We start from the raw sequence: 56781 nt of genomic DNA, 5'->3' as shown, positions 1-56781 counted from the left end.
GCCGGGCACCGGTTCGGTGAGCTTCATGCGGATTCCTCCCGAGGCGCGCCACCGGTGACATTCCTACGCTGTTGTGCAGCACGCTAAGGCCGTGCGGAGGTGGCGGCTACCGGAGGCCGCGCTGCTCGGCCGAGATGTTTTACGTGTGTAACACCTGCTAAGGTAAATGAGTGAGTGATACAGCCATGCGACCCCGGAAGCCATCCGTCCACAAACTGCCGGTCACCGGTGTCCTGCGGCTGAACAGCCCCGCGGAGATCTGGTACAAGCCCGCGCTGAGCGTGGTGGTCGCCTCGGCCGTCCCGAATCTGCTGCTGTACTCCCTCGACCGCCTCGACCTCGTCATGTACACGATGGCGGGATCGCTCTGCGCGCTCTACGGGCACAACCTGCCGTACGCCCGCAGGGTCCACACCGTCCTCCGCGTGATCCTGGGGATGGCCGCGGGCCTCGCCGTCGCTCTGACCGTCGGCTCGCTCACCGACTCGACCGCCGTGCTGATCGCCGTCGGCGCGCTGCTCGCGGCCGTCCAGAAGACCTTCTGCGACGCCACGCGCATCGGCCCGCCCGGCAACGTGATCTTCGCCTTCGTCACCTCGGCGGCGCTCTTCGCCCCGCAGGAGCTCGGGCAGGTGCCGGGCCACATGGGCCTGATGCTGGCCGCGGGCGCCTTCTCCTGGCTGGTCACCGTCGGCCCGGTCCTGTGGCGCAGGGAGGGGCCCGAGCGCCTCGCCACCGCCCGCGCACTCGACGCCGCCGCCGCGTACGCGGCGGATCCCGGCCCCCGCACCCGGCACGCCGCCGCGGCGGCGGTCCAGGCGGCCTGGCAGTCACTGCTCGCCGCCGGACGCCCCACCTCCGTACGCCAGGAACTGGAGCGGCTGGTCGTCCACGCCGAGCGGGCCCTCGCCACCCCCGCGGCCGACGGGCACGCCCCCGGCGCCGGCCCCGACCAGCTGCGCCGGTGGGCGGCGGGGACCCGGGCCCGCGGCCCCGTGCCCAGCCCGCCCCCCGCTCCCGGCACCGTCGAACAGCTCTTCGGGATCGACGCCGAGCGTGCGGGGCAGCGGATGCGGCGGGGCCGGCGCGAGGCCCGGCGCAGGCTGCTGCGCGCCCTCGGCCCCGGCTCCCCGGTGCTGCCGGTCGCCTTCCGTACCCTCGTCGGGTGTGCCCTCGCCGGCTATGTGTCCGCTGCGCTGGGCGTGGGCCACCCGTACTGGGCCATCGTCACCGCGGCCTCCGTCTACCAGCCCAACCTCACCCTCTCCTGGAGCAGGGCGCTGCAGCGGACCGTCGGCAACCTTCTCGGCGTGCTGGTCTTCGCGGCCGTCATCCCGCTCGCACGGCTCGACCCGCTCGTCCTCGTCCTGTGCGTCCTGTTCTTCAATTTCGCCGCCGAGGCCCTGATCACCCGCAACTACTGGCTCGGCTCCATCGCCGTCACCCCGATGGCCCTGCTGATCCTGGAATTCGGCGGGTTCCAGCCGGCGGGCGAGCTCATCGCCGACCGGGCCCTGGACACCCTCGTGGGCGTCGCGGTCGGTTTCCTCGCTGCGATCGCCGTCACCAACCGCCGGGCCTCCGGCCGGGTGGAACGGGCCCTCGCCGCGGCGGTGGACGCCCGGCACCGCGCCGAGCGGGCGGTGGCCGACCCGGCGGTCGACGTCCTCGTACTCGAAACGGCACGCAGGAGGCTGACGGCCTCCCTCGTCGAACTGCGCGACGCCGGTGACGTCGCGTCGGGGGAGTGGTGGCAGCGCGCCCTGCCCGAGGAAGAGCTGCTGGCCGCCGAGCAGGCAGGACACCGTACGCTCGCGGCGACAGCACAACGGCAGGGGCTGATCACCCTGCCCCCGGCGAACGGAGCGGTGTGACCGACGACATCGTGGCCTCGGTGGTACGGCAGTGGCAGGCCGTCAGCCCGGGGCTCGACACCGCGCCGATGGAACTCATCGGCCGCATCAACCGCTGTGCGGCCCTGCTCCAGCAGGCCGAGGACGCCCCCCTGCGGGCCGCCGGACTCACCCGCGCCGAATTCGATCTGCTCGGCGCGATGCGGCGCACCGACCGAGAGCTCACCCCTGGCGAGCTGGCCCGCGAGACCTTCTCGTCCGGAGCCGCCGTCACGAAGCGGCTGCGCGCCCTGCAGGAGTCCGGCCTGATCCGCCGCCGCAGCGATGCCAGGGACCGCAGGGTCGCCCACGTCGGGCTGACCGAGGCGGGACGTGACCTGGTGGACCGTCTGCTGCCCCAACAGCTCGCCTACGAGCGGTCGGTGCTCTCCGGACTCGACGAGGAGACCCGCAGCGGGCTGAGCGGGCAGCTCGGTGAGCTGCTGGTGCAGCTGGAGGGCAGGCTCGGCGGCCGCCGCTGAGCCGGACATGCGCCGCTCGGCCGCGGACGGTGGCGGCTCCGGCCGCTCCCGGACGGCCGGGTGACCTCACGGACGGTGAGGGCTTCAGGGGCGGCCGACGCGCACCCCGCCGCCGGTCCGCCGTCCCGCGACCGCGCGGTGCGGCATGACCGATTCTGCACCGGAGCGCTCGCACACCCGTCCGTCGTTCACGGATCTGCTCCTTTCGATCTGATTCGATCACATGTGCCCTCGTCCCGCTCTGAGGTGCAGATGTATTCGTACGCGCCCACTCGTCTCGCTCGCGCGTACGTATTATTTCTCGTTCGCGCTGGAAATTGACCGACCTCCCCAGGCTCCTCGCCCTTCTCCCTGTCCCGCACGAAGGGACAGATGGGTCTGCTTTCTCCCGATTCCCGCGCGGCATCACTCCCCGCGCACGCTCGGCGGCGGTGAGTGCGAAAACTGGCGAGTGTATTACCGCCGGCGTGCTCGCGCAGGGGGTTGGGCGAATATGCCGAGGCACTGTTCTGATCTGGCTAGGCTCACGCGCAGTGAAGTCGAGTTGATATGAATTCGAGCGCTTGTCCATAACTATGCGTGCAAGTGCGTGTACATCCCGAATACTTCCCGAATCAACCGCCAGAGGGTTTAGATGGTCCGTGTTGAATCACCGCCGACCAAAAGAGACATCCCCGTAGTGCGCGCCGCACTCCTGCCCGTCGTGCTGATGGCAGGCGCGACCGCGGCCGGCGCGGTGCCGGTCACCGGGGCCACGAGAGCGGCAGTCGTCTGGTGCGGAGCGATCGCCACAGTCGTGGTCGCCGCGCTCACCGTCGTACTGAACCGCCGGCGCCGGGCCATGCGCGTCCAGCGCGCCGAGTACGAGAAGCGCATCGCCTTCCTGGAACACCGCATCGCCTCGTACGACCAGGAGACCGAACGGCTCGGCAGGGAACTCCTCCCCGCCGCGATCCGCAGGCTGCGTGCCAGCAACTCGCCGCAGGAGGTGATGCGCGACGTCGTCGACGCGGACGCGTCGTACCGCAACCTCCCCAAGGCGCAACGCGCCCTGGTCCTCCAGGTCCTCGACATCATCGACAACGAGGAGGCGATGCGTGACTCCGCGCAGCGCGCCTTCGTCAGCGTCGCCCGCCGCGTCCAGGCCATCGTCCACCGGCAGGCCAGTGAACTCCGGGAGATGGAGGACCACCACGGACGCAACCCCGATGTGTTCGACGACCTGCTCCGCATCGACCACGGCACCGCGCTGATCGGGCGGCTCGCCGACTCCATCGCCGTACTCGGCGGCGCCCGCCCCAGCCGCCAGTGGCCCAAGGCCGTACCGCTGTTCAGCGTGCTCCGCGGCGCGATGTCCCGGATCCTGGAGTACCAGCGCGTCGACCTGCACTCGATCGCCAAGGTCGCCATCGTCGGCACCGCGGTCGAGCCGCTCATCCACGCCTGCGCCGAACTCCTCGACAACGCGACGCGTTACTCGCCGCCCCAGACCCGGGTGCACGTCACCGCGGTCGAGGTGCAGACCGGCATCGCCATCGAGATCGAGGACGGCGGCGTCAGCCTCAGCGAGGAGGCCCGGGTGCGGGCCGAGAACATGCTCGCCCAGGCCCAGGCCGGCATCAACATGAACGACCTCGGGGAGTCCCCGCGCCTCGGCATGGCCGTGGTCGGCCGGCTCGCCCGCATGTACCAACTCCAGGTCTCCCTGCGGCAGTCCGCGTACGGAGGCGTCCGCGCCGTACTCATCGTGCCGCGCGACATGATCACCACCGGCCCCGCCCCCGGCATCGCGCACGGCATCGGCGCCACCTCGCGGCCGCAGAGCTCGCTCGACATGTCGCAGATGCAGCACGTCGTCCCGCCGCGCGGCAAGCACAAGGCTCGGCCCGCGGCGACCGGGCCCGTCCCGTCGCTCGCGTCACCCGCTCCCGCACCCGCCCCCTCACCGGCCCCGGCGGCCTCCGCCGCACGGTCCGCACCCCCCGCGGCAGCCATGGGCGACGACGAGATCGTCGTGACCGAGTGGACCGAGGGCGGCCTCCCGCAGCGCCGCAGCCGGGGGCGCGCACCCCTCGGTTCGCACAATCTCCCGCAGCAGTCCGCTCCGGCCGCGGAGCCCGCCGCACGCAACGGGCACAACGGACAGGGCGGCGGCTCCACGGCACCGCCCGGCCTCTGGCTGGAGGCCTTCACCCAGGCCGTCAACGGTGTGCCCAAGGAGCCGAAGCACGACACAGACTCTGACGACGTGTGGGACAAGGGAGACGAGAAGTGATCCAGCAGCGGGCAAACATGGACTGGATGCTCAAGGAACTGGCCGACGACGTACCGAGCATCCACCAGATCGTGGTGCTCTCCGCCGACGGCCTCCGGATCGCCCGCCACGGCGGCGACCCCGACACCGCCGACCGTCTCGCCGCCGCCTGCGCCGGACTGCAGAGCCTGGCCGCGGCCGTCGCCACCGAGATCCCCTACAGCGACGGCCTGATGAAGCTCGTCGTCATCGAGGTCACCGGAGGGTTCTTCTACCTGATGGCCGCGGGCGCCGGCGCCTACCTCGCCGTCCTGGCCGGCGAGACGGTCGACGCCGGTCTCGTGGGCGCCCGCATGCGCGACATGGTCGTCCGGATCGGAGCGCACCTGACGAGTCCTCCGCGCCACGACGGGCAGGCTGTATGAGTCCTCCCCGACGAGAACGCCGAAAGGCCGACCCGGCGTTGAGCGACCCGGAACGGCTGTACGTGATCACCGGCGCCCCCGACGGCGAACGAGCGGCACTCGACCTCGTCACGATGGTCGTGGCGCAGGCCGAGCCGTCGCCCACGGTCCAGCCCGAGCAGGCCGCGATCCTGCGGCTCTGCAGGGCACCGTTGTCCGTCGCCGAGATCTCGGCCTATCTGAGCCTGCCCTTCAGCGTGGTCACCTCGCTCCTGACAGAACTCCTGGCGACCGAACTGGTCGAATCGCGCGCGCCCATCGTCCGCGCCTCGCTCCCGGACCGGTCCCTCCTCGAAGCGGTGATGCATGGACTTCAGAAGCTCTGACACGATCACGGGCCCCCGCAGCGAGGACGTCCTTCCCAGCACGGCCACGGCCGCGGTGAAGGTCGTCGTCGTCGGCGGGTTCGGGGTCGGCAAGACGACCATGGTCGGCTCGGTGAGCGAGATCCGGCCCCTGACGACCGAAGAGACCATGACCCAGGCCGGTGTCGGCGTGGACGACAACGTGGGCGTGGAGACCAAGACCGCCACCACCGTCGCCATGGACTTCGGCCGGATCAGCCTCAGCGAGGAACTGATCCTCTACCTGTTCGGCACCCCCGGCCAGGAACGCTTCTGGTTCCTGTGGAACGGGCTCTTCGAGGGCGCACTCGGAGCGGTCGTCCTCATCGACACCCGACGGCTCCAGGTCAGCTTCGACGTCATCGGCAGGCTGGAGGAGCGCGGCGTGCCGTTCGTCGTCGCCGTCAACACCTTCCCCGAAGCGCCGCACCACCCCGTCGAGGCCCTGCGCGCCGCCCTGGACCTGTCGGACGAGGTCCCGATGATCGACTGCGACGCCCGGCTGCGCACCTCCAGCCGCGATGTGCTCATGACCCTGATGCGCTACCTGCACCGCCTCGCCGTGCCGCTCACCTGACGGCGGCACGCGCCTCTGCCTCTGAACGGGCCCTGTCCCCACTCGCCCGGTCCCGGAACGTCTTACCTGGAGCCACTGTGACAACCCCCTTCCAGCACGAACCCGGAGCGGCCACCGGTCCGGTGCCACCCCCGCAATGCCCCGCGCACGGCATGGGCATCGGTCCTGGCGGACTCCGCCGGCTGTACGGTCCGGAGGCCGAGGCGGACCCCGCGGGCCTGTACGAGAAGCTGCGCGCCGAACACGGCACGGTGGCGCCCGTCCTGCTGCACGAGGACGTCCCCGCCTGGCTGGTGCTCGGACACAGCGAGAACCTCCACATGACCCGTACGCCCTCGCAGTTCTCCCGCGACTCGCGGCGGTGGCGTGGTCTGCAGGACGGCAGCGTCGCCCCCGACCACCCGCTCGCCCCGCTCTTCACCTGGCAGCCGGTGTGCTCCTTCGCCGAGGGCGCTGAACACGAACGGCTGCGCGGCGCGGTCACCGACAGCATGGCCCGCATCGACACCCGCGGCGTGCGCCGTCACATCAACCGGTACAGCAACCGGCTCGTCAACGACTTCTGCCGGGAAGGCCGGGTCGAGCTGGTCAGCCAGTTCGCCGAGCGGCTCCCGATGATGGTGATGTGCGCCATCATCGGCATGCCCGAGGAGTACAACGACCGTCTGGTGCAGGCCGCCCGTGACATGACGCGGGGCTCGGAGACCGCGGTCGCGAGCAACGCCTACGTGATCGGCGCGCTCGACCGGCTGGTCCAGCGCCGCCGGGAGGCGCCGGCCGAGGACTTCGCCACCTGGCTGGTCGAACATCCCGCCGACCTCACCGACAAGGAGGTCAGTGAGCACCTGCGGGTGGTCCTGATCGTCGCGTACGAGACGACCACCAACCTGATCGCCAACGTGCTGCGCATGGTCCTCACCGACCCCAGGTTCCGGGCCAGGCTCAGCGGCGGGCACATGACCGTGCCCGAGGCGGTCGAACAGACGCTCTGGGACGAGCCGCCGTTCACCTCGGTCCTCGGCCGCTGGGCGGTCGGCGACACCGAGCTCGGCGGGCAGCAGATCAGGGCGGGGGACGCCCTGATCGTCGGTATCGCGCCGGCCAACACGGACCCCGCCGTGCGGCCCGACCTCACCGTCAGCATGGAGGGCAACCGGGCCCACCTGGCATTCAGCAGCGGCCCCCACGAGTGCCCCGGCCAGGACATCGGACGCGCCATCGCCGACGTCGGGGTCGACGCCCTGCTGATGCGCCTGCCCGACCTCGAACTCGGCGTCGACGAGGAGAAGCTGACCTGGGCCGGGAACTTCATGTCGCGCCACCTGGTGGATCTTCCGGCGGGCTTCGCGCCCACCGCGCAGCAGGAGATCGACGCCGAACCGCTGCCGGCGGTGGCGCGGTCCCGGTCGCACGCCGACTGGCAGGTGTCGTCGTCCGCCGCCCCACGGGGCCCCATGGCCGCCCCGGCGGGCCACGCCCCGGCGGGTGTGCGAGCCCCCGAGCCGTACGCGGAGCCCGGGGAGGGAGCCGTCATCCCGGCGCAGCGGAGCGGGCCGGCGAAGATCTGGCGTTCCGTCGTGCGGTGGTGGAACGGCCACTGACACCGGCCCCGTCCGCCGCTCACCGGGTGCCCCGGGCCTCCGGGTCCGGGGCACCCGGCCTCCCGCCCCGTACCATCGATCAGCGTGAAGCTGACAATTCTTGGCGGCGGCGGATTCCGGGTCCCTCTCGTGTACGGGGCGCTGCTCGGCGATCACGCCGAGGGCCGCGTCTCACGGGTGACCCTGTACGACACGGACGCGGACCGGCTCACCGCCGTCGCCCGGGTCCTGGCCGAACAGGCGGCCGGCATCGACGACGCGCCCCCCGTCCTCGTCACCGGCGATCTCGACGAGGCCCTGCGGGGCGCGGACTTCGTGTTCTCAGCCATCCGGGTCGGCGGCCTGGAGGGCCGTGCGGCCGACGAACGCGTCGCGCTCGACGAGGGCGTCCTCGGCCAGGAGACGGTCGGGGCCGGCGGCATCGCCTACGGTCTGCGCACCGTCCCCGTCGCGACGGACATCGCCCGGCGGATCGCCCGGCTCGCTCCCGACGCCTGGGTCATCAACTTCACCAACCCGGCGGGCCTGGTCACCGAGGCCATGTCCCGGCACCTCGGCGACCGGGTCATCGGCATCTGCGACTCCCCGGTGGGACTCGGCCGCCGGATCGCCCGGGTCCTGGGCGCGGACCCGGAGAAGGCCTGGATCGACTACGTGGGGCTCAACCACCTCGGCTGGGTGCGGGGTCTGCGGGTCGGGGGCCGCGACGAACTCCCGCGCCTCCTCGCGGACCCGGCGCTGCTCGGTTCCTTCGAGGAGGGCAGGCTCTTCGGCCCCGACTGGCTGCGCTCGCTGGGCGCGATCCCCAACGAGTACCTGCACTACTACTACTTCAACCGGGAGGCGGTCCGCGCCTACCAGGACGCCGAGCAGACCCGCGGCGCCTTCCTGCGCGACCAGCAGGAGGGCTTCTACGCCCGGATGAAGGACCCGGCCGCCCCGCCGCTGGCCACCTGGGACCGTACGCGTGCCGAACGTGAGGCGACGTACATGTCGGAGAACCGGGACGTGGCCGGAGCCGGTGAGCGCGAGGAGAGCGATCTGGAGTCCGGCGGTTACGAGCAGGTGGCCCTCGCCCTGATGCGGGCCGTCGCCCGCAACGAGCGGACCTCCCTGATCCTCGACGTCCGCAACCGGGGCACCCTCTCGGTGCTCGACGCGGACGCCGTCATCGAGGTGCCGTGCCTGGTCGACGCCGACGGCGCGCACCCCGTGGCCGTGGACCCGCTCCCGTACCACGCGGTCGGGCTGGTCACCGCCGTGAAGGCCGTGGAGCGGGCGGTGCTCGAAGCGGCGGAGAGCGGCTCACGGTCGGCGGCCGTACGGGCCTTCGCCCTGCACCCCTTGGTCGACTCCGTCTCCGTGGCCCGCCGGCTGGTCGACGGGTACACGAAGGTCCACCCCGGGCTCGCCTATCTCGACCGCCCGTGACCGGCCTGCCCCGTCAGGGCGCGGGCACGGCCTTCGGGCGGCCCGACGGGTCCCAGGACGGCGCGACACCGGTGACCTGACACACCATGAGGAAGAGCGGAATGGGCGGCGTGTAGGGCGTACGGCTGTCCGGGGCGTGGATCAGCCGGGGCCGGCCCGCGGGGACGTACGCCCCCGCGGCGTACGACGCCTGCTCCGGCCAGTCCAGATCGAGGTCCGAGCCCGACGGGACGATCCACCACCACTGGTCGGCATCGGCGAACACGCATCCGGCGCGCGGCAGGTGGGACATCAGGCGGAATCCGTACCGTGCGGGCACGCCGACCGCGTCGCAGCCGAGGCTCGCCGACAGCGCGGGCGGCAGCGGCAGCCGGACCGTGCCCGGTGCACCGTCCTCCTCCGCGGGGCGGGCGCGACGCGCGCCGAGCAGCTGCGACAGCGCGTTCTTCAGCATGCCGGCTCCGGGTCGTACGGCAGTTCCGCCCAGACGATGCGCCCCGAGTGGTCCCCCGCGTCGTGGGAGCCCCAGGCGCTGCTCATGGAGTCGACGAGCAGCAGCCCGCGCCCGTGCTCCCCCTCGGCGGTGAGGGACAGCCGGGGACCGCCGGGCTGATGTCCCTGGTCCTGCACCGATATGCGCAGCCGGCCGCTCTCGCAGCGGAGTTCGCAGACGACCCGGGCGCTCGCGGTGTGCACCACCGCGTTGGTGACCAGCTCGGAGACGATCAGCACCGCCGCGTCGTGCGCGTCCCCGGTCAGCCGCCAGTCCGCCAGCCGGGCCCGCGTGAGGCGCCGGGCACCGGCCACCGACTCCGGATGCGCCGACAGCGCGAAGCAGTAACGGAGCGCTTCCGCACCTGGGCTGAGGTCCATGAGCCGGGGGATGAGCGCACTGCCAGGTGCCACGACCGATTCCTCACAGTGGGGGCTGTGTCACGCTTCGCACCGTCCCTGGACGGGGCGGGCGCAACCACGCGAACTTGGTTCGGTTACCAACTCTCCCCCTGACAAGAACACTTGGCAAGAGGCACTCTGAAAAATTCAGAGTGGCTGTGTCCCTGGAGCCGTGCGCATGGCACACTGCTCGCACACAGCGCATCGGGAGGTCTGAAGTGAGCGAACCGCGGTCCGCCCCGACCGTGGGCCAGGTCGTTCTCGGTAAGCGCCTGCAGGATCTGCGGGAGCGCGTCGGCCTGAGCCGCGAGCAGGCGGCGAAGGTGCTCCGTGTCGCCCCGGGGACCATACGCAGGATGGAGACCGCCGAGGTCGGGCTCAAGATCCCGTACGTCCAGCTCCTCCTGAAGGCCTACGGGATCGCCGACGCCGAGACCGACGCCTTCGTCGAACTCGCCGAAGAGGCCAACAAGCCCGGCTGGTGGCAGCGTTTCCACGACGTGCTGCCCGACTGGTTCAGCATGTACGTCAGCCTGGAGGGCGCCGCGAGCCTCCTGCGCACGTACGAGCCGCACTTCGTCCCCGGCCTGCTGCAGACCGAGGACTACGCGCGCTCCGTCCTGCGCACCGGTGCCGTCGGCCAGACCCGGCCCGCGGACATCGAGCGCCATGTGGCGCTGCGGATGGAACGGCAGTCACTGCTCACCAAGGCGGAGGCGCCGAAGCTCTGGGTGGTCATGGACGAGACCGTCCTGCGCCGTCCCGTCGGCAGCCCCGACGCCATGCGGGCCCAGGTCGACCGCATGCTCGAAGCGACCGAACTGCCCAATGTGACCCTGCAGATCGCGGAGTTCGCGACGGGTCACCACCCGGGCACGTACGGCCCGTTCGTCCTGTTCCGCTTCGCGGTCCCCGAACTGCCCGACATGGTCTACAGCGAATACCTGACGGGCGCCGTTTACTTCGACGCGCGCCCCGAGGTGGCGTCCTACCTCGAGGTCATGGACCGAATGGCGGCTCAGGCCGCAACTGCACAACGCACGAAGGAAATCCTCAGGGACTTCCGCAAGGAGCTGTGATGAACCACATATACAACGGCATGCCGGCCGCCGACCTCGGCACCGAAGGCTGGTACAAGCCGTGGAGCGGTGGTAACGGCGGCAATTGCATCGAGGCCATGAAGCTGGCCGACGGCAGGGTGGCGGTCCGGCAGTCGGCGGACCCGGACGGCCCCGCACTCATCTACTCCAACGGTGAGATCGCCGCCTTCATCCAGGGCGCCAAGGCCGGACAGGCCGATTTCCTCCTCACCTGATCCACAGTCACTTATTGTCGCATCACACGCTGTTCGCCGAAGTACCCGACCAACGGAGTGCGTTATGACCGGGCAGGAATCCCAGGCCGTCGAGATCGACACGAGCAAGCCGCATCCCGCACGGATGTACGACTGGTTCCTCGGCGGCAAGGACAACTACCCGGTCGACGAGCAGATGGCGAAGCAGCTGCTCGCCCTGGACGCCCGGGGCCGTGACATGGCTCGCGTCAACCGCGCCTTCATGCACCGGGCCACCCGCTGGCTCACCGAGAACGGCGTGCGTCAGTTCCTCGACATCGGCTCCGGCATACCCACCGAACCGAACCTCCACCAGATCGCCCAGCGGACCGCTCCGGACGCACGCGTCGTCTACTGCGACAACGACCCGATCGTGCTGGCGCACGCCGCGGCTCTGCTGCGTTCCACCCCCGAGGGCGCGACCGAGTACATCCAGGCCGACGCCCGCAGGCCCGACGCCATCCTGGAGGCAGCGGGCAAGATCCTCGACTTCGACCGGCCGATCGCGCTCTCCCTCCTCGCCCTGCTGCACTTCGTGGACGACGAGGACGGGGCCGCCGAGCTCGTCGACCGGCTCGTGGAGCAGCTGCCCTCCGGCAGCTATCTGGTGCTCTCGCACACCACCGGGGACTTCGACCCCGAGGGCGCCGCCAAGGCCCGTGCCATGTACAAGGCCCGGGGGATGACCCTGCGGCCCCGCTCGCGCGCCGAACTCACCGCCTTCTTCCACGGCCTCGAACTCGTCGAGCCGGGCGTCTCGCTCTCCGCGGAGTGGCGTCCGGAGCTCGGCGAGGTCATCGACGTACCCGGCAACGAGCCGATCCCCGGCTACGCGGGCGTGGCACGCAAGCGCTGACCCGGGACGGCGTCCGGCGGGGTGCCCGCACCGGCTGCCGGGCGCGCCGGCCCACGGGGGACAATGGACGCATGTCACGACGCACCTCACGCCCCCGCCGGCCGGCCGTTCCACCGGCGGGGCCCCCGCGGATCACCCCGGCGACACCGTGCCCGTGCGGCCTCCAGGCCGCCTACGGGGACTGCTGCGGCCGGTTCCACGCCGGCGCCGCCGCGGCCCCGACGTGCGAGGCGCTGATGCGCTCGCGGTACGCGGCCTTCGTCGTCCAGGACGCCGGGTACCTCCTGCGTACGTGGCACCCCTCGACCCGGCCGCCCGCCGTCGACTTCGACCCGGCGATGCGCTGGACCGGGCTGGAGATCCTGGAGACCACCGAGGGCAGCGCCTTCCACAGCACCGGCACGGTCACCTTCCGCGCCCGCTACACCGACGACGGCAGGCCCGACTCGCTCCACGAGAAGAGCCGCTTCGTCCGCGAGCAGGGTGCGTGGGTGTACGAGGCCGCGGTCTTCGTCGAGTGATAATCCGTTGCGCGGGTGCGCCGGGTGATCCGTAGGATGCGCGCATGAACGAGGACGCGTCCGGGCCGGGCGACGAACGGGCGCGCTGCTGGCGCGGCAGAGGAATAGCCTTCGCCCCGCTGGAGATCGGCGACGCCGAGCTGGTCCAGCGCTGGCGTTCCGATCCGGTGGCCGCGCACGAGGCCGGTGTCTGGCCCGGTTCGCTGTACGAGCTGCGTGAGCGCATCGAGCGGTATCTGGACGACAGCACGCGGGACGACTTCCTCGTCCTGCTCCCGGACGGCACGCCGATCGGTCACATCGCCCTGCACACCCAGCAACTGTCCGAGGGCACCGCGGAGGCCTATCTCGTGCTGGCCCCGGAGCACCGCGGCCGGGCGCACGGGGCGGCCGCGCTCGACGCCCTCGTCGACCTCGCCTTCGGCGAGCTGCCGATGCACCGCGTCGAGGCTCTCACCCACACCGGCAACACCGCGGCCCTCTCGGTCCTCGCCGCGGCCGGCTTCGTGCAGGAGGGCGTACGGCGTTCGAGCTGTCTGCACCGCGGCCGCCGCTACGACAACGCGGTTCTCTCGCTGCTCCGCGAGGAGTGGGAGGCACTGGAGCGCCCGCGCTCCTGGGAGCTGTGAGCGGGAGGATCAGACCGGGGCCACCGCCCGCTCGGGCGGGGCGAGCTGGTGTTCCAGGTCCTCCGCGAGCAGCCGCTTGGCGATCACGTCGACCGCCGCGCGCAGCTGCCGGTCGTCGGGCCGGGCGCCGTCCTCGGCCAGCCGTTCGTTGAGCCAGCGGCCCCAGGCGTCCGAGATCACCGCTGCCTCACGGCTGCCCGCCGCCGTATGGGTGAACAGCCGGCCGTCCCCGGTGAGGTAGCCCTCCTCGATCATCCGGTCGAAGACGGGCACCAGTACTTCCGGCGGGAGGCGGTGCCGGGCGGCGATCAGCCTGAGCCCCGCGTGGCCGACCATCCGGGTGAAGAGGTCGACCTGCATCACGGCCCAGGCGCCCGCCATGTCGAGCCGGGTGTCCGACTCCGCGGTGATCCGCCTCGCCGTGTCGGGACCTGCCTGCTGCAGGATCCTGGCCACGGCGGATTCGAGCACCTTCGTCGCGTCCCCGGTGCTCGGCTGGGCGAATCCCTCACCCATGTCGGTCGAGCTCGCCCGGGCGCTGTCCCGGAGCTTGACCTGCTTCAGGAAGAGCGAGACGACGAACCCCAGCAGGGCCACCGGCACCGTCCACAGGAACACCGTGTGCAGGGTGTCCGCATAGGCCTGGGCGAGGGGCGCGGTCTGTTCGGCGGGCAGGGCGTGCACGGCCTTCGGGCTCTCCGCGACCCGCGCCAGCGTGGCCGGATCCCCGCCCGCCCGCGCCGCCTGCTCGATGCCCTGCGTCAGATTCGGCCGCAGGGCATTGGCGTAGATCGTGCCGAACACCGCCGTGCCGAACGAGCTGCCGAGCGTACGGAAGAACGTCACGCCGGACGTCGCGGTCCCGAGGTCCGAGTAGTCGACCGTGTTCTGCACGGCGATCGTCAGCACCTGCATCGACAGGCCGATGCCGATGCCCAGCACCAGCATGTACAGCGACTCCAGCCAGGTTCCGGTGCCCGGGCCCATCCGGGACAGGAGGTAGAGGCCCGCCGCCATCACGAGCGAGCCGATGACCGGGAAGACACGGTAATGGCCGGTCTTGCTCACCACGTTGCCGCTGAAGATCGAGGCCGCGAGCAGGCCGATCACCAGGGGAAGGGTCCGGACCCCGGAGAGCGTGGCCGAGTCCCCGTCGACGTACTGCAGATAGGTCGGCAGGTAGATCATCGCGCCGAGCATGGCGAAGCCCACGATGAAGCTCAGGATCGAGCAGACGGCGAACACCGGATTGCGGAACAGCCGCATCGGCAGCATAGGCTCCTTCGCCCGTGTCTCCACGAGGCAGAAGGCCGCCAGGGCGACGAGGCCGCCGATGAACAGGCCGATGATGACGGGCGAGCCCCACGCGTACTCGTTGCCGCCCCAGCTGGTGCCGAGGATCAGCGCGCTCGCGCCGACGGCGACCAGGGCGATGCCCAGGTAGTCGATGACCGGGCGGCCCGCAGCCCGGACGGACGGGATGTTGCGGGCGGCGGCGATGACCACCACGATGGCGATCGGCACATTGACGTAGAAGGCCCACCGCCAGGTCAGATGGTCGGTGAACAGTCCGCCCAGCAGCGGTCCGACCACCGTGGCGACGCCGAAGACCGCACCGATCGCCCCCTGGTACTTGCCCCGCTCGCGCAGCGGGATGACATCGGCGATCAGCGCCATGGAGGTGACCATGAGCCCGCCCGCGCCGATGCCCTGCAGACCACGCCAGATGATCAGCAGCAGCATGTTCGACGCGAGGCCGCAGAGGAACGATCCGGTGATGAAGATGACGGCCGAGATCTGGAAGATCAGCTTCCGGCCGAAGAGATCGCCGAACTTGCCGACCAGGACCGTCGCCACGGTCTCCGCCAGCAGATAGGCCGTCACCACCCACGACATGTGCTCCGCGCCACCGAGGTCCGAGACGATCGTGGGGAGCGCCGTCCCCACGATCGTCTGGTCCAGCGCGGCGAGCAGGATCCCCAGCACGATCGTGGCGAACACGATGTTCCGGCGTCGGGGGTCGAGGACGGGTGGCGCTGCGGCACTCTGCGCGGCGGGGGCGGTCTCGCTGGCAGTGGTCACTCTCGCACCCTCACACCGGGCCCCGCCCCACGCATGCGGGGCGGGCCGGACGGGTCAGGCCAGCAGCTCCCGTACGGAGGCCTTCATCCGGGCCACGAACGCCTCGCGGACCCCGTCCGCCACCAGGTCGAGCGACAGATACGGATTGAGGTCCTCCAGCTCCACGAGGAGCAGTCCGTCCTCCGGCGTCCGGCAGGCGTCCACCCGCTGGATGCCGTGCGTGAGGGTGTTCCACTCGACGAAGCGGCGCGCGAAGTCCAGGTCCTCGGAGGTCGGCACGTACGGTTCGAGCACCCAGCGCCTGTCCGGATGCGGTGCGTGCAGGGCGTACTGGAAGTCGTGGTCGACGAAGTAGAAGGACACCTCGTAGCGGAAGTCGATCCGGGGCTGGACAAGCAGCGTGCCGTCGGCGCCCTCCGGATATTCCGGCTCGTCGGTGAACCGCAGCCCCACCGAGTCCGCGCCGAGCTTGGGCTTGACCACGTACCCGGCCGCCCGGGGGAGCAGCCCGAGGTCCGCCGCACGGTCCACGGTCGGGATCACCGGGAAGCCGGCCCGGCTCAGATCGACCAGATACTGCTTGCCTGCCATGTCACCGCGGCCGTCCAGCGTGTTGTAGACGCGGGTCCCCGACTCCCGCGCCCGGGTGCGGAACGCGTCGTACGCCTCCTGGTAGTGCAGGACCGGACCGCTGTTGCGGACGACGACCGCGTCGAACCCCTCCAGCAGCGCCGCCGCGTCCCGGGGGTGACAGAGCGCGACATCGAAGGCATCGCGCAGCCGGGACGTCAGGAAGATGTCCTCGTCGCAGTAGCGCCGCCCGCGTGCCTCGTAGGCGAGATCGGTGACGAACAGGACGGACGGACGTGGTGCTCCGGACGCGGCGATCAAGAATACTCCCAGGGGGTTCGGTATTCGGCTGAGGGTCAATAGCCTTGCTGGTGTTGCCCGTTCACTGCCATGAAGCACTCCGGTCTCTTCCCCACAGGAGTCATACGTGTCCCAGGCGTCCTCACCGCCCGACATTCTCTCGCCCGCCTTCGCCGCCGATCCCTACGGGGCCTACCGGACGATGCGCGAGAGCGCCCCGCTGATCCACCACGAGGCCACGGGGAGTTACCTCGTCTCCCGGTACGAGGACGTCGAGCGCGTCTTCAAGGACCGGGCCCAGGAGTTCACCACCGAGAACTACGACTGGCAGCTGGAACCGGTCCACGGCCGGACCATCCTCCAGCTCAGCGGCAGGGAACACGCCGTGCGCCGGGCCCTCGTCGCCCCCGCCTTCCGGGGCGCGGACCTCCAGGAGAAGTTCCTGCCCGTCATCGAGCGCAACGCCCGCGAGCTCATCGACGCCTTCCGCCACACCGGGGAGGCCGACCTGGTCGAGGCGTTCGCGACCCGTTTCCCCGTGCTGGTCATCGCCGACATGCTGGGCCTGGACAGGGCGGACCACCAGCGCTTCCACGGCTGGTACACCAACGTCATCGCCTTCCTCGGCAACCTGGCGGGCGACCCCGCGGTCGCGGCGGCGGGGGAGCGGACCCGCCAGGAGTTCGCCGAGTACATGATCCCGGTCATCCAGCGGCGCCGGGAGGAGCCGGGGGACGATCTGCTCTCCGCGCTCTGCGCCGCCGAGGTCGACGGCGTACGGATGAGCGACGAGGACATCAAGGCGTTCTGCAGCCTGCTGCTCGCGGCCGGCGGGGAGACGACCGACAAGGCCATCGCCTCGGTCTTCGCCAATCTGCTGGCCCACCCCGAGCAGCTCGCCGCCGTGCAGCGGGACCGGTCCCTGATCGACCGGGCCTTCGCGGAGACGCTGCGCTACACCCCGCCGGTCCACATGATCATGCGCCAGACGGCGGGCGAGGTGGAGCTGTCCGGGGGCACCGTCCCGGCGGGCGCGACCGTCACCTGCCTGATCGGATCGGCCAACCGGGACGAGGCCCGCTACGCCGAGCCCGACCGCTTCGACCTGTTCCGGTCCGACCTGACCAGCACCAACGCGTTCTCCGCCGCCGCCGACCACCTCGCCTTCGCGCTGGGGCGGCACTTCTGCGTGGGCGCGCTGCTGGCCAGGGCCGAGGTGGAGACCGGGGTGAACCAACTGCTGGACGCCATGCCCGACGTCCGCCTCGCCGAGGGATTCACCCCGGCCGAGGAGGGCGTCTTCACACGGGGCCCGGCCTCGGTGCCGGTCCGGTTCACACCGGCAACGCCTGGAGCGTGACGTTCCGGGCGCCCGTGTCAGCGGATGTGCCGTCCCGAGATGGCCCGGGCGATGACCAGGCGCTGGATCTCGCTCGTGCCCTCGAAGATCGTGTAGATCTTGGCGTCGCGGTACATCCGCTCCACCGGGTGCTCCCTGCTGTACCCGGCGCCGCCGAGGATCTGGACGGCCTTCTCCGTTGCGGAGACGGCGAGTTCACCCGCGCGGAGCTTGGACATGGAGCCCTGGCCGGCGTCGAAGGTCCGGTCGTTGCGGGCCATCCAGGCGGCCTGCCAGATCAGCAGGCGTACGGCCTCGATCTCCGTACGGATGTCGGCGAGGGCGAACGCGATCGACTGGTTCTCGATGACCGGCCGCCCGAAGGCCTCGCGTTCACCGGCGTACTCGAGTGCGTACTCGTACGCGGCCCTCGCGATGCCCAGTGCCTGCGCGCCCACCGTGGGGCGGCTGACCTCGAAGGTCGCCATCGCCGCCTGGCCCTTCGCGGTGCCGCCCTCGCGGGCGCGGGCCAGGCGGGCGTCCAGCTTCTCCTTGCCGCCCAGCAGGCAGTGCCCGGGCACCCGTACGCCGTCGAGGAAGACGTCCGCGGTGTGCGACGCGCGCAGTCCGAGCTTCTTGATGGTGCGGCTCGCCGCCAGGCCCTTCGTGCCGGGCGGCACGATGAACGCGGCCTGGCCGCGCGCGCCCAGCGAGGGGTCGACCGAGGCGACCACCACATGGATCTCGGCGATCCCGCCGTTCGTGATCCACGCCTTCTGGCCGGAGAGCACCCATTCGTCCTTGGCCTCGTCGTAACGGGCCTTCGTGGTCATCGCTGAGACATCGGAACCGGCCTGCGGCTCGGAGACACAGAAGGCGGCCACCTTCGGGTCGTCCTCGTCGCCGTAGCACTGCGGCACCCACTCGGCGAGCTGGTCGGGCGTGCCGGAGGCGAAGATGCCGGCGACCGCGAGCGAGGTGCCGAACAGCGCCATGCCGATCCCGGCGTCGCCCCAGAAGAGCTCCTCGTTGGCGATCTGGAGGGAGAGCCCGCTCGGGTCGCCGTACATGTCGGCGAGCGACTCGAATCCGTACAGGCCGATCCTGGCGGCCTCCTGGATGACCGGCCACGGGGTCTCCTCGCGCTCGTCCCACTCGGCGGCCGCGGGGCGCACCACCTGGGAGGCGAAACCGTGCACCCAGTTGCGCAGGTCCTGCTGTTCCTCGGTCAGCGCGAGGGAGAAGTAGCTCATGGGCTCAGGCCTTCGGGATGTCGAAGTAGCGGGTCAGGCCCGAGGCCAGTCCGACGTCACCGGCGACCTTCAGCTTGCGCATCATGAACATCGTCACCGGGTTGCCGTTGCCGGAGACCAGCTTGAGGAATTCGGCGTCGCCCATCACCAGCGTCGTACGGGGCTCGGCGTCGGAGCGGCCCGCGTGCACCGTGCAGGTGCCGTCGGCTATGGAGGTCTCGTAGACCTCCTCGCTCTCGCCGGTGATCTTCCAGCGGATCAGGGCCTTCAGCCCGCCGGCCGCCTCCGGGCGGAACTGCTGCCGCATCCGGCCGAAGACCTCGCCCAGCACCCGGGCGCGCAGATCACCGTGCATGACCTCGCCGAGCTGCTTGGCGGACAGGCCCTTGACGATCCGCGCGAACTCCTCCGGGGAGACGGCGGCGAAGTCGAGCCCGGCCAGTTCGTCGGTGAGGTTGCCGTTGCTGTTGTCGGGCACGCCAAATCCTTACTCCAGAGTAAACTTACTTCTGAGTAAGGTAAGGGGGCCGTGGCCGCCGCGCAAGCAGATGTCACCAGGCGCCGTCGGGGCGCACCGCCAGACGCGGGTGGTGGGCGGAGAGCACCTTGTTGGCCCACGCGAGCTCGGACAGTGCCTGCTCGCGGTCGGCCTGGTCCTCGATGCCGAGCCTCGGACCGCGGAACCTGCGCACCTCGCGGGCGGCGCAGTCGGCGTCGAACTCCGCCTGCAGGATGTGCGGCGGAGTGCAGGACCCGATCAGCGCGGCGACCCGGTCGGGGATCGGCACGGGAACGAGGAGGTGCGAGGCGGTCATGGGGGGTTCCCTCTCGGATGGTTGGCCAGGAGGTGGCGCTCGGCGACGGCCGGTGGGCCACCGCTCCTCCTTATGTAACGGGACGCAGTTCCGGGTTTCTCGTTGAGAACGTCTCCGTGTCGCAACCGTTTGGGACTGACCGTCTATTTCGCCTTACCTGAAGGTAAGTTGACTTCGCGCCAGGCATGTGATGGGCGTTCAGTTGAGGGAATGGCCGCTGCGGGCCCGTAACTGCAGGGCGCGCAGCACGGCCTCGGTGGAGAAGCGGCTCTCCGGGTCGGTGAGCTGCTCGCCGAAGATGGCCTCCAGGCTGCGCATCCGGTAGCGGACGGTCTGCGGGTGCACATCCAGCAACTCGCCCATCTGGGCGGCGGTGCCCCGGGTGTCGAGCCAGATCCGCAGTGTCTCGATCAGCCGCTCGCGGCGTGTGGTGCTGATGCCGGACACGGCGGCCAGTTCCCGCTCGGCGAGCTGGTCGAGGAGGGCGGTGTCGGAGAGGAGCCACAGGGTGATGAGGTGGTCCTCGCAGAGGATGACGGGCGCGTCGTCGACGACCCCCGCGTCGACCAGCTCCAGGACACGCCGGGCCCAGCGGATCGAGTCGGCGGCGAGCGCGGTCGGCACGGTCAGCCCGATCGCCGCGCCGCCGCCGGGAATCGTCCGGTCGAGCATCTCTCTGCGCGCGTCGTTCATCGGCCCGGGAACCAGCAGGTGCGGCTGCGGGTCGCCGGGGTCGATCAGGACGTCGGGGTCGGCGCTGATCCGGTCGAGGCCGGACGGGGCACGCACCGCGACGAGAGTGACCTGCTCGGGCAGTGTCCACCCGGTCTGCTCGCACAACTCGGCGATGGCGCTGCGGGGTACGGGCCGGCCCGCCAGGATCAGGTGCAGCAGGCGCCGGCGCACCGCCTCGCTCTGCTGGTCGGACTGGGCCTGCACCTCCAGGAAGCCCTCGCGGGACAGCGACTCGAGCTCGTCCACGTACGCGAACAACGCGTCGGCGAAGCTGAGCATCAGCGCGGGCGAGAAGTTGTAACTCCGGCCCACCTTCTTCGCCCGCCGCAGCGCGACCCGCGCACCCAGCCGGTACGCCCCCTGGAGCGCGTCCATGGTGCGGCCCTCGTACGCCTCGAACCTGCCGAATCTCCGGCACATGTCGTCGCGCAGAACCGTGGGGGACGAGGGCTCGGCGACCAGGTCCACGAAGGAGGAAAGGCTCTGCTCGACACCCATCCGGATGGACGTGCCATTGGGGCCGTTGAGGAGCCGCGCGTATTCCGGATAGGCGCGGGTCACTTCCATGCCTATCTCTTTGATCAGGCTCGGCAGTTCTGGCCGCATGATCGCGGCGAACTCCTGGGGGAGGGGCCCCAGCGGGTCTCCGGTGTCCAGCGGCTGGATAAGTCTCGGCATGACCGTCCCCTTGCTTTCCTGGGCCCGGCGTGGGTGGAGCAGGTGGGGGAAAGCGCTCCCACGGACCGACAGGTGTATACCAACATCGGCGCCGAAGATAGACCAAGTCGGGCGGGGTGCACACCGCCTGGACAGGATCGAAGTGCAAGGGGCACACAACATGGCCCTGTTGTGGTCCTCCGGTGCAGGTGAAACGGTAAATGCTCACTTCCGGACAATGTTTTCGGCCGCGGGTCGCGTCGAAGGCCCCGGCGGGTGGTGCGGCGGCCGCCCCGCCGGCCGTCCCCGGGACGCATTCGGTGGCTCTCGTCACCACCTTCCGGTCCTCTCCGGGCGGCCCGGCCGGCGGTGGCGCCGGTCCGGATCACGTGCCTTTCCGCCTGGATATTGCGCACCAAGTGACAAGAGCGCCGGGCGAATTAGTGAGCTACTGACGAGGAAAAAAACTCGCCGAACCAATCTTGACCGACGGGATTGTGTTCGAAGTTTCCCGCAAGTAACGTCACGCCCTGTCACAGAACGTGTGTGGCTGAAAGAGCAGCACGGCCCCCACGCAACACGATTCATCGCGGCACTCCCTGCGTCTTTGCAGGAATTCGGGTGCTGTCCCCGCAACAGTGCACCCGCACTGCCGAATCGGAGGAAATCACTGTGCGCAACTCTCTCAGAAAGATCGCGCTCGCGGCCGGTGCCGCCGCGGCCGCCGTCACCCTCGGAGCCACCACCGCCACCGCCGGCGTCGCCGCTCCGACCTGGACCGTCGGCCCCAGCTCGCCGGAGACGTTCTCCGCCACGGCCGGCACCGTCACCCTCACCCTCAACGGCATCCCGATGACGTGTACGTCGTCCGCGGCGCAGGGCAACCTGGCCACCGCCTCGGGCACCACCAACGTGCAGGTCGGCACCATCGCTCCGCTGACCTGGAGCAACTGCACCAGCCCCTTCGGCCCGGTGACCCCGACCGCCGACACGTCCACCGCGTGGAAGCTGAACGCCAACACCTACAGCGCCGGTGTCACCAACGGGTACATCAGCGGTGTGAAGGCCACGCTGAAGGTCCTCACCTGCACCTTCACCGTGACGGGCAACGTCGCCGCCACGTACACCAACTCCACCGGCGTGCTGGCGGTCAGCAACAACGCGACCTACAAGCTGACGGTCGCCACCGTCACCGCGGGCTGCGCCGGGATCGCTGCCGTGGGCAACAACCCGACCTACGCCGCCAACTACAGCGCGGTCACGCCGATCGGCGGCACCACCAAGCCGACCATCGTCTACACCCCCTGATCAGGCCACAAGTCGTCATCGGGTGAGGGATCGCGCGGCAGGCAGGCCCGCCCGCCGTGCGATCTCTGCGCCCCGAACCCGAAGGCGGACGCCGTCGTCGTGGGCGGCCGGGGATCCGGTGCAGCGCCCGGGCCCGTGCCCCGTTGTCGAATCGGAGGAACCAGCTGTGCGCAGGTCTCTCAAGAAGCTGGGGGTGGCCGCCGGTGCCGCCGTTGCCGCGGTGGCCTTCGCGGCCCCCGCCGCCACGGCGGGCGTCGCCGCGCCGGTCTGGACGGTCGGCCCCAGCTCCCCGGAAGCGTTCTCCGGCAGCTCCGGAACCGTCGTGTTCATCTTCAACGGCATCCCGATGACGTGCATGTCGTCCGCGGCCAAGGGCGACCTGGCCACCGCCTCCGGCGCCACCGACGTCACGGTCGGCACCGTGGCTCCGCTGACCTGGAGCAACTGCACCAGCCCCTTCGGCCCGGTGGCCCCGACCGCCGACACGTCCACCCCGTGGAAGCTGAACGCGAACACCTACAGCGCCGGTGTCACCCACGGGTACATCAGCGGTGTGAAGCTCAGGATGACCATCACGACCTGCGCGGTCACGGTGGCGGGCCGGCTGGCGGCGACCTATTCGAACTCCACCGGCCGGCTGGAGGTCACCGACGACAGCACGTACAAGCTGACGGTCCTGACTGCCACCCCGGGATGTGCGGGCTACCTGGCGGTGGGCGACACCTGGGCGTACAGCGCCAGTTACTCGTTGGTCACGCCGGTCGGTGGCACGACCCGCCCGACCCTCGTGTACACGCCCTGATCCGGCCTCGCGCCGGAATCCCGTGACCGGGGACCGCGCGGCGCATCCACGCGCCGCACGACGCGCGTCCCGTCCGTCCGAAAGGGGACATGTTCAGTGAGGGGCAGTCGTATGACAGGCGCACGGCGGCGCACGGCGCGGGGCGCCGCGGTGGCCGCCGCGGTGCTGCTGGGAGGGATGATCCCGGGCGCGCAGGCCGCGTCCGGTGTGCAGGAGATCGATGCGGAACTGGCCTACACCTGCGACCTCCCGGAGGGAGGACAACCGGTGAAGGTCGAGATCACCGCGAAGATCCCGGAATCCGGTCATGCCGAACAGGTGATCCAGCCCGAGGACGTGGGGTTGGACGTGACGCTGTCCGAGGAAGCGTCGGCCGGACTCGCTGCCGCCGGAGTGGCGACCGTGAGGGCGGAGGCGCGGCTCTCGGTCGACGTGGCCCAGGGGGACCAGCACGCCCGGACGGAGTGGATCGGGACGACCGCCGAGCCGGTACCGGTTCCCGAGGCGGGCGACCTGACGCTGAGCACGACGGGGGGCGTTCCCTACGTGAAACCCGGGGTGCCCGGGGACCTGTCGTTCGAGGCCGCCGACCTCTCGGTGGACCTGGCCGTGAAGAAGGCCGACGGCGCTCCGGCCGAACCGCCGACCATCTCCTTGACGTGCGTGGTGGAAGCGGACCAGAAGACGACTCTGGCGACGGTCGGCGTGGACGGCGGTGCCGGGACGCCCACGCCCGGACCGTCCGCTTCCGACGAGTGGCCGGACGGTGACGAGGAGCAGGGAGAGGCCGCCGCGCCCGAGGTCGGGACGAGGGCGAAGGAGCCCGTGCCGGCTTCCGCGCCACCGTGCGTCGGGAACACGGCGGACGATCTCGAAATGGTCACCTACGTGGCCGGCTACGCGAACGTGACCAAGCTCGACGCCGCCAACAAGTTCCCCCCTGCCTGCGCACGGATCCATACCTATCCGGGCGAACCCGTCATGGAGTACCCCTACCTGCATGTGTATCTGAACGCGGCAATCGTCCTGGACTACAAGGGGAAGCCTCAACTGCCGCCCAGTACCGGGACGTTCCTGACCTTCGGGTTCATGCCCACGACAGCCACACTCGAGATGACGCAGATCCCTCCCAAGGCGAACTCGCCGCAGGACCGCAACGTGGTGTCCCACAACATCATCGATCTCTCCGCCGGTGGTGCCAGCAAGACGACCACGACGGTCGACCTGGACTTCGTCCTCAGGCTGTACGACGTGAAGGTCAACGGCGTCGCGCTGGACGTGGGGAAGAACTGCCGGACGGAGCGGCCCTTCCGGCTCTCGCTCAAGGGCCTGGGGACCTGGGACGCGGAGAACGGCGACCAGGGCTACACCGTGGTGACGGGAGGGACGCTGACGGGTTCGGTGACGATCCCGCCCTTCAAGGGGTGCGGAGCCGGTGAGGACCTGGACGCCGTCTTCACCGCATCGCTGTCCGGGACCCCCGGATTCGTCAAGCAGACGCAAGGGGCACCCTGCACGCCTTCGGGTGCGGCCGACGCGATGTGCACGCCGGACCACCAGCCGGTGGAGATCCCGGAGCCGACTCGCTGAGGGAGCTCCTCCGCTGCGACGACAAGCGCAATCGAGCACATGAACGCCCTGAGCCGCTAACGAATCGAGGGAACGATGAGACCTGCCTCCAAGACCTGGATCAAGGCCGGCGGTGCCGTCGCCGCGTCCGCCGCGTTGGTCATGCCCCTGACCGCCACCCCGGCCGGCGCCGCCACGGCCGCCGCCCAGCTGAACGGCGACTGGGCCCCGTTCGACCGCTGTCCGGTGGACGCCCCGGCCATGCTCGCGACGGACGGCGACACCGACGTCCCGCTGTGCGTGACGTCCACCTCGCCCAACGGGACGATCAAGCTGGGCAACACCACGGCGACGACCGGGTCCACGAACCTGCAGTTCGGCGTCATCCAGCATCCGGCCGAGGGGACCTACACGGTCGTTCCCCCGCCGGCCGGATCCATCATCAGCGGGAAGACCACCATCCCCGGCGGGCTCCTCGGCATCATGTGCCCCAGTAATGTCCCGGTCGTCTCGGCCGTCTGCGGGCAGATCACCGATGCCACCCTGAACAAGGTGACCGCCACGGTGGAGTCGGCCGGCACACCGACCGACTTCAGCCTGGTCGCCGGGATCTCCTCCGGGCCGATCGTCAAGCTGCCCGTCAAGATCCGTCTGGAGAACCCGCTGCTCGGATCCAGCTGCTACATAGGAAGCAGCAGCAACCCGGTGCTCCTGCGTCCCGGGAACATCAGTGCCCCGACCATGGCCGCCTCCAGATTCAACGGTGACGGGTCGGCGAACCCGGACGAGGGGTCGCTGATCCGGATCGCCCTGTCCGGGGCCGCCCAGGGCGACAGCCAGTTCTCCGTGCCGAAGGCCAGTGGCTGCGGTCTCGGCGGTCTGCTCAGCTGGGCCATCGACCTCAAGGTCGGCCTGCCGGCCGCGGCCGGCTCGAACAACCTCGTCCTGAACGACGCCAAGACCTACACGGCCGGTCTCACGGCTCCGGGGCTGTCGGTGCCCGATGCCGGCAAGGAGCTCGCCGCGAGCTGGCACTCCGCGGTGAAGTAGCCGGCGGGAAGGGTGCCGGCGGCGCCTCGGCTTCTTGTCACTTCGTGCGCCCCGGCCCTCGGCCGCCCATGAGCCCGTCCCGACCGGATGAACCCTGGTCGGGGCGGGCTTCGGCGTGTCCGGGAGCGGCTCCCGGGGGCCTGCCGACATGGCCCGTAGGCCCTCACTTTTCGATAGGTTTCGCGCCCCTGTTACTCATCGGGACATAAGAAAACGGTGCTCTGCAATTACCTCGGAGAAAGTTCGTGAAGTGCTATTGCGGACTCAGGTTACTGGCCCGTAGCGTCCCGCTTGAGCAGCTCGGAAACGCGTCCGTACCTGCTCGTTCGACGCACGTGGAGTCCCGGTCGCGCCCCCCTCGGCCCGGGATTCCTCCGGGAGTTCCCCCGGCACCGGAACCCTCCACCGGGGCGGGGCCTCCCGCCGCCGGAATCTCGTGGCTCCGGCCCCCCGGGGCCGCGGGACCCCGGTGCACCCGGAGAGCTTGCGCAGAATCCGACAAGACCGGTGACCGGCTTTGTCATTCGGTGACAAGTGATCCGTCCGAAGATCGATGCCCGGCGATTCCCGCTGCTCAACGGCTTGTCCTGGCGGATTCGACGGACATAACGTGCGCCTCCTGGTGCATGTGTGACGAGCCGCCCCTTGCATTCACCGGAGCCGGAGCGCAGACAGATGACGTCGTTCACCACCACTTCGAGGGAGGGCCGATGGGTATCGAAGTAGTCGTCGAAGGCCTGACGAAGTCCTTCGGCAAGCAGAACATCTGGCAGGACATCAGCCTCACGCTGCCGGCCGGTGAGGTGAGCGTCATGCTCGGGCCCTCCGGCACCGGGAAGACCGTGTTCCTGAAATCCATCATCGGACTGCTCAAGCCGGAAAAGGGCCGTGTCCTCATCAACGGCGTCGACATGGTGAACAGCCCCGAGCGCGAAATCATGGAGACCCGGAAACTCTTCGGCCTCATGTTCCAGGACGGCGCCCTCTTCGGCTCGATGTCGCTCTTCGACAACATCGCCTTCCCCTTGCGTGAGCACACCCGCAAGAAGGAGTCCGAGATCCGCCGCATCGTCATGGAGCGGATCGATGTCGTGGGACTGCTGGGCGCGGAAGGAAAACTGCCGGGCGAGATATCCGGCGGGATGCGCAAGCGCGCCGGCCTCGCCCGCGCCCTCGTCCTGGACCCGCAGATCATCCTCTGCGACGAGCCCGACTCCGGGCTCGACCCGGTCCGTACGGCGTACCTCTCGCAGCTCCTGATCGACCTCAACGCCCAGATCGACGCGACGATGCTCATCGTCACCCACAACCTCGACATCGCGGCCACCGTCCCCGACAACATGGGGATGCTGTTCTGCCGCAACCTCGTCACCTTCGGCCCGCGCGAGGTCCTGCTCACCAGCGACATGCCCGTCGTCTCGCAGTTCCTCGCCGGACGCCGCGAAGGCCCCATCGGCATGTCCGAGGAGAAGGACGCGGCCACCCTCGCGGCGGAGCAGACCAACGGCTCCGACCGCACGGCCGGTCCCCGCACCGTCGTACCGCAGTTGGAGCCCTCACCCGGACTGCCCGTGCGGCAGGGCGCCGTGCGCCGCCGGGAGCGGGTCCTCTCCATGATGGGCCAGCTGCCGGAGGCCGCCCGTACGGCCATCATGAACAGCTACACGCCGACCTTGGACGGTGGGCGCCGATGACGGCACCACCGCCCGTACGGCCGCCGGAGCCGGCCGCCGAACAGGCGCCGGGGCAGAGACCGCCCTCGCGGCTCCTCGCCCCGCTGCGCCAGACCGGACAGCTCTTCGCCCTCGCCCTGGCCGTCGCCCGCGCCGTCTTCCGCCGCCCTTTCCAGGTACGGGAGTTCATCGAGCAGTTCTGGTTCGTCGCCAGCGTCACGATCCTGCCCGCCGCCCTCGTCTCCATCCCGTTCGGCGCGGTCATCGCCCTCCAGGTCGGCTCGCTCACCGAGCAGCTCGGCGCCCAGTCCTTCACCGGCGGCGCCAGCGTCCTCGCCGTCATCCAGCAGGCCAGCCCGCTCATCGTGGCCCTGCTGATCGCCGGGGCGGCGGGCTCCGCGATCTGTGCCGACCTCGGCTCCCGCAAGATCCGCGAGGAGCTCGACGCCATGGAGGTCATGGGCGTCTCGCCCGTCCAGCGCCTCGTCGTCCCGCGCGTGCTGGCCACCATGTCCGTCGCCGTGCTGCTCAACGGACTGGTCTCCGTGGTCGGCACACTCGGCGGCTACTTCTTCAACGTGATCATGCAGGACGGCACCCCGGGCGCCTACCTCGCCAGCTTCTCCGCCCTGGCCCAGCTGCCCGACCTGTACGTCGGTGAACTCAAGGCGCTGATCTTCGGCTTCATCGCGGGCATCGTCGCCGCCTACCGGGGACTCAACCCGCGCGGCGGTCCCAAGGGCGTCGGCGACGCCGTCAACCAGTCCGTCGTCATCACCTTCATGCTCCTGTTCGCGGTGAACATGGTCCTCACCGCGATCTACCTCCAGATCGTCCCCCCGAAGGGGGGCTGACCGATGTCGATGCTCGGCTGGCTCGACCGCTCCGGTGAGCAACTCACCTTCTACGTACGGGCGCTGATCTGGATCCCCCGCACCCTGCACCGCTACCTCAAGGAGGTGCAGCGGCTGCTCGCCGAGGTCGCCTTCGGCAGCGGCGGCCTCGGTGTCATCGGCGGAACCATCGGCGTGATGATCGCGATGACCCTCGCCACCGGCTCCGTCGTCGGCCTCCAGGGGTACGCCGCCCTCGACCAGATCGGCACCTCCGCGTTCACCGGCTTCATCTCCGCGTACTTCAACACCAGGGAGATCGCCCCGCTCGTCGCCGGCCTCGCCCTCTCCGCGACCGTCGGCGCCGGCTTCACCGCCCAGCTCGGCGCGATGCGGATCAACGAGGAGGTCGACGCCCTCGAAGCGATGGGCGTGCGCTCCATGCCCTACCTCGTGACCACGCGGATCATCGCGGGCGTCGTCGCCATCATCCCGCTGTACGCGATCGGGCTGCTCTCCTCCTACCTGGCGTCCCGCTACATCACCGTCCTGTTCAACGGGCAGTCGGCGGGCACCTACGACCACTACTTCAATCTCTTCCTCTCCCCGGACGACGTGCTCCTGTCGGTGCTCAAGGTGCTGATCTTCAGCGTGCTGGTGATCCTCGCCCACTGCTACTACGGCTTCCACGCCACCGGCGGTCCGGCCGGTGTGGGCGTGGCCGTGGGCCGGTCGGTGCGCAACGCCATCGTGCTGATCAGCGTCACCGACTTCTTCCTCTCGCTCGCCATCTGGGGCGCGACGACAACGGTGAAGGTGGCCGGCTGATGCATTCCTCCACGGCGCAGACGGTGCGCCGCAGACTCGCCGGTGTGGCCTTCGTGCTGGTGCCCGCCCTGCTCGTATGGCTGTCGGTGTCCGTGTACGAGAAGGACTTCACCGACGACGCCACCGTGACCGTACGCACCGGAAGCGTCGGCAACGAGATGCACGACAACGCCGAGGTCAAGCTGCGCGGTGTCGTGATCGGAGAGGTGCGCGACATCGAGTCGGACGGCGACGGGGCGCGCCTGACCCTCGCCATCCGGCCCGGCCGGCTCCGCCAGATCCCCGCCGACGTCACCGCCCAGATGCTGCCCACCACCCTCTTCGGCGAGCGCTTCGTCGCCCTCGTACCCCCGTCCGTGCCGTCCGTCCGGACCCTCCAGGCCGGTGCGGTGATCCCGCAGGACCGCTCCTCCAACGCCATCGAGCTGGAGGAGGTCCTCGACAACGTCCTGCCGATGCTGACCGCCGTCAAGCCGGAGAAGCTCGCCGCCACCCTCAACGCCGTGTCCCAGGCGCTCGAAGGGCGCGGCGAAAAGCTCGGCGACACGCTGGTCACCCTCGACGCGCACCTCAAGGAGTTCAACCCGCAACTCCCCACGCTCAACGCGGACATCAAGGAACTCGTCAAGGTCAGCACGCTCTACGCGGACGCCGCCCCCGACGTCCTGGACGCGCTCACCGACTTCACCACCACCAGCGGCACCCTCGCCGAACAGCAGGCGGAACTCGCCGATCTGTACGGCTCGACCACCGCCTCCGCCCAGGACGTCACCTCCTTCCTGCGCAAGAACAAGGACAACCTCATCCGTCTCTCCGCCTCGGGCCGGCCCACACTGGAACTCCTCGCGCAGTACTCGGACGAGTTCCCCTGCACCCTGCGCACGATGGCCGGATTCGTCCCCGCCATGGACAAGGCGCTCGGCAAGGGGACCGACCGGCCCGGCCTCCACGTCACGCTCAGGCCCGTGGAGTCCAAGGGCAAGTACGTGGCCGGCAAGGACACCCCGGTCTACGGCGCCACCGGGGGCCCGCACTGCTACTCGGTGCCGTACACCGGAAGGGCGGTGCCGACAGCCGACGCACGGACCGCCTCCTCCGCCGTGGACAGCGCCCCCGGTGACACCGCAACCGAGACCGACGCCGACACCGCCCTCGGCATGCCCAACTCGCCCGAGGAGAGCCGGCTCGTCAACGAGCTGGTCGCCCCCTCCCTGAACGTGCAGCCGCAGACCCTGCCCGACTGGAGCAGCGTGCTCATCGGTCCGGCCTTCCGCGGTGCGGAGGTGAAGCTCAAGTGAAGCGCCGCTCCCTCGCGGGACCCCTCGTCAAGTCGATCGTCTTCGTCGTGGTCACCGTCATGGCCACCACCGTCCTCGGGCTGTCCATCGCCAACACGGGCGTCGGCGACACCACGTCGTACCGGGCGAGGTTCACCGACGCGACCGGACTCGTCGTCGGCGACAGCGTCCGGATCGCCGGCGTCAAGGTCGGTCAGGTCGAGTCCATCGAGGTCGCGGACAAACGGCTGGCCGAGGTCGGCTTCGCCGTCCGCAGGGGCCGCGAACTGCCCGCCTCGGTGACCGCGTCGATCAAGTACCTCAACATGGTCGGCCAGCGCTACATCGACCTCGACCAGGGCGCCGGGCCCGTCGGCCGGAGCTTCACGCCCGGCGCGACCATCCCGCTGTCACGCACCACGCCCGCGCTGGACCTCACCCAGCTCTTCAACGGCTTCCAGCCGCTGTTCGAGGGGCTGTCGCCACCGGACGTCAACCAGCTCGCCGGATCGATCGTCCAGGTCCTCCAGGGCGAGGGCGGCACCGTCGACAGCATCCTCTCCCACGTCGGATCGCTGACCGGCACCGTGGCGGCCAAGGACAAGGTGATCGGCGAGGTGATCAAGAACCTCAACACGGTCCTGAAGACCGTCAACGACCGGGAGGCGGGCTTCAACGACCTCGTCGTCACCCTGCAGAAGCTCGTCACGGGCTTCTCCGGCGACCGCAAACCGCTCGGCGAGGCGGTCACGGCCATGGGCGCGCTCACCACCGTCACCGCGGACCTCCTCCAGGACGGACGCAAACCGCTCAAGGACGACATTGCCCAGCTCGGACGGCTCACCGGCCAACTGGACAAGAACTCCCCCAAGATCGAGAGCTTCCTGGAGAAGACCCCGGCCAAGATGGAGGCCATCACCCGCCTCACGTCGTACGGGTCATGGCTCAACCTCTACCTCTGCGAAGCCAAGGTCAGCGGTGTGACGACCGAGGACGGCAGCGCCCCGCCCACCGGCATCACGATCGGCAAGCCGAGGTGCCAGGCATGAGAATCAAGCCCGTACGCGAACGCAACCCGGTCGCCGTCAGCATCGTCGGACTCCTCGTCCTGGCCCTCGTCGGCCTCGCCGCCTACCGCGCCGACGCCCTGCCCTTCATCGGCGGCGGCACCACCTACAGCGCCGACTTCACCGAATCGGCCGGCCTCGACGAGGGCGACGAGGTACGGATCGCCGGAGTCAAGGTCGGCGAGGTCACCGGCGTCCGGCTCGACGGCGCCAAGGTGAAGGTGGACTTCAAGGTCAAGGACGCCTGGATCGGGAACTCCTCCACCGTCGGCATCGCCATCAAGACCCTCCTGGGCGACAAGTACCTCGCCGTCGACCCGCTCGGCGACGCCCCCCAGGACCCTGACTCCCGGATCACCAACAGCCGCACCACCTCCCCGTACGACGTCACCCAGGCGTTCGACGGACTCGGCGAGACGATCGACGAGATCGACACCGAGCAGCTCGCCCGGAGCTTCGAGACGATCTCCGAGACCTTCAAGGACTCACCGCCCGACGTACGCAGCGCCGCGAACGGGCTGTCCGCGCTGTCGAAAACGGTGTCCGAGCGGGACGCGCAGCTCGCCACCCTCCTCAAGGGCAGCAAGCAGCTCACCAGGACGCTCGCGAACAAGAAGAGCAGCTTCGAGACCCTCCTGGAGGACGGCGACCTCCTCCTCGGCGAGATCCAGGCCCGCCGTGACTCCATCCACCTGCTGCTCACCGGGACCAGGAACCTCGGGACCCAGCTGACCGGGCTCGTCACGGACAACGACAAGCAGCTGAAACCCACCCTGGACTCGCTGGGCCGGGTCACCACGGTGCTGGTGAAGAACCGCAAGAGCCTCGACAAGGTGCTCTCGCTGGCCGGCTCCTACAACCGCCTCGTCGGCAACACCCTCGGCAACGGCCGCTGGTTCGACAACTACGTCTGCGGTGTCGTCCCGAAGAACTACCTGCCCGCCGGGACGCCCCCGGCCGACGGCGACTGCATGCCACCGAAGCAGGGAGGGCGCTGACATGAGACGCACACGCATCATCGGGATCGGCGCCGGACTCGCCGTCGTGGCGGTGGCCGCCACCTCGGGCGTCATGGCGATGGACGACCAGGGGAAGACCACCGTCACCGCCTACTTCGACCAGGCCACGGGCGTGTACGCCGGATCGGACCTGCGGATCCTCGGGGTGAAGGTCGGCACCGTCGAGTCCGTCGAACCGCACGGCAAGGAGGCCAGGGTCACCCTGCGGCTCGACGAGGACGTCGACGTCCCCGAAAAGGCGCACGCCGTCGTCGTCGCACCCAGCCTGGTCGCCGACCGGTACGTACAGCTCGCACCCGCCTACACCGGGGGAGCGCGGCTGGCGGACGGCGCCGTACTCCCGGCCGCGGACAACGCCACGCCCATCGAGGTCGACCAGCTGTACGAGTCGATCACCGAGCTCTCCACGGCCCTCGGCCCGGACGGCGCCAACACGGACGGGGCGCTCTCGGAACTCCTCGACACCGGGGCGAAGAACCTCGACGGGAACGGAAAGGCCATCGGGGACTCCATCGAGCAGTTCGGCAAGGCGACGAAGACGCTCGACAAGAGCAGCGGGAACCTCTTCGACACGCTGTCCTACCTGCAGACCTTCACCACGATGCTCAAGGAGAACGACGGCAATGTGCGGGCCGCCGAGCAGCAGCTGAACACCGTCACCGGCTTCCTCGCCGACGACAAGAAGAACCTCAGCGCGGCCCTGAAGGAACTGGGCAAGGCACTCGGCCAGGTCAAGGGCTTCATCCAGAAGAACCGTGGCGCCCTCAAGGAGAACGTGGACCTGCTGCTGCCGCTCACCCAGACCCTGGTCGACCAGCGCGCCTCGCTCGCCGAATCCCTCGACACACTGCCCCTCGCGGCCGGCAACGTGCTGAACGCGTACGACCCGGCGAACCGCACCCTCAACGGGCGCACCGACCTCAACGAGCTGTCGATGGGCGGGCCCCTCACCGAACCCGGGGCCGCCGCCACCGGACTGCAGGGGCTGGCTCCGGCGGACACCAGCCGGCAGGAGGCGCTGCCCGTGCTGCCGCTGCCCGCCGTCGGCACCGTCTACGGCACCCCGGAGAAGACCGGGACGCAGAAGAAGAAGGAGGCGACCCCATGAGCCCCGCCCCGCACAGACTCGGCACCCGGCTGGTCACGGCCCTCGGCGCCCTGGTCGCCGCCGGTGCCGGCTTCGTGCTCGTCGCCACGACCGTCGGCCTGCCGTCCTTCGGGAGCATCGACCAGGTGCCGCTGCCCGGCGGGGCCGACCTGGGGGACCACCCGTACGAGATCACCGCTGAGTTCGGCGATGTCCTCAGCCTCGCCCCGCAGTCGTCCGTCAAGGTCAACGACGTGGCCGTCGGCCGGGTCACCGGGATCGCCCTCACCCCCGGCAGCTGGACCGCCAGAGTCACCATGCGTGTCAACGGGAAGATCGACCTGCCCGCCAACGCGTACGCCCACCTCGAACAGTCCAGCCTCCTCGGCGAGAAGTTCGTCCAGCTCTCGCCGCCGAGCGCAGGCACCGCCAGGGGCACCCTCGCGGACGGTGACCGGATCCCGCTCTCCCGAACCAACCGCAACCCGGAGGTCGAGGAGGTCTTCGGCGCCCTGTCGATGCTCCTCAACGGCGGCGGGGTCGCCCAGCTCAAGACCATCACCACCGAGCTCAACAAGGCACTCGCCGGACAGGAACCACAGATCCGCTCGATGCTGAAGCGGGTCGACACCCTCGTCACCGACCTGGACGACCACAAGGAGGACATCACCGCGGCACTCGACGGGGTCAACCGGCTCTCCGCCACCCTCGCGACCCGTAAACAGGACGTCGGTACGGTCCTCACCGGGCTCACCCCCGGCCTGAAGGTCCTGGAGAAGCAGCGCGGCTCGCTGCTCACCATGCTGCGCTCACTCGACTCGCTCTCCACCGTCGCCGTCGACACGATCGACAAGAGCAAGGCCGACATGATCGCCGACCTCAAGGCCATCGCACCCATGCTCACCGCGCTCGCCGACTCCGGCAACGACCTGCCGGACTCCCTCCAGGTGCTGGCCACCTACCCGTTCACCGACGAGGTGCTCCGCGGGGTGAAGGGCGACTACCTCAACGTCTACCTGGACGTGACGGCCCTGCCCGGCACCCAGATCATCCCCGCACTCACCCCGCCCACCGAGTCCGGCGCCCAGCAGAAGTCCGGGGCCGCGCTGCCGCTGCCGCTGCCCTCGGTCACCACACCGGGAACGGAGGGCACCCGCTGATGATCACCCTTGCCGTCCGGCTCAAGAACATCGCCTTCCTCGTCGTCGCCGTACTCGTCCTGGGCTTCCTGGGGGTCCGGTACGCCGACCTCGGTCACTACGTCGGGCTGCGCGACTACTACACGGTGACCGTGCAACTGCCGCAGACAGGGGGCCTGTTCACCCACTCCAACGTCAGCTACCGGGGCGTGTCCGTGGGCAGGGTCGGACCGATCGAGCTCACCGACGACGGCGTCGAGGCCGAGCTGCGCATCGAGAACGACGCGCCGCGCATCCCCGACAGCCTGCGGGCCGTCGTCGCCAACCTCTCCGCCGTCGGCGAGCAGTACATCGACCTGCGGCCCACCCGCGCGGACGGGCCCTTCCTGGAGAACGGATCGGTCATCGACCAGGCCGACACCACCATCCCCGCACCCGTCACCGACGTCCTCACCAGCGTCGACGACCTGACGGCCTCCGTCGACACGGAAGCCCTGCGCACGGTCGTCGACGAGTTCGGCGCCGCGTTCACCGGCCGGGGCGACGACCTCCAGGTCCTGCTCGACACCGGCGGCGAGTTCGTCGAGGCCGCCGACGAGGCCCTGCCGACCACCACGAAACTGATGGCCGACGGAGAGACCGTGCTGCGCACCCAGAACGAACAGGGCGAGGCGCTCAAGGGATTCGCCTCCGGCGCCGAGGAACTCGCCGCCGAACTCAAGGGATCCGACACCGACCTGCGCCGGCTCATCGCCGCCGCGCCCGACGCCACCGAACAGATCAGCGGACTGCTGCGCGACCTCGACCCCGCCTTCGGGGTGGTCGTCGCCAACCTCCTCACCACCTCCGAGGTCGCCGTCACCCGCCAGCGCGGACTGGAGGAACTCCTGGTGAAGCTCCCCGCGGTCGCGGCCGCCGGCGCGAGCGCGATCGACGCGGACGGGGCCAGATTCGGCATGTCGGTCACCTTCTTCGAGCCGCTGCCCTGCACCGCCGGATACGGCTCCACCACCTACCGCCCGGGCACCGACACCTCGGCCGCCCCCGCCGCCAACACCAAGGCCCGCTGCGCCTCTTCGCCCGGCAGCGGCATCAACGTCCGCGGCAGCGCCAACGCCCCGAAGGGCGGGCCCGTACCCGAACCGTTCACCCCGGGCTCGGGCCTCCTCCCGGACACCCTCGCCACCACCGGGAGCACCACCACCCCGCAGGCCGACGGAATGGCCGGACTGCTCGGCCTGGGAGGCGGCTCATGAGCGGCCGTACGAGGACGGGGCTCGGCTGGTCCGCCCTGCTCGCCGCGGTCCTGGTCTGCGCGCTCGGCACCTGGTCGTACGCCCAGGCCCGGGGTGACGGCACACTGGCGTACGCGAAGAGCCGCGACGCCGCGCTCGCCGACGGCAAACGGCACCTCGCCCGGCTGACCAGCATGGACGGCAGGAACGCCGCGAGCGTGAAGTCCGGGATCGGCGCCTGGCTCGACGCCTCGGCCGGCCCGCTGCACGACCGGCTGGAGAGCAGCCGGAAGAAGGACGCGGCCGAGCTCACCGAGTCCGGCGCCACCGCGCGCGGCAAGGTCACCGACGCCGCGCTCACCGCGCTCGACGACCGGGCCGGTACGGCGGCGCTCATCGCGACCGTCGACGTCGTGGTCACCCCGCGCACCGGCAAGGGCGGCACGGAGCGCAAACGCTTCGAGGTCACCCTGACCCGCACCGGGGACGGCTGGAAGGTCAAGGCACTTGACGCGCTACCGGTCGGGAGCGGCACATGACGCAGGACACCGCAACAGTGACCGACCCACCTGACCTCGACCCCGTACCGGATCCCGGGCCGGACGTGGCCCCCGCCCGCCGGCGGTGGACCCGCCCGCTCGCCGCGCTGCTGGCCGTCGCCCTGCTGGGCGTGGGCGGCACCCTGTTCGTCCAGGGGCGGCAGCTGCGCGACACCCCCGCGACCTCCAACCGCGCGCTGACCGACTCCGCCGCGACCAGCCGGGTCACCGGCGACGTGAGCAGCGCGCTGGGCAAGGTCTTCTCGTACAGCCCGCAGGCCACCGCCGCCACCAAGGAGTCGGCGAAGCAGCTGCTCGCCGGCCGGGCGCTCCAGCAGTACGCGGCCCTGTTCGGCCAGGTCGAGAAGCAGGCCGCCGACCAGAAGCTGACGCTCACCAGCCAGGTCGTCCGCGCCGGGGTCACCCGGCTCACCGGCGGCAGCGCCCACCTCCTCGTCTTCCTCGACCAGATCTACGAGCGCGAGGGGAAGGCCGCCACCACGGCGGCGGCGCAGCTGTCCGTGACCGCGGAACTGCGGGGCGGGCAGTGGCGGATCGTCGACATCACCTCCAGGTAGGGGAGAGCACCGATGGCACGGGTACCCATGACGACCGATCCGCTGCGGACGGCAGCGGTCGCGCTGACGGTCGCGGCCGCCGTCGCCGCGGGCTGGGGAGGCTGGTCGCGCTACGAGGCCGCGCACGACGGATCGGCGGCCTACGCCCAGGCCCGCGACGACGCCCTGGCGGCGGGGGAGCAGGCCGTGCAGAACATGAACACGCTCGACCACGCCCGGCTCGCCCAGGGACTGGACAGCTGGGAGGACTCGACCACCGGTGATCTGCACAAGCAACTCGTCGACGGGCGCGACGCGTTCGTCAAGCAGATCGAGGCCGCGAAGACGGTCAGTACCGCCGAGGTCCTGTCCGGAGCGGTGACGGAGCTGGACGACCGGGCGGGGAAGGCGGGCGTGATGGTGGCGCTGCGGGTCACCGTGACCGCCCCCGAGGGCGAGCCCGCGGTCAAGGAGAGCCGGATGCTGGGGCAGCTCACCCGTACCTCCGGGGGATGGAAGCTCAGCGCCCTCGGCCAGGCACCCGTCGGCAACACCGCCGGCTGACCCCGCCCGACCGCCCCGCCTTCGAGAGGACCACCGACATGTCGACGACCCGTCACCTCGTCAACCGCCGCCGCCGGCTGGCCACCGTCGCCGCGACGGCAGCGCCGCCGCGCACGACCGCGAGCCCGCAACCGGCTCCCGAAGCGGTCACCGAGGCCGAGGCCGAGACCAGTACCGGAACCGAGCCCGAGCCCGCCGACGAAGCGCCCCCGCGCAGACGTCTGCCCCGCCTGCGCATCCGGCTGCCCGCCGTCCTCTGCGCCGCGACGCTGCTCCTCGGCGCGTTCGCCGCCTGGTCGTTCACCTCCGCCGCCGCGCTCCGCGACGAGCCGGGCCGGCAGAACACGGCGCTCACCGACATCGGCAGCACCAGCGAGGTCAAGGGGCAGATCACCGAGGCCGTCGGAGGGGTCTTCTCCTTCACCTACGCCTCGCCCGGGAAATCCGACCTCGCCGCCCGGAAGTACCTGACCGGCAAGGCGGTCCAGCAGCACAAGGACATGCTCGCCGAGGTACGCGCACAGGCCCCGAAGCAGAAGCTCGTCCTCACCACGACCGTCACCGGGAGCGGCGTCGAGTTCCTCGACGGCGACCGCGCCAGGCTGCTGGTCTTCGCCGACCAGAGCAACACCCGGACCGGCAAGGAGGAGGAGACGACGTACGCGGCCGCCATGTTCGCCGTGGACGCCGTCCGCCGCGGGGACACCTGGCGGATCGCGGCCATCGACACGTTCACGCGCTGACCCAGGAGAGGCAGGACACATGAGGTTCGACGGAACCATGCGCCGCGGACTCACCGGCACTGCCACCGCGGTCGCCGCCATGGCAGCGCTGACGGCCTCCCAGGCCCCGGGGCTCACGGGCGGCACCGCCGCCGGTGACATGAAGAGCGTGGCATCGGACGAGGTCGTCTGGACCGAGGTGCCGAACGACGACAGCTACCACACCGAGCTGCCGCCCCTGCGGTCCCCGGAGCCGCCGAGGAGCACCGGGAAGAAGCCCGCCCCGGCGGCCGTGGTGCAGTCCTGGGCGGAGGCGGGAATCCCCGCCACCGTCCTCGCCGCCTACCGCGACGCGCAGCGGACGCTCGGCAGGACCGACCCCGGCTGCCACCTCCCCTGGCAGCTGCTCGCGGCCATCGGCAAGGTGGAGTCCGGCCACGCGTCGGGCGGCCGGGTGGACGCGGCCGGCACCACGCTCACCCCGATCCTGGGACCGGTCCTGAACGGAGCGGGCTTCGCGAACATCCCGGACACCGACAACGGCGTCCACGACGGCGACACCAGGTACGACCGGGCCGTCGGCCCGATGCAGTTCATCCCCTCCACCTGGGCGCACTGGGGCAAGGACGGCAACGGCGACGGACGCGCCGACCCGAACAACATCGGTGACTCGGCCCTCGCCGCGGGCCACTACCTCTGCGCCGGGACCCGCGACCTGTCCGTACGGGCGGATCTGGACAGGGCGGTCCTCAGCTACAACCACTCGGACACCTATCTGCGTACGGTCCTGTCCTGGCTGGAGTTCTACCGCAAGGGCGTCCACCCCGTCGCCGACGGCAAGGGCGTGGTCCCCAAGAGCCCTGGCGCGGGAAGCCCCCACGCCCCCAAGGCCCCGGTCGGCGGCCCCGGCAGCCCGAGCGACCCCGGCAAGGGCGGTGGCATCGTCGTCGGCCCGCAGCCCAGCGCCACGCCGTCCCCCTCCACCTCGCCGAAGCCCACCCCGACGGACTCCGGCAGCCCGGACCCCGGCGGCTCCCCGAGCCCCACGGACCCGACCCCCGGCCCCGATCCGACGGACAGCGGCTCGCCCGACCCCACGACCACCCCCGACCCCACCACCACACCGGACCCGGACCCCGGCACCACGGATCCGACCACGACACCCGGCCCGGACCCCACCACCGAACCGCCCTGCCCGACGCCCTCGGCGGACACCGACCCCACCGCTCCGACGGACACCCCGTCCGACGAGCCCTGCCCCACCCCATCCGCCTGACGGGTCAGCGGCCGTCGAGCACCTCGGAGAGGTCGTACCGCACCACTTCCTCCAGCTGCGCGTAGGTGCAGTCGGTGGGGGTGCGGTCCGGCCGCCACCGCCGGAACTGCGTGGTGTGGCGGAACCGGTCGCCCTCCATGTGGTCGTACGCCACCTCGCAGACCCGCTCCGGCGCGAGCGCCACCCAGGACAGGTCCTTCTTGCCCGACCAGCGGCTCGGCGCGCCCGGCAGCCGTGAGCCCTCGTGCGCCGCGGCCTCCCCCCAGGCCGCCCACGGGTGTTCCGCGGGGTCGACGCGCAACGGGTCGAGCTCCTCCAGGAGTTCCGCCCGCCGCTTCATCGAGAAGGCCGCGCACACCCCCACGTGCTGCAGGGTGCCCCCGGCGTCGTACAGACCGAGCAGCAGCGAGCCGACCACCGGGCCGCTCTTGTGGAAGCGGTAGCCCGCCACCACGCAGTCCGCGGTCCGCTCGTGCTTGATCTTGTACATGACCCGTGCGTCCGGCCGGTACGGCAGATCGAGCGGCTTGGCGACCACCCCGTCGAGCCCCGCCCCCTCGTACCGCTCGAACCACTCCCGCGCGAGTTCCGGGTCCGTGGTGGACGGGGCGAGATGGACGGGCGGCGAGGCGCCCGCCAGGGCCTCCTCCAGGACCGTCCGCCGTTCGCTCTGCGCGGTGGCGAGCAGGGACGTGTCGTCCAGCGCGAGGATGTCGAACGCGACAAAGCTCGCCGGGATCTGTTCCGCCAGCATCCGCACCCGGGAATCGGCCGGATGGATGCGCTCGCTCAGCCGGTCGAAGTCGAGCCGCCCCTCGTACGGCAGGACGATCTCGCCGTCGATCACGCACCGCGGCGGCAGGTTCTCCCGTACGGCGGTCACCACCTCGGGGAAGTAGCGGGTGAGGGGCTTCCCCGTCCGGCTGCCGATCACCACCTCGTCGCCGTCCCGGTGCACGATCGCCCGGAAGCCGTCCCACTTCGCCTCGTACTGCATACCGGGGGGAATCGTGGACACGGACTTGGCGAGCATCGGCTTCACAGGAGGCATCACCGGCAGGTCCATGGCCCCGATTCTCACGCACCGCACGGAGCACGTCCTCCGATATGCGGCATATGTGGGCCCGGCCTACGGTGTCCGACATGGGAGCAGGAGCAGCGGTGGAGCTGGACGTGGACGGACGGGCCGTACGGCTGTCCAATCCGGACAAGGTGTACTTCCCGGAGAAGGGCTACACCAAGAAGGACGTGGCCGACTATTTCCAGGCCGTGGGTCCCGGGATCCTCCGCGCCCTGCGCGAGCGGCCGACCACCCTCCAGCGCTTCGTCGACGGGGTCGAGGGCGAGTTCTTCTACCAGAAGCGGGCACCGAAGAACCTCCCCGACTGGACCCCCACCGCCCGGATCGAGTTCCCCAGCGGCCGGCACGCCGACGAGATGTGCCCCACCGAACTGGGCGCCGTCCTCTGGGCGGCCAACCTCGGCACCCTGACCTTCCACCCCTGGCCCGTGCGCAGGGCGGACACCGACCACCCCGACGAACTCCGCATCGACCTCGACCCGCAGCCCGGCACCGATTACGCCGACGCGGTGAGGGCCGCCCACGAACTGCGCGCGGTCCTCGACGACCACGGACTGCGCGGCTGGCCCAAGACCTCCGGCGGGCGCGGCATCCACGTCTTCGTCCCCCTCGTCCCGGAGTGGACGTTCACCCAGGTCAGACGCTCCGCCATCGCGGTGGGACGGGAGCTGGAGCGCAGGATGCCGGACCGGGTGACCACGGCGTGGTGGAAGGAGGAGCGGGGCGAGCGGATCTTCGTCGACTACAACCAGACGGCCCGCGACCGCACCATCGCCTCCGCCTACTCCGTACGCCCCTTCCCGCACGCCCCGGTCTCCGCGCCCCTGCGCTGGGAGGAGATCGACGACGCCGAACCCCGCGACTTCGACCTGCGCACCATGCCCGTCCGGTACGCCGAGGTGGGCGACCTGCACGCCGACATGGACGACCACGCCTTCCGCCTCGACCAGGTGCTGGAGCTGGCGCGACGGGACGAGCACGAGCACGAGCTCGGCGACCTGCCCTATCCGCCCGAGTACCCGAAGATGCCCGGCGAGCCGAAGCGGGTGCAGCCCAGCCGCGCCCGGCACGACACCGACGACGCCGGCGCATGAGTACGGACGAGCGGCCCGGGCATCCTCCGCACGGCGAGCACGGCAGGCCGCCGACCCGGGCCGAGAAGTGGGCGTCGTACAAGGAGTCCCCGTACGTCCCCGCCTTCGTACTGCTCTTCATCCTCGCCGCCGCGGCCGGGCTCTTCGCCGGTTCGTACACCTGGACGATGGCCGATCCGACACCGCGCCACATCCCCGCGGCGGTGGTCGGCGGCGTCCAGGCCGAGGGCGGGAAGGAGTTCATCGCGGGGATGGAGAAGGCCCTCGACGCCTCCCTCCAGCTGCGCCCGTACGCCACCCGGGCCGCGGCGCGCCAGGCCATGGAGGAGCAGAAGGTCTTCGTGACCCTGCGGCCGGACGGGCAGCGGGTGGCCATGGACATCGCCGGGGCCGCCGGGGCCACGGTCGCCCAGCTGCTCGCGGAGACCGGGGCGAAGGTCGCGAAGGAAACCGGGGTCCCGGTCACGATCACGGACGTCAAGCCGCTCCAGAAGGGGGACCCGCGCGGGCTGGCGCTCTTCTACATCTCCCTGGCCGCCGTCATCGTCGGATTCGTCGGAGCCATCCAGCTCAGCGTGCACGCCAGAGCGCTCAATCCGTTCGAGCGGATCGTCTTCACGGTCGCCTACGCCCTGCTGGGCGGCTTCTCGATCGCCGCGGTGGTGGACTGGCTGATCGGCGCGCTGGACCTGCCGTTCGTGGAGTCCTGGCTGATCCTGGCGTTCACGATGTTCACGTCGGGCATGGTCTTCACCATGTTCAACACCATCATGGGGCGCTGGGCGATGCTCCCCACCTGGGGACTCATGGTGCTGCTGGGCAATCCGTCGTCCGGCGGCGCGGTGTCCTGGCCGCTGCTGCCCTCGGTGCTCGGGCACATCGGGCGCTGGCTGCCGCCCGGGGCGTCGGTCAACGCCCAGCACACGGCGGTCTACTACCAGGGCCACCAGTACGCCTTCCCGTTCCTGGTGCTGGCAGGCTGGTCGCTGGTCTCCTGCACGGTCTTCTGGGTGTGGCGCCACCGGCACCCAGGAGGCCGTGACCGCATGCCGGAGCATGCGGCCACGGCCGCCGTCTGAGCGCGCCCCTCCCTACAACTCCTTGATACGGATGTCGCGGTACGAGATCACGTCCGAGGTGCTGTGGACCTGGAGCCCGATGTAACCGGAGGCGTACCGCCGGCCGTCGGTGCCCGGGTCGTCGCCCCGCGGCGGCTCGAAGAGCTGGCCGCCGTCGTTGTCGAACTCGTTGAGCAGGACACCGTTGCGGTAGACCTGGTAGTGCTGGTCCACCACCCGGATCTCGTAGTCGTTCCAGGTGCCCTTGGGCGTGACCCCGGCGCCGCCGAGGCCGACCCGGTCGAACCCGTAGACGGATCCGGTCTTGTACATGTCGCCGTCCGGCCGGTCGTTGACCTGGATCTCATGGCCGTACTTGATGGCGACCCACTCCGGACTCGACTCCTCCGGGTGGTCGTGGACGTTCGGGAAGCGGACGAAGACCCCGCCGTTGGCGTTGCCGGCCTCCGGGGCGTCGTCCCGCCACTGGAGCTTCAGCGAGAAGTCCCCGTACTGCCGGGACGGGAACCACAGCATCCCCATGCCGTCCACCGTGGTGGAGCTGGTGATCGAGCCCTCCTCCTCGTTCAGCCCGAACTGTCCGCCGCCGACCTGCTGCCACTTGGCGAGGGAGCCGGCGGTGCCGTCGAAGAGCTTGCGGTAGCCCTCGTCCTGGCCCGGCTTGCCGATGCCGGACTGCTTGGCCGCCTTGTAGATCTTCTTCTGCTCACGGGCGTCGACGACCCCGTCGGCGAGCAGCTTGTCCAGGACCTTGTCGACGTGCTTGAGGAACAGGGCGTGCGAGGACCAGTCCTTCTCGTCCTCGATCAGCTCGTTGATCGTGCAGCGGTTGCCGGTCAGCCGGTTGGGAACACCGGTGTCGACCGTGCCGACGATGACGGTCAGCCGTTCGTCGAACTCGGGGCAGTTCGGTGCCGGGACACCGCCGCTCTGCGCGACGGTGAAGGAACTCCGCTTCGCCTCGGAGGTGTTGCCCGCCTTGTCCGTCGCCCGGTGGGCGAGCGTGTGGTAGCCGACACGGTCGACGATGACGGGGGAGGAGTACGCGAGGTACGGCCCGCCGTCGAGGGAGTACTCGACCTTGTCCACGCCCGAGTCCGCGTCGGTCGCCTTGACCGTGGCCTCGGCGCTCGTGATGAACGCGCCGTCCGAGTTCTTGTCGCCCGTCACCACCACGGAGGTCTCCGGCGGTGTCTTGTCCTGCGACGGCGGCTCCACGACGGTGAAGTCGACCGCCTTCTCCTCCGCCGCGTTGCCCGACCTGTCCGTGGCGCGGTAGCGGACCGTGTGGGCCCCGGCCTCGTGCACCATCACGGGCGCGGTGTACGGCTGCCAGGCGCCGTCCGCCCCGAGCGCGTACTCGATGGTGTTGACGCCCGACCCGGTGTCGGACGCGGTCACGGTGACCGTGGCCATCCCGAGGTAGGCGCCCGCGTCGTCCTTCTCACCCGATACGGTCGCCGAGGTCTCCGGCGGTGTCTTGTCGTCCGTCGGCGGCGCGGCGACCGCGAAGTCGACGGACTTCTCCTCCGCCGCGTTGCCCGACTTGTCGGTGGCGCGGTAGCGAACGGTGTGCTCGCCCACCTCGTTCACCACGACGGGTGCGGTGTACGGCTGCCAGGCGCCGTCGGCCCCCGTCGCGTACTCGACGGTGTCGACGCCCGATCCTGCGTCGGTCGCCGCCACGGTGACGGTGGCCTGGCCGATGTACGCGCCGTCGGCGTTCTTGTCGCCGTCCACCGTGGCCGAGGTCTCGGGAGCGGTGGTGTCCTCACCGCCGCCACCGTCCTCGGTCACCGTGAGGATGCCCTGCATCGAGCCGTGACCGGGGATCGTGCAGTGGTAGAAGTACCGGCCCGGCGTGAGGGTGACCTCGACGCTGTGCTTGCCGCCCTCGCTGTCACCGGGGTTGGCCAGGATGTTGACGGCCACGTCGTTGTTGAACTCGGGGTCCGACACGCTGAAGGTCAGCGTGTGCGGCATGCTCGTCGTGTTACCCGTGGCCGCGCTGTTCTCGAAGACGATGGTCGCGGCGCCGGCCACCGCGGTCCTGGGCGCCGTCAGATAGTGGTCGATGGGGTCGCCGGCGGTCCAGTTGAGGACCTGGTCGGCCGCTGCCGCCGCCCGGTCGTCGTCGCGTCCGTACGCCGCCGTCGACGCCAGTCCGAGGACCATCAGGAACGAACCGAGCAGGGCGAGCCACCACCGGGCGGGCCCGTACCGCCCTCGCGCGAGGAGTGAAGGGTGTCTCACTGCGCTGCCGCCTTCCTGGCCAGGTCTGCGGCGGCCGGGGTCGGACCGCCGCCCTTGTACGTCACGCGCCACAGCGCGGACTTGGAGTCGGAGGTGAAGAAGCCCCGCCCGTAGTCCAGGACGTAGAGCGAGCCGTCCGGGGCGAACTTCCAGTCCATGAGGTTGCGGATACCGTCCGCGCCGACCGGGATGATCTTCTTCAGGGACTCGGCGTGGGTGGGCAGGCCGCCCTTGCCGACCGTCTTCGGGTCGGTCAGCACGGCGTGCCGCGGCTGGGTGTCGTCGTAGAAGTCACCGACGAACCACTTCCCGTCCCAGTACGAGGGCCACTTGGCCTCGCTGGTGCTCGCCGCGTCGTAGCGGTAGACCGGGCCGTTCATCGTGGCCTGGCCGCCGCCCTTGAGCCAGGGCAGGAGCTCCTTCTGCTCCTCGACCTTGTAGCTCGGGATGCCGTTCTCGTCGCGCGGGTAGTCGACGCCGCCGCCCTGGGGCGAGTACCAGATGGTGTTGCCGGTCACCGGCGGCAGCTTGACCAGGCCGTCGTTGTTCGGCGACTCGTTCTTCGGCGCGTCGCAGTCGTACCAGCCCAGCGGCTTGGCCGGGTCGGGGAGGTTGCGGTCCCGGTAGGGCTGCTTGTTGCCCATGCAGTACGGCCAGCCGTGGTTGCCGGCCTTGGTGATCGCCGCGAACGTGTCGTACTTCGCGGGGCCCCAGGTGGTGCTGGGCGCGCCCGCGTCCGGGCCGACCCAGCCCGCGTACAGCGTGTCGGTCGACTTGTCGATGGAGATGCGGGCCGGGTTGCGCACGCCCATCACATAGATCTCGCCGCGCGTCTTGCCGCCGCCCTCGTCCGGCTCCTTGCCGGTGAAGAGGTTGCCCGCGGGCAGGGTGTAGGTGCCGTCGTCCTCGGGGTGGATCCGCAGGATCTTCCCGTTGAGGTTGTTGGTGTTGCCCGCGGTGCGGCGGGCGTCGGCGAACGACACGCCCTTGTAGTTCGGCTGCGGGTTGTTGCCGGAGTAACCGTCGCTGAAGCCCGACGAGTTGTTGTCACCGGTGGCGATGTACAGGTTCTGCTTCGAGTCCCAGGCCATCCCGCCGCCCGCGTGGCAGCAGCTGTGGATCTGGACCGGCCAGGACAGGAGCACCTTCTCGGAGGCCAGGTCCAGCTTGTTCGTGGCGTGGTCGAAGGTGAAGCGCGAGACCTGCCGCACCGCCATCTGCTTGTCGCGGTCGATCTTCGCGTGCGGGGTGTAGTGCAGGTAGACCCAGCCGTTGGTGGCGAAGTCCGGGTCCAGCTCGATCCCGAGCAGACCCTCCTCCACCTTGACCAGCTCGTCGCCGCCGCCCTTGTTGCCGAAGACGCTCAGCTTGCCGGCCAGGGTGACCTTCTTCGTCGCCGGGTCGTAGACGTGGATCTCGCCCTCGCCCTTGCCGACGTTCGGGTCGTTCCAGTCGGTGACCACCGGCACGCTGCTGTCCGCGCCGCCGCGCCCGATGTAGAAGACCCGCCCGTCCTTCGCGGTCACCAGGCCGTGGGGCTCGCCGATCTGGTCGTTCTTGCCCGGCTGGTTCGGCTGGGTGAGCCGCTCGGCCGTGTAGTTGGAGTCGATGGTGGCCTTGCAGTCGGCCTGCGACAGACGGCTCGTCCAGGCCAGCGCGCCGCGCAGGTGGTCGCGGAAGTCGGTCTCGGCGAAGCTCGCCGCCGTACCGCCCATGGCGGTGTAGAAGGAGCGGCCGCCGTCGTAGTCACGGCACCAGGAGACCGGGTGGTCCCAGCCGTTGGCGCTCTTGCCCGGGCTGTAGGTGAGCTCCCGGACGCGGGCCACGGTGTGCACGTCGCCCGACGGGTTGTCCTTCCAGTTCAGCCAGTTGTCCGGGTGCTTCCACTCCAGCGGGAGGTTCTTCGTCGCCGGGTGCTGCCGGTCGCCGATCTCCACCGTGGCGCGCTGCACGTCCTTCGGGCTGTCCGCCGCCGGGCGGGCGCCGACCAGGCCGGTGAACCAGTCGGAGTACGGTTCGGTGCGTGCCGCGTCATGGATGCCGAGGAAGCCGCCGCCGGCCTCCATGTAGGCCTCCAGACCCGCCTCCTGCTCCGGGTCGAGCACATCGCCGCCGCCGGTCAGGAAGACGACCGCGTTGAACGTGCCGAGCTTCTTGCCGTTGGTGAAGACCCCGGCGTCGTCGGTGGCGACGGTCTTGAAGCGCCCCGCCTCGGGGCCGCTGAGCCCGATCTTCTCGATGGCCGCGATGCCCGCGTCCACGGTCGGCGACTCCTCGCCCGCCGAGGCGTGGAACACCAGGACCTTGACATTGGCCCCGCCGGGCGGCGTGGGAAGGGACAACGTTGTCGCCATCCGTTCCTTCAGCCCCGGATCCGGATAGGGGCTGGCGGTGGCCGCGTTGCCGCCGAGCAGGGACGCGGTCAGGGCACCCGCTGCCACGGCCGCCGCGATACCGCGGCGCGATCTGGACCTGTGATGTGGTGTGCGCTGCATGTGGTCACCCACCCCTCTTGGTCACTTCTCCGGTCACTTCCTCGTCACCGCACCTCTGTGGTCACTGTGACAGCGCACGAAGCTAGACCTCTTTTCGTGGCTCGCCAATAGGTATGGCAGCAATCGAACGAACTTTGTCCTGAGTGTGGATAAACCAACGGCCCCCGGCTACCGTGTGGGCCGTCCAGGGGAGCAGCGCGTCAGTTTCCTTCTCGCAGTGGGGAGTTCGACATGGACCGAAGGACCTTCAACCGCCGGATGCTGGTGGGCGGCGGAGTGGCGGCGGCCACCGGGGTGACATCGATGTCACTCGGTGCCGTGCAGGCCACCTCCGCGGAGAACCCGGCGAAGACGGCCCCGGCCGGCGGAGCGGTCCGCCATCTCAAGCTGTACGCGGAGAAACTGGCGGACGGTCAGCTCGGATACGGCTTCGAGAAGGGCAAGGCGTCGGTCCCCGGCCCGCTCATCGAGATCACCGAGGGCGACACGCTGCACATCGAGTTCGAGAACACCACGGACGTCGACGCCAGCCTCCATGTCCACGGCGTCGACTACGACATCGCGAGCGACGGCACCCGGATGAACCGCAGCCATGTCGAACCAGGCGGCACCCGCACCTACACCTGGCGCACCCACACCCCCGGCCGCCGCAAGGACGGCACCTGGCAGGCGGGCAGCGCCGGTTACTGGCACTACCACGACCACGTCGTCGGCACCGACCACGGCACGGGCGGCATCCGCAAGGGGCTGTACGGGCCACTCGTCGTACGCCGCAAGGGAGATGTCCTGCCGGACAAGACGATCACCATCGTCTTCAACGACATGACCATCAACAACAAGGCCGCCCACGAGAGCCCGAACTTCGAGGCCACCGTGGGCGACCGGGTCGAAGTAGTGATGATCACGCACGGCGAGTACTACCACACGTTCCACATCCACGGGCACCGCTGGGCGGACAACCGGACGGGGCTGCTCACCGGACCCGACGACCCCAGCCGCGTGGTCGACACCAAGATCTGCGGGCCCGCCGACTCCTTCGGCTTCCAGATCATCGCGGGCGAACACGTGGGTGCCGGCGCCTGGATGTACCACTGCCACGTCCAGAGCCACTCCGACATGGGGATGGCCGGCCTGCTGCTCGTCGCCAAGGCGGACGGCACGGTGCCGGGCTACGACCCGCCGCACCACGCCGCGGGCGCGGCGGAGGCGCACGAGCACTGAGTCCGGCCCGTCCGGCTCAGACCCCGGCCGCCATCCGCTGCTGCTCCTCCTCGACGATGCGCCGGGCGAGAGCCCCGTCCGACACGTCGACGGCGTCCGGCGTCGCCTCGGCGACATCGCTGCGCCGTGCGTACGCGTCGAAGAGCCGGTCCTTGCGCGCCAGGATGTCCAGCAGCCGCTGGTCCACACTGTCCGCCGCGAGGAGCCGGTGGACCCGTACGGTTCGTATCTGCCCCATGCGGTGCGCCCTGGCCACCGCCTGGTGCTCCATCGTCGGCTTGATCTGCGGCTCGCACAGGATGACCACCGACGCCGCCTGGATGTTGAGTCCGACGCCGCCGGCCTGCACCTGGCTCAGCAGCACCGCGTGACCGTCCACCGCGCCGAAGGAGTCCACCAGCTCCTGCCTCCGGGCGGCGGGCAGCCGTCCGGAGACCGGGCCGAACACCCCGTCGCCCAGGGCCTCCTGGACGGTCCGGAGCACCTCGCGGAAGTACGAGAACACCACGACCTTGAGCCCGTTGACCTCGGCCTCCGCGACCAGTTCACGCAGCCGGATCAGCTTCGCAGAGGTCTCGGGGCGGGCGTACGCGGCGCGGCGCATCCGCATGAAGTGCCCCGAACCGACCGCCTCGCGGTACGCCTCCAGGTCGGCCGGCGAGAACTCCTCCCACTCGTCGGCCCGTACCAGCGCCGGGAGTTCACCCAGCACGTCGTCCTGGTTCCGGCGCAGATAGGCGGGGGCGACGGCCCTGCGGAACGCGTGCGAGCCGGCGACGCCGTGCGTGGCGGTGACGAGGGGTGCCAGCTCGGGCCGCAGCTGCCGCACCAGACTCCGGAACTCCTCGACCCGGTTCTCCATCGGGGTGCCGGTCAGGAACAGCACCCTCTCGGTGTGCCCGGTCCAGCCGTTCACGGCCCGGGAGCGCCGGGTCCCCGGGTTCTTCACGAAGTGGGCCTCGTCCACCACCACCATGCCGGGCCTGACCCCACAGCCAGGGCCCTCCGGCAGCGTGTACAGCGCGTCGAAGGTGGTCAGGGCGACCCCGCCCCGGTCGCGCCACTCGTCGAACGCCTCCTGCCGCTCGGGGCCGTGCACCGTCACGGCCCGCAGCGTGGAGCGGGCCGTGATCTCCCGCCGCCAGTTGATCAGGACGCTTGCCGGGCACACCACCAGGAAGTGCCGCTCGCCCCCGGCCGCCAGATGGGCCAGCGCGGCGATGGCCTGCACGGTCTTGCCGAGCCCCATCTCGTCCCCGAGGATCACCCGCTTCTGGGCCAGCGCGAAGCGCGCGCCGAAGGACTGGTAGCCGCGCAACGACACCCGCAGGTACGTGTCGTCGAGCCGCAGCCCGCGCACCCGGTCCGCGATCCCGGCGGGCAGGAACCCCTCGGCGGCGTCCCGGTCCGGTCCGCTGCCGGACAGCTCGGCGAGCAGGCTGTAGTACTCGGCGGAGCGCAGCTCGAAATCGACCCAGGCCTCCGCCTCCGACGCGGGACCGCGCAGCAGGTCGACGGAGACCTGCCCGAACAGGGTCCGGAGCCCGCGCGAGTCCGCGTCCTGTGCCACCGCCCGTACGGAGGCGACCGCGGCAGGGACCCGGGCGCCCGCCGCCCGCCCCGAGAACAGCATCCGCAGCCGGCTCCGGGCCGGTGCCGCCGTGAGGAGCAGGGGTTCCAGCTCCGCGGTCAGACGCCGGGCGGCATCGACCGCCCGGCGCACGTCGGGGCCCGCCTCCACCAGCCGGTGGAGGGCGACGAGCAGCGCGTCCGTCGCCGCGTCCGAACCGTCCATGTCTATCCGTACGGCGACGGTGTCCCGCACCGCGTGCGCGATCTGCCGTGCGGCTGCCAGCGCCTGGTCCGCGGTCTGCGCGCCGACCCCGGGGATCTGCCGGAGCTCGTAACGCCCGGCTCCGTGGACCCGGCCGACCGTCGTGTACCCCGCCTGCTCCAGCGCGCCGAGCCGCAGCCGGCCCTCGGTGACGTCCGCCAGCCGGGAGGCGGGGATGGAGGCCAGTTCGAGGCCGACGAGGGAGTCCAGCACGGGTGCGAGCGCGGCGTGTGCGGCCCCCACGGCACCGTGGTGGTCATCCAGCACCGCGCGGGCCGTACCGGCGAGTGCCTGGGCGTTGTCGAGCAGCTCACGTGCGGCTCTTCCCGTGGGCACCCTGCCCGTGGGTCCGGCCTGATTCATCTGTGTCCCTCTGTCCCCGCCGCCCCTCCGTGACCGGCGGCTTCGCCCTCCCTGGCGCGTCCCATCGTGCCACGGTCAGAGGGCGGCACCGCCCCTCACAGGGCGGGCGCCCTGCGCTCCGCCGGGGTCAGCAGCAGTACGCCCAGGGCGCGCGCGCAGGACCGGGCCTCTTCGAGGAACCAGTCCGTCCGTTCGTCCGTGATCACGGACGGGGTGGCGCGCACGGCGAGCGCGAAGCGCGCGTAGCCGGCCCCGTCCAGCACGGGGACGGCCAGGGTGCGCACCCCGAGCGCCGACTCTCCGTCGTTCAGCGCGTACGCCGCGGTCCGCACGCGCGCCAACTCTGCCTGCAGCGCGGCGGGTTCGACGATCGTACGGTCGGTGAAGGCCGGCAGCGGGAGCGCCGCGGGGCCGCTCTCGCCCGGCCGCGCCCAAGCCAGCAGCACCTTGCCCAGGGCCGTCGAGTGCAGGGGCCGGCGCAGCCCCATCCGCGGGGTGACCGAACCACCCGCGACGATCACCGCGTGCGGGCCGCTGCGCAGGGCCAGATCGGCCGTCGCACCCGTGCGCTCGGCCAGGTCGGTCAGCTCCGGCGCGGCCAGATGCAGCCCGCGCTGGTGGTACGAGAGCCGGCCGAGCTCCGTCACCGCGGGGCCCAGCCGGTAGCGCGCGGTGCGCGCGTCCTGCTCCAGGAAGCCCGAGCCCAGGAGGGTGCGGGCCAGCCGGTGTGCCGTGGAGGCGGAGAGCTCCAGGCGCCGGGCGAGGTCGGAGGCGCTCAGGTCGGGGCCGTTGTCATGGAAACAGTGCAGGACGTCCAGCGCGCGCTGGACCGCCTGGGCGCCGCCCGGGGTGCGCGCCGCCGCTGCCTCGCTCATGCCGCTCTCGCTCTCCGCTCGTGGGACGTGCCGTCCACCTCCATGGTCTCCACATTACGGGAGCTCATAGATCGCCAAACCCTGCTGTGCAACACGCTGTTCATGCTGGGTCCCACATGGTGGGAGAAAGCTTGTGGGCGGGCGTGAGCCCGTGGCAAGGTGCAGTCCTCGTCACCGGCGTACGGAAAGGAGCAGTGCCATGGCAGGCCTCGGTGCCACGCCCTCCGGCAGCTCCGCTCCGGTCACCCTCGCCCTCACGCTGCGCCGTCACATCGACCTGGCACGCGTCTCCAGCGCCGTCTGTCGCTGAACCTCCGCACCACTCCGGGCCGCGCGCACCCCGCTGACGCGGCCTGCCCCGCCCCCCGGCTCCCGCCCCGCTGCCCGCGTGCCCCATGCGCCGCGGCCCGCGGCCGCCGGGCGCGGGCCCATCCCTGCTTCGCCCACCCCTCCGGGAAGAGTCCATGACGCGTTCCGCCGTGCTGCCCAGCACACTCTGGTTCACCCGCTGTCCCGTACCCACCGCGACGGGCATCGCCGCCGACCGGCACTGGCTCAGCGAGGAGTTCGCCCCCGACGGCATCACCGTGCGCTCCCTCCAGGACGCCGCTCCCGACGCCGACCGTGCCAGCCACTACACCCACGCCCTGCCGGGCCTGTTCCGTGAGGGCGGCAACGTGCCCGCCCTCTGGGCCCGTTCGCGAGGGGAGGCGACCCGGCTCATCGGCCTCACCTGGATCGAGGAACGGCAGGTCGTGCTGGTCGCACCCGGATCCGGGATCAGGGGCGCCCACGCCCTGCGCGGACTGCGGCTCGCCGTGCCCTCCCACACCATCGCCATCGACTTCTGGCGGGCCATGGCGCTGCGCGGATTCGAGGGCGCGCTCGGCAGCGCCGGCCTCGCCCTGCACGACGCCGCCCTCGTCGACGTACCCGCCGACGCGCACGACGGGCAGTGGGCCGCCGAACTCGCCGCGTTGCGGCGCGGTGACGTGGACGCGGTGTACGTGAAGGGCGCGGTCGCCGTCGAGGCCGCCCGCCGGGCCGGGGCCGAGGTCGCCGTCGAGCTCGACGAACTGCCCGACCGCCGGTTCCGCGTCAACAACGGCACGCCCCGCCCCATCACCGTCCACCAGCGGCTGCTGGACGACCACCCCGGCCTCGTCGACCGCTTCCTCGCCGTCCTGCTCAGGGCGGCCGACTGGGCCACCCGGCACCCCGCCGACGTCGACCGCATCCTCGGCGCCGAGACCGGGGCGGGTGCCGACGGAGTCGCCGGCGCCTACCGCCCCGGCACCCACCTCACCCTCCACCCCGACCTGTCGCCCGAGCGCCTCGGCCTGCTCGCCGAACAGGAGGCGTCGCTGCGCGCCCACGGCTTCCTCCCGGAGCCCGTCGACGTAGCCGCCTGGGCCGACCCCGAGCCGCTGAACAGGGCCGCCGCCCGCGCAGGCCTCCACCCCGTCCCCTCGCCCGCCCGCGAACCCGAAGGACCGCTGTCCGTATGAACCAGCACCGATCAGTCCGTACGACGATCGCCCCCGCCCTCCTCGCGGTCACCGCGCTCGTGGCCCTCAGCGCCTGCGGCACCTCCGAGGCCGACAGCGCGGCCGGCGCCGAGGACACCGTCACCGTGCGCATCCCCGACCCCGGCAACTCCGGCGTCCTCGCCCTCGGCAAGAAGGACGGCAGCCTCGACAAGGCGCTCGGCGAAGCGGGCGCCAAGGTGGAGTGGACCGGCAGCGCCGGCCCCTTCGCGCCCGCCGCCCAGGCCATGAACGCGGACCAGCTCGACTTCGCCACCGGCTCCATCACCTCCGGCATCACCTCGCTCGCCCAGCGGCCCGGATTCAAGTTCTTCACCGCCGTCGACCCCGACGCCGCGGGCGAGGGCATCCTCGTCCGCGACGGCTCCGGCATCGGCTCCGTCGCCGACCTCGTGGGGAAGAAGGTCGCCGTCAACCAGGGCGGCACCGGCGAGTACCTGCTCCTGAAGGCGCTCGCCAAGGCCAGGATCCCGGCGGACAAGGTCCAGCGGGTCTATCTGCGCCCCGACCAGACCGCCGCTGTCTTCAACGCGGGCAAGGTCGACGCCTGGGCCGTCTGGGCCACCTACGCCGTGGCCGAGATCGGCAGCGGCAAGGCGCACTTCGTCGCGGACGGCGCGGCCATCGGCTCCGACAACTACAGCCTGAACGCCGTACGGACCGGCTTCGCCGAGAAGCACCCCGAGGTCGTCAAGGCGCTCTACGGATACCTCCACGCGGCCAGCGCCAAGGAGAAGAAGGACCCCGCCGCCTATCTGAACGTCTTCACCGACGTCGGCCCCACCGCCGTCACCGGCAAGGCCGAGGAGGTGCAGACCGGGTTCACCGCCCAGGGCGGCACGGTCGACCCGATCGGCCCCGAGGACATCGCCCGCTTCGAGGACGTCGCCGCCTTCTACGCCGAACAGAAGGTCACCAAGAGCAAGGTGGACATCGCCGCCCACCTCCTCGACGTCGAGAAGCTGACATGAGCGCGGTCTCCGAGGCGGCCGCCGCCGAGGGCCTGGTCACCCCACGCCCCGCGCTCCGTACGGCACGCGGCCGCCCCTTCGCCCTGACCGTGCGCGCACTGGGCCCGGTCGCCCTGCTCGCCCTGTGGTGGGTGGCCTCGGCCACGGGGGTGCTCACCCCCGACGTGCTGGCCTCGCCCGCCGAGGTGCTGCGGGCCGTGGGCGAGCTGTGGGGCAACGGGCAGCTGCCCGACGCGCTCACCACCTCGCTGACCCGCTCCGGCATCGGTCTGCTGATCGGCCTCGCCGCCGGGCTGACCCTCGGCGTCGTCACCGGGTTCACCAGGATCGGCGACGAGCTCCTCGACTCCTCGCTCCAGACCCTGCGCACCATCCCCTTCCTCGCCCTCGTACCGCTGTTCATGGTGTGGTTCGGGATCAACGAGACGGCCAAGATCCTGCTCATCGCCGTCGCCACCACCTTCCCCATGTACGTGTCCACATCGAGCGGCGTGCGCAACACCGACCCCAAGCTCGTCGAGGCGATGCGCAGCTTCGGCATGGGCCGGCTCGCCGTCGTCCGGGAGGTCGTCCTCCCCGGAGCGCTGCCGTCCCTGCTCGCCGGACTGCGCCTGTCCATGACGCTCAGCGTGATCGCCCTCATCGCAGCCGAGGAGATCAACGCCACCGAGGGCATCGGCTACCTGATGTCCCAGGCGCAGAGCTACGCCCGGACCGACATCCTCGCCGTCTGCATCCTGATCTACGGCCTGCTCGGGCTGGCCGCCGACATCGTCGTACGGCTGCTGGAGCGCGTCCTGATGCCCTGGCGGCCCTCACGGGGAGGCACCCGATGACCACCGCCGACACCGCACGTCCCGCGGTACGCGTACGCGGACTGCGCCGGGTCTTCGGCACCCGGGCCGTGCTCGACGGCCTGCGACTCGACATCGCCCGGGGCGAGTTCGTCGCCCTGCTGGGCGCCAGCGGGAGCGGCAAGACCACCCTGCTCCGCATCCTGGGCGCGCTGGACCGTGCCGACGGGGGAGAGGTGCTGGTCCCCGAGGCCCGCACCATCGTCTTCCAGGAGCCCCGCCTCGTACCGTCCAAGAAGGTCCTCGCCAATGTGACCGTCGCCCTTCCCCGCAGCCGTGCGCCGCACGGGCTGCGGGCCCTGGCGGAGGTCGGTCTCGAACGGCACGCGGGAGCCTGGCCCGGCACCCTCTCCGGTGGCGAGGCGCAGCGGGTGGCGCTCGCCCGCGCACTGGTGCGGGAGCCCGAACTCCTGCTGCTGGACGAGCCGTTCGCCGCGCTGGACGCCCTGACCCGGCTGAAGATGCAGGACCTGGTGGGGGAGCTGTGCCGCAAGCACCGCCCCGCGGTCCTGCTGGTCACCCACGACGTCGACGAGGCCGTACGGCTCGCGGACCGCGTCGCCGTCCTGCGCGACGGGAAGCTCGTCACCGACGAGTACGTCGACGTCGACAGGCCCCGCGACCCCGGCGACCCGGCGTTCGCCGCACTGCGCCGCCGGCTGCTCGACGACCTCGGGGTCGACACGGGCCCCGGACCGCGGCCCGCCTCCCAGCTCTCACCCTCTCCCACACCTTCCGAAGCCGGAGTGATCTGAATGACCGTCACCATCGGGGTCCACAGCAGCAACCCCTCCCTCTACCACCTGTACCACCTCTCCCGTCTGGGCTTCGCCCAGGAGGAACTGGCCGCGCTCGACGAGACGGTCGCCTTCTTCCCGTACACCAACGGGGTCCGCACCGGCGAGCTGCTCACCCAGGGCGTCATCGACTTCGGCGGCACCGGCTCGACCCCGCCGGTCACCGCGCAGGCGGCGGGGCACGACCTCGTCTACACCGCAGTCTCCGCCCCGCGCCCGGACCACGGCGCGCTCCTGGTGCCCGAGGACAGCCCCGTCCGCACGGTCGCGGACCTCAAGGGGAGCACCGTCCACCTCGCGATCGGGTCCTGGCAGACCCACCTGATCGCCAAGGCCCTGGACGACGCCGGGCTCTCGTACGCCGACGACATCACCGCCGTCCGCAGCAACGGCGGCAGCGAGCGGCTGCTGCGCGCCGGGGAGATCGGGGCCTGGGTCGCCCAGGGGCCCGAGCTCGCCGCCGCCCGACGGACCGGCGGGCTGCGCACGCTCGTCGCCACCGGGGACGTGATCTCGGACCGCTCCGTCTTCTTCACCCGGCGCGACTTCGCCGAGGAGCGCCCCGAGGTCGTCGAGGCGCTCACCCGGGCTCTTCGGCGCGCCGACGACTGGGCGGCGGCCAACCCCCGCGCCGCCGCCGAGATAGCCGCCGCAGACCTGGGCGGGAGCGCCGACGACTGGGAGACCGCGCTGCGCGCCCTGCCGTGGAGGATCGAGGCCGTGAGCGACGCGTTCCTCGCCGA

At 70.8% G+C, this 56781-nt stretch carries 54 protein-coding genes and 1 pseudogene (2 of these 55 cut by a window edge); 41 read left to right on the top strand and 14 right to left on the bottom strand.

The window, feature by feature from the left end; all coding sequences use genetic code 11:
• Positions 1–27, bottom strand: a pseudogene (locus ACIRD8_RS32740) (VOC family protein); it reaches 727 nt to the left of the window's first position.
• Positions 28–185: 158 nt separating this feature from the next.
• On the opposite strand from ACIRD8_RS32740, the gene ACIRD8_RS32735 reads away from it, so the two are divergent.
• The 8 genes from ACIRD8_RS32735 to ACIRD8_RS32700 all read left to right on the top strand — a co-directional run bounded on the left by ACIRD8_RS32735 (position 186) and on the right by ACIRD8_RS32700 (position 9045).
• Positions 186–1874, top strand: a complete 1689-nt coding sequence (locus tag ACIRD8_RS32735) for an FUSC family protein (RefSeq protein ID WP_403999753.1) — start codon at positions 186–188, stop codon at positions 1872–1874.
• Complete coding sequence (locus tag ACIRD8_RS32730; RefSeq protein ID WP_403999750.1) at positions 1871–2374, top strand: MarR family winged helix-turn-helix transcriptional regulator; 504 nt, start codon at positions 1871–1873, stop codon at positions 2372–2374. Before ACIRD8_RS32735 ends, ACIRD8_RS32730 begins: the two co-directional genes overlap by 4 nt.
• A 634-nt stretch (positions 2375–3008) precedes the next feature.
• Positions 3009–4649 carry a sensor histidine kinase gene (locus ACIRD8_RS32725; protein ID WP_403999747.1) on the top strand — a complete coding sequence of 547 codons (1641 nt, stop codon included), beginning with the start codon at positions 3009–3011 and terminating at the stop codon, positions 4647–4649.
• Complete coding sequence (locus tag ACIRD8_RS32720; protein ID WP_403999745.1) at positions 4646–5053, top strand: roadblock/LC7 domain-containing protein; 408 nt, start codon at positions 4646–4648, stop codon at positions 5051–5053. The genes ACIRD8_RS32725 and ACIRD8_RS32720 overlap by 4 nt, the downstream gene beginning before the upstream one ends.
• Positions 5050–5418, top strand: coding sequence for a DUF742 domain-containing protein (locus tag ACIRD8_RS32715; protein WP_403999741.1), 369 nt, complete (start codon positions 5050–5052; stop codon positions 5416–5418). Before ACIRD8_RS32720 ends, ACIRD8_RS32715 begins: the two co-directional genes overlap by 4 nt.
• Positions 5399–6013 carry a GTP-binding protein gene (locus ACIRD8_RS32710; protein ID WP_403999738.1) on the top strand — a complete coding sequence of 205 codons (615 nt, stop codon included), beginning with the start codon at positions 5399–5401 and terminating at the stop codon, positions 6011–6013. The genes ACIRD8_RS32715 and ACIRD8_RS32710 overlap by 20 nt, the downstream gene beginning before the upstream one ends.
• A gap of 77 nt (positions 6014–6090) precedes the next feature.
• The gene (locus ACIRD8_RS32705; protein WP_403999735.1) at positions 6091–7614 is read left to right on the top strand and encodes a cytochrome P450; all 1524 of its coding nucleotides are present in this window, start codon (positions 6091–6093) and stop codon (positions 7612–7614) included.
• Positions 7615–7698: 84 nt separating this feature from the next.
• The gene (locus ACIRD8_RS32700; protein ID WP_403999732.1) at positions 7699–9045 is read left to right on the top strand and encodes a 6-phospho-beta-glucosidase; all 1347 of its coding nucleotides are present in this window, start codon (positions 7699–7701) and stop codon (positions 9043–9045) included.
• 13 nt (positions 9046–9058) lie between these two features.
• Here ACIRD8_RS32700 and ACIRD8_RS32695 read toward each other — a convergent pair whose 3' ends face one another.
• Together ACIRD8_RS32695 and ACIRD8_RS32690 are read right to left on the bottom strand one after the other, a co-directional pair.
• A complete protein-coding gene (locus tag ACIRD8_RS32695; RefSeq protein ID WP_403999729.1) occupies positions 9059–9499 on the bottom strand; it encodes a hypothetical protein in 441 nt (146 codons plus the stop codon).
• Entirely contained in the window at positions 9493–9951 is a 459-nt protein-coding gene (locus tag ACIRD8_RS32690; RefSeq protein WP_403999726.1) for an ATP-binding protein, read from the bottom strand. Before ACIRD8_RS32690 ends, ACIRD8_RS32695 begins: the two co-directional genes overlap by 7 nt.
• Positions 9952–10157: 206 nt before the next feature.
• Here ACIRD8_RS32690 and ACIRD8_RS32685 point away from each other — a divergent pair, with 206 nt between their 5' ends.
• The 5 genes from ACIRD8_RS32685 (at position 10158) to ACIRD8_RS32665 (ending at position 13278) form a co-directional block, all read left to right on the top strand.
• Positions 10158–11018, top strand: a complete 861-nt coding sequence (locus ACIRD8_RS32685) for a helix-turn-helix domain-containing protein (RefSeq protein ID WP_403999723.1) — start codon at positions 10158–10160, stop codon at positions 11016–11018.
• The gene (locus ACIRD8_RS32680; protein WP_014049581.1) at positions 11018–11254 is read left to right on the top strand and encodes a DUF397 domain-containing protein; all 237 of its coding nucleotides are present in this window, start codon (positions 11018–11020) and stop codon (positions 11252–11254) included. The genes ACIRD8_RS32685 and ACIRD8_RS32680 overlap by 1 nt, the downstream gene beginning before the upstream one ends.
• A 64-nt stretch (positions 11255–11318) precedes the next feature.
• Positions 11319–12128, top strand: a complete 810-nt coding sequence (locus ACIRD8_RS32675) for an SAM-dependent methyltransferase (RefSeq protein WP_403999720.1) — start codon at positions 11319–11321, stop codon at positions 12126–12128.
• Positions 12129–12199: 71 nt separating this feature from the next.
• Positions 12200–12649: a YchJ family protein gene (locus tag ACIRD8_RS32670; protein ID WP_403999718.1), complete on the top strand. Its 450-nt coding sequence runs from the start codon at positions 12200–12202 to the stop codon at positions 12647–12649.
• A gap of 44 nt (positions 12650–12693) precedes the next feature.
• Positions 12694–13278 carry a GNAT family N-acetyltransferase gene (locus tag ACIRD8_RS32665; protein ID WP_403999716.1) on the top strand — a complete coding sequence of 195 codons (585 nt, stop codon included), beginning with the start codon at positions 12694–12696 and terminating at the stop codon, positions 13276–13278.
• A 9-nt stretch (positions 13279–13287) separates the two neighbouring features.
• On the opposite strand, the gene ACIRD8_RS32660 is transcribed toward ACIRD8_RS32665, so the two are convergent.
• Together ACIRD8_RS32660 and ACIRD8_RS32655 are read right to left on the bottom strand one after the other, a co-directional pair.
• Positions 13288–15360, bottom strand: coding sequence for an MDR family MFS transporter (locus ACIRD8_RS32660; protein ID WP_403999713.1), 2073 nt, complete (start codon positions 15358–15360; stop codon positions 13288–13290).
• Positions 15361–15414: 54 nt separating this feature from the next.
• Positions 15415–16251: a hypothetical protein gene (locus ACIRD8_RS32655; RefSeq protein WP_403999710.1), complete on the bottom strand. Its 837-nt coding sequence runs from the start codon at positions 16249–16251 to the stop codon at positions 15415–15417.
• A gap of 106 nt (positions 16252–16357) precedes the next feature.
• Between ACIRD8_RS32655 and ACIRD8_RS32650 the strand changes: the two genes are divergently transcribed.
• Positions 16358–17590 carry a cytochrome P450 gene (locus ACIRD8_RS32650; RefSeq protein WP_403999707.1) on the top strand — a complete coding sequence of 411 codons (1233 nt, stop codon included), beginning with the start codon at positions 16358–16360 and terminating at the stop codon, positions 17588–17590.
• 17 nt (positions 17591–17607) lie between these two features.
• Here the strand turns inward: ACIRD8_RS32650 and ACIRD8_RS32645 are convergent, their stop codons facing one another.
• The 4 genes from ACIRD8_RS32645 to ACIRD8_RS32630 all read right to left on the bottom strand — a co-directional run bounded on the left by ACIRD8_RS32645 (position 17608) and on the right by ACIRD8_RS32630 (position 21050).
• Positions 17608–18822, bottom strand: coding sequence for an acyl-CoA dehydrogenase family protein (locus ACIRD8_RS32645; protein WP_403999704.1), 1215 nt, complete (start codon positions 18820–18822; stop codon positions 17608–17610).
• Between the two features lie 4 nt (positions 18823–18826).
• A complete protein-coding gene (locus tag ACIRD8_RS32640) occupies positions 18827–19300 on the bottom strand; it encodes an SCP2 sterol-binding domain-containing protein (RefSeq protein WP_403999701.1) in 474 nt (157 codons plus the stop codon).
• Positions 19301–19373: 73 nt separating this feature from the next.
• Entirely contained in the window at positions 19374–19637 is a 264-nt protein-coding gene (locus tag ACIRD8_RS32635) for a hypothetical protein (RefSeq protein WP_403999697.1), read from the bottom strand.
• Between the two features lie 198 nt (positions 19638–19835).
• Entirely contained in the window at positions 19836–21050 is a 1215-nt protein-coding gene (locus ACIRD8_RS32630) for a helix-turn-helix domain-containing protein (RefSeq protein ID WP_403999694.1), read from the bottom strand.
• A gap of 651 nt (positions 21051–21701) precedes the next feature.
• On the opposite strand from ACIRD8_RS32630, the gene ACIRD8_RS32625 reads away from it, so the two are divergent.
• The 18 genes from ACIRD8_RS32625 to ACIRD8_RS32540 all read left to right on the top strand — a co-directional run bounded on the left by ACIRD8_RS32625 (position 21702) and on the right by ACIRD8_RS32540 (position 39574).
• Positions 21702–22337, top strand: a complete 636-nt coding sequence (locus ACIRD8_RS32625) for a hypothetical protein (protein ID WP_403999691.1) — start codon at positions 21702–21704, stop codon at positions 22335–22337.
• Positions 22338–22503: 166 nt separating this feature from the next.
• Positions 22504–23139 (top strand): hypothetical protein, encoded by a 636-nt coding sequence (locus tag ACIRD8_RS32620; protein ID WP_403999688.1) that lies wholly within the window; start codon positions 22504–22506, stop codon positions 23137–23139.
• A 111-nt stretch (positions 23140–23250) separates the two neighbouring features.
• Positions 23251–24729 carry a DUF6801 domain-containing protein gene (locus ACIRD8_RS32615; protein ID WP_403999685.1) on the top strand — a complete coding sequence of 493 codons (1479 nt, stop codon included), beginning with the start codon at positions 23251–23253 and terminating at the stop codon, positions 24727–24729.
• Positions 24730–24804: 75 nt separating this feature from the next.
• Positions 24805–25758, top strand: a complete 954-nt coding sequence (locus tag ACIRD8_RS32610; RefSeq protein WP_403999682.1) for a hypothetical protein — start codon at positions 24805–24807, stop codon at positions 25756–25758.
• Positions 25759–26468: 710 nt separating this feature from the next.
• The gene (locus ACIRD8_RS32605) at positions 26469–27452 is read left to right on the top strand and encodes an ABC transporter ATP-binding protein (protein ID WP_403999679.1); all 984 of its coding nucleotides are present in this window, start codon (positions 26469–26471) and stop codon (positions 27450–27452) included.
• Positions 27449–28285, top strand: coding sequence for an MlaE family ABC transporter permease (locus ACIRD8_RS32600; RefSeq protein WP_403999676.1), 837 nt, complete (start codon positions 27449–27451; stop codon positions 28283–28285). The genes ACIRD8_RS32605 and ACIRD8_RS32600 overlap by 4 nt, the downstream gene beginning before the upstream one ends.
• 3 nt (positions 28286–28288) lie before the next feature.
• Positions 28289–29092 (top strand): MlaE family ABC transporter permease, encoded by an 804-nt coding sequence (locus ACIRD8_RS32595; RefSeq protein WP_403999673.1) that lies wholly within the window; start codon positions 28289–28291, stop codon positions 29090–29092.
• Positions 29092–30390, top strand: coding sequence for an MCE family protein (locus ACIRD8_RS32590; RefSeq protein WP_403999670.1), 1299 nt, complete (start codon positions 29092–29094; stop codon positions 30388–30390). Before ACIRD8_RS32595 ends, ACIRD8_RS32590 begins: the two co-directional genes overlap by 1 nt.
• Positions 30387–31418, top strand: a complete 1032-nt coding sequence (locus ACIRD8_RS32585) for an MCE family protein (RefSeq protein ID WP_403999666.1) — start codon at positions 30387–30389, stop codon at positions 31416–31418. The genes ACIRD8_RS32590 and ACIRD8_RS32585 overlap by 4 nt, the downstream gene beginning before the upstream one ends.
• Positions 31415–32434 carry an MCE family protein gene (locus tag ACIRD8_RS32580; protein WP_403999663.1) on the top strand — a complete coding sequence of 340 codons (1020 nt, stop codon included), beginning with the start codon at positions 31415–31417 and terminating at the stop codon, positions 32432–32434. Before ACIRD8_RS32585 ends, ACIRD8_RS32580 begins: the two co-directional genes overlap by 4 nt.
• Position 32435: 1 nt before the next feature.
• Positions 32436–33563: an MCE family protein gene (locus ACIRD8_RS32575; RefSeq protein ID WP_403999660.1), complete on the top strand. Its 1128-nt coding sequence runs from the start codon at positions 32436–32438 to the stop codon at positions 33561–33563.
• The gene (locus tag ACIRD8_RS32570) at positions 33560–34702 is read left to right on the top strand and encodes an MCE family protein (protein WP_403999657.1); all 1143 of its coding nucleotides are present in this window, start codon (positions 33560–33562) and stop codon (positions 34700–34702) included. The genes ACIRD8_RS32575 and ACIRD8_RS32570 overlap by 4 nt, the downstream gene beginning before the upstream one ends.
• Positions 34702–35937 carry an MCE family protein gene (locus tag ACIRD8_RS32565; protein ID WP_403999654.1) on the top strand — a complete coding sequence of 412 codons (1236 nt, stop codon included), beginning with the start codon at positions 34702–34704 and terminating at the stop codon, positions 35935–35937. Before ACIRD8_RS32570 ends, ACIRD8_RS32565 begins: the two co-directional genes overlap by 1 nt.
• The gene (locus tag ACIRD8_RS32560) at positions 35934–36455 is read left to right on the top strand and encodes a hypothetical protein (protein WP_403999651.1); all 522 of its coding nucleotides are present in this window, start codon (positions 35934–35936) and stop codon (positions 36453–36455) included. The genes ACIRD8_RS32565 and ACIRD8_RS32560 overlap by 4 nt, the downstream gene beginning before the upstream one ends.
• Entirely contained in the window at positions 36452–37033 is a 582-nt protein-coding gene (locus ACIRD8_RS32555; RefSeq protein ID WP_403999648.1) for a hypothetical protein, read from the top strand. The genes ACIRD8_RS32560 and ACIRD8_RS32555 overlap by 4 nt, the downstream gene beginning before the upstream one ends.
• 12 nt (positions 37034–37045) lie before the next feature.
• On the top strand, positions 37046–37576 hold the full coding sequence (locus tag ACIRD8_RS32550; RefSeq protein ID WP_403999645.1) for a nuclear transport factor 2 family protein: 531 nt from the start codon (positions 37046–37048) through the stop codon (positions 37574–37576).
• A gap of 38 nt (positions 37577–37614) precedes the next feature.
• Complete coding sequence (locus ACIRD8_RS32545) at positions 37615–38319, top strand: hypothetical protein (RefSeq protein ID WP_403999643.1); 705 nt, start codon at positions 37615–37617, stop codon at positions 38317–38319.
• Positions 38320–38338: 19 nt separating this feature from the next.
• The gene (locus ACIRD8_RS32540; protein WP_403999640.1) at positions 38339–39574 is read left to right on the top strand and encodes a lytic murein transglycosylase; all 1236 of its coding nucleotides are present in this window, start codon (positions 38339–38341) and stop codon (positions 39572–39574) included.
• Positions 39575–39578: 4 nt separating this feature from the next.
• On the opposite strand, the gene ACIRD8_RS32535 is transcribed toward ACIRD8_RS32540, so the two are convergent.
• Positions 39579–40640 (bottom strand): ATP-dependent DNA ligase, encoded by a 1062-nt coding sequence (locus ACIRD8_RS32535; RefSeq protein ID WP_403999637.1) that lies wholly within the window; start codon positions 40638–40640, stop codon positions 39579–39581.
• 95 nt (positions 40641–40735) lie between these two features.
• On the opposite strand from ACIRD8_RS32535, the gene ligD reads away from it, so the two are divergent.
• Both ligD and ACIRD8_RS32525 read left to right on the top strand, forming a co-directional pair.
• Positions 40736–41749, top strand: coding sequence for a non-homologous end-joining DNA ligase (ligD, locus tag ACIRD8_RS32530; protein WP_403999792.1), 1014 nt, complete (start codon positions 40736–40738; stop codon positions 41747–41749).
• Entirely contained in the window at positions 41746–42828 is a 1083-nt protein-coding gene (locus tag ACIRD8_RS32525; protein ID WP_403999634.1) for an ABC transporter permease, read from the top strand. The genes ligD and ACIRD8_RS32525 overlap by 4 nt, the downstream gene beginning before the upstream one ends.
• 12 nt (positions 42829–42840) lie before the next feature.
• Here the strand turns inward: ACIRD8_RS32525 and ACIRD8_RS32520 are convergent, their stop codons facing one another.
• Positions 42841–45081 carry an OmpL47-type beta-barrel domain-containing protein gene (locus ACIRD8_RS32520; protein ID WP_403999631.1) on the bottom strand — a complete coding sequence of 747 codons (2241 nt, stop codon included), beginning with the start codon at positions 45079–45081 and terminating at the stop codon, positions 42841–42843.
• On the bottom strand, positions 45078–47522 hold the full coding sequence (locus ACIRD8_RS32515) for a ThuA domain-containing protein (protein ID WP_403999628.1): 2445 nt from the start codon (positions 47520–47522) through the stop codon (positions 45078–45080). The genes ACIRD8_RS32520 and ACIRD8_RS32515 overlap by 4 nt, the downstream gene beginning before the upstream one ends.
• Positions 47523–47807: 285 nt before the next feature.
• Here ACIRD8_RS32515 and ACIRD8_RS32510 point away from each other — a divergent pair, with 285 nt between their 5' ends.
• Positions 47808–48797, top strand: a complete 990-nt coding sequence (locus ACIRD8_RS32510; RefSeq protein ID WP_403999625.1) for a multicopper oxidase domain-containing protein — start codon at positions 47808–47810, stop codon at positions 48795–48797.
• A 16-nt stretch (positions 48798–48813) separates the two neighbouring features.
• On the opposite strand, the gene ACIRD8_RS32505 is transcribed toward ACIRD8_RS32510, so the two are convergent.
• A complete protein-coding gene (locus ACIRD8_RS32505) occupies positions 48814–50994 on the bottom strand; it encodes a DEAD/DEAH box helicase (RefSeq protein ID WP_403999622.1) in 2181 nt (726 codons plus the stop codon).
• Positions 50995–51089: 95 nt separating this feature from the next.
• Positions 51090–51869, bottom strand: a complete 780-nt coding sequence (locus ACIRD8_RS32500) for an IclR family transcriptional regulator (RefSeq protein WP_403999619.1) — start codon at positions 51867–51869, stop codon at positions 51090–51092.
• A gap of 199 nt (positions 51870–52068) precedes the next feature.
• Here ACIRD8_RS32500 and ACIRD8_RS32495 point away from each other — a divergent pair, with 199 nt between their 5' ends.
• The 6 genes from ACIRD8_RS32495 to ACIRD8_RS32470 all read left to right on the top strand — a co-directional run.
• Positions 52069–52179, top strand: a complete 111-nt coding sequence (locus ACIRD8_RS32495; protein WP_403999616.1) for a putative leader peptide — start codon at positions 52069–52071, stop codon at positions 52177–52179.
• 154 nt (positions 52180–52333) lie between these two features.
• Positions 52334–53377, top strand: coding sequence for an ABC transporter substrate-binding protein (locus ACIRD8_RS32490; protein WP_403999613.1), 1044 nt, complete (start codon positions 52334–52336; stop codon positions 53375–53377).
• A complete protein-coding gene (locus tag ACIRD8_RS32485) occupies positions 53374–54387 on the top strand; it encodes an NrtA/SsuA/CpmA family ABC transporter substrate-binding protein (RefSeq protein ID WP_403999610.1) in 1014 nt (337 codons plus the stop codon). Before ACIRD8_RS32490 ends, ACIRD8_RS32485 begins: the two co-directional genes overlap by 4 nt.
• Complete coding sequence (locus ACIRD8_RS32480) at positions 54384–55223, top strand: ABC transporter permease (RefSeq protein ID WP_403999607.1); 840 nt, start codon at positions 54384–54386, stop codon at positions 55221–55223. Before ACIRD8_RS32485 ends, ACIRD8_RS32480 begins: the two co-directional genes overlap by 4 nt.
• Complete coding sequence (locus tag ACIRD8_RS32475; RefSeq protein ID WP_403999604.1) at positions 55220–55996, top strand: ABC transporter ATP-binding protein; 777 nt, start codon at positions 55220–55222, stop codon at positions 55994–55996. Before ACIRD8_RS32480 ends, ACIRD8_RS32475 begins: the two co-directional genes overlap by 4 nt.
• Positions 55997–56781, top strand: the 5' portion of a protein-coding gene (locus tag ACIRD8_RS32470) for an ABC transporter substrate-binding protein (protein ID WP_403999601.1). 112 nt of this gene lie beyond the right edge of the window; 785 of the gene's 897 nt are visible here — the first part of the coding sequence; the start codon lies at positions 55997–55999; the stop codon falls past the right edge of the window.

It is taken from the genome of Streptomyces sp. NPDC102451, from assembly GCF_044765485.1.
GTDB lineage: Bacteria > Actinomycetota > Actinomycetes > Streptomycetales > Streptomycetaceae > Streptomyces.
The sequence above is the reverse complement of the archived record's forward strand: the minus strand, read 5'-3'. Positions and strand labels throughout refer to the sequence as shown.

Coding starts and splice junctions, on each gene's coding strand:
- ACIRD8_RS32535 (WP_403999637.1), bottom strand. CDS start 40,640: ATGGACCTGCCGGTGATGCCTCCTGTGAAGCCGATGCTCGCCAAGTCC.
- ACIRD8_RS32480 (WP_403999607.1), top strand. CDS start 54,384: ATGAGCGCGGTCTCCGAGGCGGCCGCCGCCGAGGGCCTGGTCACCCCA.
- ACIRD8_RS32735 (WP_403999753.1), top strand. CDS start 186: ATGCGACCCCGGAAGCCATCCGTCCACAAACTGCCGGTCACCGGTGTC.
- ACIRD8_RS32635 (WP_403999697.1), bottom strand. CDS start 19,637: ATGACCGCCTCGCACCTCCTCGTTCCCGTGCCGATCCCCGACCGGGTC.
- ACIRD8_RS32695 (WP_403999729.1), bottom strand. CDS start 9,499: ATGCTGAAGAACGCGCTGTCGCAGCTGCTCGGCGCGCGTCGCGCCCGC.
- ACIRD8_RS32680 (WP_014049581.1), top strand. CDS start 11,018: ATGAACCACATATACAACGGCATGCCGGCCGCCGACCTCGGCACCGAA.
- ACIRD8_RS32490 (WP_403999613.1), top strand. CDS start 52,334: ATGACGCGTTCCGCCGTGCTGCCCAGCACACTCTGGTTCACCCGCTGT.
- ACIRD8_RS32610 (WP_403999682.1), top strand. CDS start 24,805: ATGAGACCTGCCTCCAAGACCTGGATCAAGGCCGGCGGTGCCGTCGCC.
- ACIRD8_RS32725 (WP_403999747.1), top strand. CDS start 3,009: ATGGTCCGTGTTGAATCACCGCCGACCAAAAGAGACATCCCCGTAGTG.
- ACIRD8_RS32670 (WP_403999718.1), top strand. CDS start 12,200: ATGTCACGACGCACCTCACGCCCCCGCCGGCCGGCCGTTCCACCGGCG.
- ACIRD8_RS32715 (WP_403999741.1), top strand. CDS start 5,050: ATGAGTCCTCCCCGACGAGAACGCCGAAAGGCCGACCCGGCGTTGAGC.
- ACIRD8_RS32575 (WP_403999660.1), top strand. CDS start 32,436: ATGAGACGCACACGCATCATCGGGATCGGCGCCGGACTCGCCGTCGTG.
- ACIRD8_RS32665 (WP_403999716.1), top strand. CDS start 12,694: ATGAACGAGGACGCGTCCGGGCCGGGCGACGAACGGGCGCGCTGCTGG.
- ACIRD8_RS32590 (WP_403999670.1), top strand. CDS start 29,092: ATGCATTCCTCCACGGCGCAGACGGTGCGCCGCAGACTCGCCGGTGTG.
- ACIRD8_RS32550 (WP_403999645.1), top strand. CDS start 37,046: ATGGCACGGGTACCCATGACGACCGATCCGCTGCGGACGGCAGCGGTC.
- ACIRD8_RS32485 (WP_403999610.1), top strand. CDS start 53,374: ATGAACCAGCACCGATCAGTCCGTACGACGATCGCCCCCGCCCTCCTC.
- ACIRD8_RS32645 (WP_403999704.1), bottom strand. CDS start 18,822: ATGAGCTACTTCTCCCTCGCGCTGACCGAGGAACAGCAGGACCTGCGC.
- ACIRD8_RS32570 (WP_403999657.1), top strand. CDS start 33,560: ATGAGCCCCGCCCCGCACAGACTCGGCACCCGGCTGGTCACGGCCCTC.
- ACIRD8_RS32555 (WP_403999648.1), top strand. CDS start 36,452: ATGACGCAGGACACCGCAACAGTGACCGACCCACCTGACCTCGACCCC.
- ACIRD8_RS32505 (WP_403999622.1), bottom strand. CDS start 50,994: ATGAATCAGGCCGGACCCACGGGCAGGGTGCCCACGGGAAGAGCCGCA.
- ACIRD8_RS32540 (WP_403999640.1), top strand. CDS start 38,339: ATGAGGTTCGACGGAACCATGCGCCGCGGACTCACCGGCACTGCCACC.
- ACIRD8_RS32495 (WP_403999616.1), top strand. CDS start 52,069: ATGGCAGGCCTCGGTGCCACGCCCTCCGGCAGCTCCGCTCCGGTCACC.
- ACIRD8_RS32560 (WP_403999651.1), top strand. CDS start 35,934: ATGAGCGGCCGTACGAGGACGGGGCTCGGCTGGTCCGCCCTGCTCGCC.
- ACIRD8_RS32630 (WP_403999694.1), bottom strand. CDS start 21,050: ATGCCGAGACTTATCCAGCCGCTGGACACCGGAGACCCGCTGGGGCCC.
- ACIRD8_RS32710 (WP_403999738.1), top strand. CDS start 5,399: ATGGACTTCAGAAGCTCTGACACGATCACGGGCCCCCGCAGCGAGGAC.
- ACIRD8_RS32565 (WP_403999654.1), top strand. CDS start 34,702: ATGATCACCCTTGCCGTCCGGCTCAAGAACATCGCCTTCCTCGTCGTC.
- ACIRD8_RS32545 (WP_403999643.1), top strand. CDS start 37,615: ATGTCGACGACCCGTCACCTCGTCAACCGCCGCCGCCGGCTGGCCACC.
- ACIRD8_RS32595 (WP_403999673.1), top strand. CDS start 28,289: ATGTCGATGCTCGGCTGGCTCGACCGCTCCGGTGAGCAACTCACCTTC.
- ACIRD8_RS32500 (WP_403999619.1), bottom strand. CDS start 51,869: ATGAGCGAGGCAGCGGCGGCGCGCACCCCGGGCGGCGCCCAGGCGGTC.
- ACIRD8_RS32615 (WP_403999685.1), top strand. CDS start 23,251: ATGACAGGCGCACGGCGGCGCACGGCGCGGGGCGCCGCGGTGGCCGCC.
- ACIRD8_RS32600 (WP_403999676.1), top strand. CDS start 27,449: ATGACGGCACCACCGCCCGTACGGCCGCCGGAGCCGGCCGCCGAACAG.
- ACIRD8_RS32605 (WP_403999679.1), top strand. CDS start 26,469: ATGGGTATCGAAGTAGTCGTCGAAGGCCTGACGAAGTCCTTCGGCAAG.
- ACIRD8_RS32475 (WP_403999604.1), top strand. CDS start 55,220: ATGACCACCGCCGACACCGCACGTCCCGCGGTACGCGTACGCGGACTG.
- ACIRD8_RS32510 (WP_403999625.1), top strand. CDS start 47,808: ATGGACCGAAGGACCTTCAACCGCCGGATGCTGGTGGGCGGCGGAGTG.
- ACIRD8_RS32580 (WP_403999663.1), top strand. CDS start 31,415: ATGAGAATCAAGCCCGTACGCGAACGCAACCCGGTCGCCGTCAGCATC.
- ACIRD8_RS32675 (WP_403999720.1), top strand. CDS start 11,319: ATGACCGGGCAGGAATCCCAGGCCGTCGAGATCGACACGAGCAAGCCG.
- ACIRD8_RS32525 (WP_403999634.1), top strand. CDS start 41,746: ATGAGTACGGACGAGCGGCCCGGGCATCCTCCGCACGGCGAGCACGGC.